The 57671-nt window shown below is 59.2% G+C and carries 51 protein-coding genes, 1 tRNA gene and 2 pseudogenes (2 of these 54 cut by a window edge); 25 read left to right on the forward strand and 29 right to left on the reverse strand.

The genetic code is table 11. From position 1 onward, the window contains the following. From QOL84_RS27230 to edd, 4 genes are all read right to left on the reverse strand, one after another. Window positions 1–949, reverse strand: the 5' portion of a protein-coding gene (locus QOL84_RS27230) for an ATP-binding protein (RefSeq protein ID WP_283439226.1). Its footprint begins 521 nt before the window's first position; only the first 949 of its 1470 coding nucleotides appear in the window; the start codon lies at window positions 947–949; its stop codon lies beyond the left edge, outside the window. Beyond that, the gene (locus QOL84_RS27235) at window positions 939–1670 is read right to left on the reverse strand and encodes a response regulator (protein WP_025112821.1); all 732 of its coding nucleotides are present in this window, start codon (window positions 1668–1670) and stop codon (window positions 939–941) included. Before QOL84_RS27235 ends, QOL84_RS27230 begins: the two co-directional genes overlap by 11 nt. Before the next feature lie 154 nt (window positions 1671–1824). Continuing rightward, window positions 1825–2778 carry a glucokinase gene (locus tag QOL84_RS27240; RefSeq protein WP_283439227.1) on the reverse strand — a complete coding sequence of 318 codons (954 nt, stop codon included), beginning with the start codon at window positions 2776–2778 and terminating at the stop codon, window positions 1825–1827. Further along, a complete protein-coding gene (gene edd / locus QOL84_RS27245; RefSeq protein ID WP_283439228.1) occupies window positions 2775–4601 on the reverse strand; it encodes a phosphogluconate dehydratase in 1827 nt (608 codons plus the stop codon). The genes QOL84_RS27240 and edd overlap by 4 nt, the downstream gene beginning before the upstream one ends. 220 nt (window positions 4602–4821) lie before the next feature. On the opposite strand from edd, the gene gap reads away from it, so the two are divergent. The 9 genes and pseudogenes from gap to QOL84_RS27285 all read left to right on the forward strand — a co-directional run bounded on the left by gap (window position 4822) and on the right by QOL84_RS27285 (window position 15609). Further along, on the forward strand, window positions 4822–5823 hold the full coding sequence (gene gap / locus QOL84_RS27250; RefSeq protein ID WP_129395201.1) for a type I glyceraldehyde-3-phosphate dehydrogenase: 1002 nt from the start codon (window positions 4822–4824) through the stop codon (window positions 5821–5823). Window positions 5824–6026: 203 nt separating this feature from the next. Next, on the forward strand, window positions 6027–6554 hold the full coding sequence (locus QOL84_RS27255) for an RNA polymerase sigma factor (RefSeq protein WP_283439229.1): 528 nt from the start codon (window positions 6027–6029) through the stop codon (window positions 6552–6554). Window positions 6555–6655: 101 nt separating this feature from the next. After that, a complete protein-coding gene (locus QOL84_RS27260; RefSeq protein ID WP_283439230.1) occupies window positions 6656–7621 on the forward strand; it encodes a FecR family protein in 966 nt (321 codons plus the stop codon). Between the two features lie 120 nt (window positions 7622–7741). Continuing rightward, complete coding sequence (locus QOL84_RS27265; protein WP_283439231.1) at window positions 7742–10297, forward strand: TonB-dependent receptor; 2556 nt, start codon at window positions 7742–7744, stop codon at window positions 10295–10297. Window positions 10298–10409: 112 nt separating this feature from the next. Then, window positions 10410–11018, forward strand: a complete 609-nt coding sequence (locus QOL84_RS27270) for a biliverdin-producing heme oxygenase (protein WP_283439232.1) — start codon at window positions 10410–10412, stop codon at window positions 11016–11018. Between the two features lie 153 nt (window positions 11019–11171). Then, window positions 11172–11561 carry a YbaN family protein gene (locus QOL84_RS27275; RefSeq protein WP_283439233.1) on the forward strand — a complete coding sequence of 130 codons (390 nt, stop codon included), beginning with the start codon at window positions 11172–11174 and terminating at the stop codon, window positions 11559–11561. 663 nt (window positions 11562–12224) lie between these two features. Then, window positions 12225–13232 (forward strand): annotated as a pseudogene (locus QOL84_RS29620) (methyl-accepting chemotaxis protein); the annotation flags it as partial. 330 nt (window positions 13233–13562) lie between these two features. Continuing rightward, window positions 13563–14090 (forward strand): annotated as a pseudogene (locus QOL84_RS29625) (methyl-accepting chemotaxis protein); the annotation flags it as partial. Between the two features lie 172 nt (window positions 14091–14262). After that, window positions 14263–15609 carry a CoA transferase gene (locus tag QOL84_RS27285; RefSeq protein WP_283439235.1) on the forward strand — a complete coding sequence of 449 codons (1347 nt, stop codon included), beginning with the start codon at window positions 14263–14265 and terminating at the stop codon, window positions 15607–15609. Window positions 15610–15735: 126 nt separating this feature from the next. On the opposite strand, the gene QOL84_RS27290 is transcribed toward QOL84_RS27285, so the two are convergent. Next, entirely contained in the window at window positions 15736–16599 is an 864-nt protein-coding gene (locus tag QOL84_RS27290) for a DNA-3-methyladenine glycosylase family protein (protein ID WP_283439236.1), read from the reverse strand. After that, window positions 16596–18023, reverse strand: coding sequence for an arginine-ornithine antiporter (gene arcD / locus QOL84_RS27295; protein WP_129395210.1), 1428 nt, complete (start codon window positions 18021–18023; stop codon window positions 16596–16598). The genes QOL84_RS27290 and arcD (QOL84_RS27295) overlap by 4 nt, the downstream gene beginning before the upstream one ends. Window positions 18024–18608: 585 nt before the next feature. Between arcD (QOL84_RS27295) and arcD (QOL84_RS27300) the strand changes: the two genes are divergently transcribed. From arcD (QOL84_RS27300) to QOL84_RS27355, 12 genes are all read left to right on the forward strand, one after another. Next, a complete protein-coding gene (arcD, locus tag QOL84_RS27300; protein WP_283439237.1) occupies window positions 18609–20036 on the forward strand; it encodes an arginine-ornithine antiporter in 1428 nt (475 codons plus the stop codon). A gap of 31 nt (window positions 20037–20067) precedes the next feature. Next, complete coding sequence (gene arcA / locus QOL84_RS27305) at window positions 20068–21324, forward strand: arginine deiminase (RefSeq protein WP_008086806.1); 1257 nt, start codon at window positions 20068–20070, stop codon at window positions 21322–21324. A 69-nt stretch (window positions 21325–21393) separates the two neighbouring features. Then, window positions 21394–22404, forward strand: a complete 1011-nt coding sequence (locus QOL84_RS27310; protein ID WP_283439238.1) for an ornithine carbamoyltransferase — start codon at window positions 21394–21396, stop codon at window positions 22402–22404. Window positions 22405–22545: 141 nt separating this feature from the next. Further along, window positions 22546–23475 (forward strand): carbamate kinase, encoded by a 930-nt coding sequence (arcC, locus tag QOL84_RS27315; protein WP_129395215.1) that lies wholly within the window; start codon window positions 22546–22548, stop codon window positions 23473–23475. Between the two features lie 62 nt (window positions 23476–23537). Then, window positions 23538–23900 (forward strand): DUF5064 family protein, encoded by a 363-nt coding sequence (locus tag QOL84_RS27320; protein ID WP_283439239.1) that lies wholly within the window; start codon window positions 23538–23540, stop codon window positions 23898–23900. Between the two features lie 784 nt (window positions 23901–24684). Continuing rightward, window positions 24685–26193, forward strand: a complete 1509-nt coding sequence (locus QOL84_RS27325) for a sigma-54-dependent transcriptional regulator (RefSeq protein ID WP_283439240.1) — start codon at window positions 24685–24687, stop codon at window positions 26191–26193. Window positions 26194–26616: 423 nt separating this feature from the next. Continuing rightward, window positions 26617–27000: a glycine cleavage system protein GcvH gene (gene gcvH / locus QOL84_RS27330; protein ID WP_283439241.1), complete on the forward strand. Its 384-nt coding sequence runs from the start codon at window positions 26617–26619 to the stop codon at window positions 26998–27000. Between the two features lie 11 nt (window positions 27001–27011). Beyond that, window positions 27012–29864: an aminomethyl-transferring glycine dehydrogenase gene (gene gcvP / locus QOL84_RS27335; RefSeq protein WP_283439242.1), complete on the forward strand. Its 2853-nt coding sequence runs from the start codon at window positions 27012–27014 to the stop codon at window positions 29862–29864. A 186-nt stretch (window positions 29865–30050) separates the two neighbouring features. Further along, the gene (locus tag QOL84_RS27340; RefSeq protein ID WP_283439243.1) at window positions 30051–31427 is read left to right on the forward strand and encodes an L-serine ammonia-lyase; all 1377 of its coding nucleotides are present in this window, start codon (window positions 30051–30053) and stop codon (window positions 31425–31427) included. A gap of 168 nt (window positions 31428–31595) precedes the next feature. Then, the gene (gcvT, locus tag QOL84_RS27345; RefSeq protein WP_283439244.1) at window positions 31596–32720 is read left to right on the forward strand and encodes a glycine cleavage system aminomethyltransferase GcvT; all 1125 of its coding nucleotides are present in this window, start codon (window positions 31596–31598) and stop codon (window positions 32718–32720) included. A gap of 404 nt (window positions 32721–33124) precedes the next feature. Beyond that, a complete protein-coding gene (locus tag QOL84_RS27350; protein WP_003227496.1) occupies window positions 33125–33337 on the forward strand; it encodes a cold-shock protein in 213 nt (70 codons plus the stop codon). A 97-nt stretch (window positions 33338–33434) separates the two neighbouring features. Continuing rightward, window positions 33435–33923, forward strand: coding sequence for an RDD family protein (locus tag QOL84_RS27355; protein WP_129395221.1), 489 nt, complete (start codon window positions 33435–33437; stop codon window positions 33921–33923). Window positions 33924–34006: 83 nt separating this feature from the next. Here QOL84_RS27355 and nadA read toward each other — a convergent pair whose 3' ends face one another. From nadA to QOL84_RS27450, 19 genes are all read right to left on the reverse strand, one after another. Next, a complete protein-coding gene (nadA, locus tag QOL84_RS27360) occupies window positions 34007–35065 on the reverse strand; it encodes a quinolinate synthase NadA (RefSeq protein ID WP_095112279.1) in 1059 nt (352 codons plus the stop codon). A gap of 271 nt (window positions 35066–35336) precedes the next feature. Continuing rightward, window positions 35337–35412: transfer RNA gene (locus tag QOL84_RS27365), tRNA-Lys, on the reverse strand. A gap of 62 nt (window positions 35413–35474) precedes the next feature. Continuing rightward, on the reverse strand, window positions 35475–36167 hold the full coding sequence (gene queC / locus QOL84_RS27370) for a 7-cyano-7-deazaguanine synthase QueC (protein WP_283439245.1): 693 nt from the start codon (window positions 36165–36167) through the stop codon (window positions 35475–35477). 1 nt (window position 36168) lies between these two features. Continuing rightward, on the reverse strand, window positions 36169–36816 hold the full coding sequence (queE, locus tag QOL84_RS27375) for a 7-carboxy-7-deazaguanine synthase QueE (protein ID WP_283439246.1): 648 nt from the start codon (window positions 36814–36816) through the stop codon (window positions 36169–36171). Between the two features lie 166 nt (window positions 36817–36982). Beyond that, window positions 36983–37834, reverse strand: coding sequence for a tol-pal system protein YbgF (gene ybgF / locus QOL84_RS27380; RefSeq protein WP_283439247.1), 852 nt, complete (start codon window positions 37832–37834; stop codon window positions 36983–36985). Between the two features lie 6 nt (window positions 37835–37840). Next, on the reverse strand, window positions 37841–38338 hold the full coding sequence (gene pal, locus QOL84_RS27385) for a peptidoglycan-associated lipoprotein Pal (RefSeq protein WP_003178634.1): 498 nt from the start codon (window positions 38336–38338) through the stop codon (window positions 37841–37843). A gap of 52 nt (window positions 38339–38390) precedes the next feature. Then, window positions 38391–39692 (reverse strand): Tol-Pal system beta propeller repeat protein TolB, encoded by a 1302-nt coding sequence (gene tolB / locus QOL84_RS27390; protein ID WP_129395225.1) that lies wholly within the window; start codon window positions 39690–39692, stop codon window positions 38391–38393. Then, window positions 39689–40753, reverse strand: a complete 1065-nt coding sequence (gene tolA / locus QOL84_RS27395; protein ID WP_129395226.1) for a cell envelope integrity protein TolA — start codon at window positions 40751–40753, stop codon at window positions 39689–39691. Before tolA ends, tolB begins: the two co-directional genes overlap by 4 nt. Beyond that, the gene (gene tolR, locus QOL84_RS27400) at window positions 40753–41205 is read right to left on the reverse strand and encodes a protein TolR (protein ID WP_161806672.1); all 453 of its coding nucleotides are present in this window, start codon (window positions 41203–41205) and stop codon (window positions 40753–40755) included. Before tolR ends, tolA begins: the two co-directional genes overlap by 1 nt. Before the next feature lie 23 nt (window positions 41206–41228). Continuing rightward, on the reverse strand, window positions 41229–41924 hold the full coding sequence (gene tolQ, locus QOL84_RS27405; RefSeq protein ID WP_129395227.1) for a protein TolQ: 696 nt from the start codon (window positions 41922–41924) through the stop codon (window positions 41229–41231). Next, window positions 41914–42381 (reverse strand): tol-pal system-associated acyl-CoA thioesterase, encoded by a 468-nt coding sequence (ybgC, locus tag QOL84_RS27410; RefSeq protein WP_064119107.1) that lies wholly within the window; start codon window positions 42379–42381, stop codon window positions 41914–41916. Before ybgC ends, tolQ begins: the two co-directional genes overlap by 11 nt. Before the next feature lie 127 nt (window positions 42382–42508). Further along, the gene (gene ruvB / locus QOL84_RS27415) at window positions 42509–43570 is read right to left on the reverse strand and encodes a Holliday junction branch migration DNA helicase RuvB (RefSeq protein ID WP_008080222.1); all 1062 of its coding nucleotides are present in this window, start codon (window positions 43568–43570) and stop codon (window positions 42509–42511) included. Beyond that, window positions 43571–44179 carry a Holliday junction branch migration protein RuvA gene (gene ruvA / locus QOL84_RS27420; protein ID WP_129395230.1) on the reverse strand — a complete coding sequence of 203 codons (609 nt, stop codon included), beginning with the start codon at window positions 44177–44179 and terminating at the stop codon, window positions 43571–43573. A gap of 114 nt (window positions 44180–44293) precedes the next feature. Further along, window positions 44294–44821: a crossover junction endodeoxyribonuclease RuvC gene (ruvC, locus tag QOL84_RS27425; RefSeq protein ID WP_129395231.1), complete on the reverse strand. Its 528-nt coding sequence runs from the start codon at window positions 44819–44821 to the stop codon at window positions 44294–44296. Between the two features lie 156 nt (window positions 44822–44977). Continuing rightward, entirely contained in the window at window positions 44978–45724 is a 747-nt protein-coding gene (locus tag QOL84_RS27430; protein ID WP_034153419.1) for a YebC/PmpR family DNA-binding transcriptional regulator, read from the reverse strand. 129 nt (window positions 45725–45853) lie between these two features. After that, a complete protein-coding gene (aspS, locus tag QOL84_RS27435) occupies window positions 45854–47629 on the reverse strand; it encodes an aspartate--tRNA ligase (protein WP_129395232.1) in 1776 nt (591 codons plus the stop codon). A 99-nt stretch (window positions 47630–47728) separates the two neighbouring features. Further along, entirely contained in the window at window positions 47729–47950 is a 222-nt protein-coding gene (locus tag QOL84_RS27440; protein WP_007912741.1) for an FmdB family zinc ribbon protein, read from the reverse strand. Between the two features lie 129 nt (window positions 47951–48079). Further along, window positions 48080–48415 (reverse strand): ribbon-helix-helix domain-containing protein, encoded by a 336-nt coding sequence (locus tag QOL84_RS27445; RefSeq protein WP_283439248.1) that lies wholly within the window; start codon window positions 48413–48415, stop codon window positions 48080–48082. 188 nt (window positions 48416–48603) lie between these two features. Then, complete coding sequence (locus QOL84_RS27450) at window positions 48604–49077, reverse strand: Dps family protein (RefSeq protein ID WP_283439249.1); 474 nt, start codon at window positions 49075–49077, stop codon at window positions 48604–48606. A gap of 313 nt (window positions 49078–49390) precedes the next feature. On the opposite strand from QOL84_RS27450, the gene QOL84_RS27455 reads away from it, so the two are divergent. After that, window positions 49391–49993: a cold-shock protein gene (locus QOL84_RS27455; protein WP_129395235.1), complete on the forward strand. Its 603-nt coding sequence runs from the start codon at window positions 49391–49393 to the stop codon at window positions 49991–49993. 67 nt (window positions 49994–50060) lie between these two features. Here the strand turns inward: QOL84_RS27455 and QOL84_RS27460 are convergent, their stop codons facing one another. Both QOL84_RS27460 and QOL84_RS27465 read right to left on the reverse strand, forming a co-directional pair. Beyond that, window positions 50061–50267 (reverse strand): SlyX family protein, encoded by a 207-nt coding sequence (locus tag QOL84_RS27460; protein ID WP_283439250.1) that lies wholly within the window; start codon window positions 50265–50267, stop codon window positions 50061–50063. Window positions 50268–50270: 3 nt separating this feature from the next. Next, the gene (locus QOL84_RS27465) at window positions 50271–50696 is read right to left on the reverse strand and encodes an HIT family protein (protein ID WP_283439486.1); all 426 of its coding nucleotides are present in this window, start codon (window positions 50694–50696) and stop codon (window positions 50271–50273) included. An 896-nt stretch (window positions 50697–51592) separates the two neighbouring features. Here QOL84_RS27465 and QOL84_RS27470 point away from each other — a divergent pair. Continuing rightward, window positions 51593–52942 carry an OprD family porin gene (locus tag QOL84_RS27470; RefSeq protein ID WP_283439251.1) on the forward strand — a complete coding sequence of 450 codons (1350 nt, stop codon included), beginning with the start codon at window positions 51593–51595 and terminating at the stop codon, window positions 52940–52942. Between the two features lie 118 nt (window positions 52943–53060). On the opposite strand, the gene QOL84_RS27475 is transcribed toward QOL84_RS27470, so the two are convergent. Together QOL84_RS27475 and QOL84_RS27480 are read right to left on the reverse strand one after the other, a co-directional pair. After that, the gene (locus tag QOL84_RS27475) at window positions 53061–53903 is read right to left on the reverse strand and encodes a mechanosensitive ion channel family protein (protein ID WP_064391795.1); all 843 of its coding nucleotides are present in this window, start codon (window positions 53901–53903) and stop codon (window positions 53061–53063) included. 152 nt (window positions 53904–54055) lie between these two features. Continuing rightward, window positions 54056–54541, reverse strand: a complete 486-nt coding sequence (locus QOL84_RS27480) for a YajQ family cyclic di-GMP-binding protein (protein ID WP_042560649.1) — start codon at window positions 54539–54541, stop codon at window positions 54056–54058. A gap of 140 nt (window positions 54542–54681) precedes the next feature. Here QOL84_RS27480 and QOL84_RS27485 point away from each other — a divergent pair, with 140 nt between their 5' ends. Continuing rightward, entirely contained in the window at window positions 54682–55599 is a 918-nt protein-coding gene (locus QOL84_RS27485) for a putative 2-dehydropantoate 2-reductase (protein WP_283439252.1), read from the forward strand. 45 nt (window positions 55600–55644) lie between these two features. After that, window positions 55645–57671: the 5' portion of a sensor histidine kinase gene (locus QOL84_RS27490; RefSeq protein ID WP_129395239.1), read on the forward strand. 10 nt of this gene lie beyond the right edge of the window; 2027 of the gene's 2037 nt are visible here — the first part of the coding sequence; its start codon is at window positions 55645–55647; its stop codon lies beyond the right edge, outside the window.

The following is a 57671-nucleotide window of genomic DNA, read 5'->3' on the forward strand; positions in this document are numbered from 1 at the left end:
CTTGCAGGGTTTCGTCTTCGAGCAATTCGACGCGTAGGCGCAAGCGCGTGATCGGTGTGCGCAGGTCGTGAGAAATCGCACTGAACAACTGACTGCGTTCGGTCAGGTAACGGCTGATGCGTTCGCGCATTGTGTTGAACGCACGGCCCACTTCGACCACTTCACTGCCGCCACCCTCGGCCACTGGCTCGACGTCGGCGCCCAGCGACATGTCCCGCGCTGCCCGTGCCAGACGCTTGAGCGGCCGGCTCTGCCAGTGCACCAATACGCCGATGAACAGCAGCAGAAAGCCGCTGGTGAGGACGATGAACCACACCTGCTGCGACGGCAGGCCTTGCTCTTCAAGACTGGTGTACGGCTCGGGCAGTAAAGAGGCGATGTACAGCCATTCGCCCGGCGCCATCTGGATCTGTGTGACCAGCACAGGCGGGTTCACCGGCTCCAGGGTCAGCGCGTAATGCGCCCACGAACGTGGCAACTCATCGAGCTTCAGCCCGGCGTTGAAAATCCGCAGGTCCTCGGGACTGACAAAGGTCACTGAAATATCCGTGTCATGGCCGAGGGTCTGGCGCAGTACTTCGTCGACCGCTTTCATCACCGCCGCTTTACGCGGCGTCACCGGTAGCACGTCCATGCCGAGCGGTTTGTCGTTGAGCGTCACGACAAATCGGGTGCCGCCCATGCTGCGCAATTGGTCGAGTACCAACGGCCGGTAAGCCACCGGCAACGAGCGGAAGTAACTGACGCTGGCGGTCATCGAATGCGCAAGGCTGCGGGCGCTGGTGACCAGGCCTTCGAGCTGCGTGGCGCGCAGTTGCGAAACCCAGATCACACTCGACAGTGTTTGCGCGAACAACACCGCCAACAGCGTCAAGAGCAGCATTCGCCCAAGCAACGAGCGCGGCACCGGCACCCTGGCGGCGATTTTGCGCAACGACTCAGTGACCATTGCCGGCAACCACGTTGGCTGCCAGTTGATAACCGCTGCCGCGCACGGTGCGAATCAGTCGTGGCGGTTTTTCAGTGTCGCGCAGGCGCTGACGCAAACGGCTGACAGCCATGTCGACGATGCGATCGAGCGGCATCAGGTCGCGGCCACGGGTGGCGTTGCCGATGGTGTCGCGGTCGAGGATTTCCTGCGGGTGATCAAGGAACAGTTTCAGCAGAGCGAAGTCGGCACCCGAGAGGATTACTTCCTCGCCGTCGGTGTGAAACAGCCGATGGCTGACCATGTCCAGCCGCCACTCGTCGAACGCCAGCACTTCACTGCCGCTGCGTTCCTGACCGAATTGCGCACGGCGCAGCAGGGCTTTGATGCGTGCCTGCAACTCGCGAGGGCTGAAGGGTTTGCCGAGGTAGTCGTCGGCGCCGAGTTCCAGCCCGATCACGCGGTCGGCTTCGTCGGAGCTGGCGGTGAGCATGATGATCGGCACCTGCGCCTGACGCGGATGCTGGCGCACCCAACGGCACAGGCTGAAACCGTCTTCGTCGGGCAGCATGACATCGAGGATCACCAGATCGCTCGGCGCTTCGTTGAGTGCCTGACGGAAACTGGCGCCATCGGCGGTGGCCCGCACCTGAAACCCGGCGCGGGTCAGGTAGGTTTCCAGCAACTCGCGTATTTCCTGGTCGTCATCGACCAACAATATCGACTTGTTGACTGAGCTCACTTCGAAGGCATCCTTGTTGTTGGAATTGGGGCGGATTATGCCTGATGAACCGATCGTTCCCACGCTCTGCGTGGGAATGCCTCAAGGGACGCTCTGCGTCAAGTGACGCGGAGCGTCACGGGCTGCATTCCCACGCAGAGCGTGGGAACGATCCTCAGCCAGCTTGCTCGAGGGCTACACCCGCGCCCATAAGGCCGGAATACGGCGCTGTCACCAGCCACACCGGAATGCCTTTGAAATAATCGCTCATACAACCTTTGTCCGCGAAGCTGCGGGCAAAACCGCTTTCGAGGAAGAAATCGGCAAAACGTGGAATCACACCACCGACGATAAACACCCCGCCACGCCCGCCCGTGGTCAGCACGTTGTTGCCGGCCACACGCCCAAGCCAGCAGCAGAACTGCTCGAGCACTTCCAGGGCAATCGGATCGCCCGCCAGACCGGCCGCGGTAATCGCTTCCGGCGTATCGAGTGTCGGCTCATGGCCATCGACCGCGCAGATCGCCCGGTAAACCCGTGGCAATCCACCACCGCTCAACGCGGTTTCGGCGCTGACATGGCCGATCTCGTTATGGATGTGCTGCCACAACTGGGTTTCACGCGGGCTGCTCAGCGGCAGATCAACGTGACCGCCCTCGCCCGGCAACGCCGCGAAACGACCTTCCCCCAGATCGAGCAAAGTGCCGACGCCAAGGCCGGTGCCCGGACCGATCACCACCGCCGGACGCAACGGTTCCGGCGTGCCTTCGCAAACCACACGGAATTCGCCCGGCTGCAAACGGGTCATGCCCAGCGCCATCGCCGAGAAGTCGTTGACCAGCAATAACTGCTCGACCTGCAAGGTTTTGCAGAATGCAGTGCGGCTCAGCCGCCAGTGATTGTTGGTGAACTTGAATTCATCGCCGCTGACCGGGCCGGCCACCGACAGGCACACTGAACCGATCGAACCCGGTGCCAAGCCAAGCCCGCTCAGATAGAGGCTGATCGCCTCTTCCGGGCTGGCGTGGTCGGCGGTGGCCAGGATCTGAACCGCTTCCAGTTGCTGGTTTTTCCACAGCGCAAACCGCGCGTTGGTGCCTCCGATGTCACCGACCAAAGCCAGTTTCAATTAAGCGTCTCCAGGGCAGAAGTAAAGGCGCTGGCGCCCTGCTCTGCCGAGCTGAAGGCCATGCGCATGAAGCCGAACAGCTCACGTCCGCTGCCGATGTTGTTGGCCAACAGGCCCTTGGCGGGTTCGCGCGCTGCAAATTCTGCGGCGTCGACCTTGAGCTCCAAGGTGCCTTTGACGCCATCGACGCGGATGATATCGCCCTCTTGCACGCGTGCCAAAGCGCCGCCGACATAAGCTTCGGGGCTGACGTGAATTGCCGCCGGGATTTTCCCCGAGGCGCCGGACATGCGTCCGTCCGTCACCAGCGCAACTTTGAAGCCGCGATCCTGCAGCACACCGAGGAACGGCGTCATCTTGTGCAGCTCGGGCATACCGTTGGAGCGCGGGCCCTGGAAGCGCATCACTGCAACGAAATCTTTTTCCAGCAGACCGGCCTTGAACGCGTCGGCCAGATCCTGTTGATCCTGGAACACCATCGCCGGCGCTTCGACGATCTGGTTTTCCAGCGCCACAGCGGACACCTTCATCACACCGCGACCGAGGTTGCCTTCCATCACGCGCAAACCGCCTTCCGGCGAGAACGCACGGGCGACCGGACGCAGGATGTTTTCGTCGAGGCTGTCGAGCGGGCCTTCGCGCCAGATCAGTTCACCGTTATCAAGGAACGGTTCTTTGGTGTATTTGCTCAAGCCGTGACCGAGCACGGTGTTGACGTCTTCGTGCAACAGACCGGCGCCAAGCAGCTCGCGGATCAGGAACGACATGCCGCCCGCTGCCTGGAAGTGGTTGATGTCGGCTTTGCCGTTCGGGTAGACGTGGCTCAGGGTCGGCACGACTTCGGAGAGGTCGGCCATGTCCTGCCAGGTCAGTTGAATGCCTGCGGCCATGGCGATGGCCGGCATGTGCAGGGTGTGGTTGGTCGAACCGCCGGTGGCGTGCAACGCAACAATCGAGTTGACCAGCGACTTCTCGTCGACGATTTCGCCGATCGGCATGAAGTTGCCGTTCTGCTTGGTCAAGCGCGTCACTTGGTGCGCGGCTTCGCGGGTCAGCGCGTCACGCAGCGGCGTGTTCGGGTTGACGAACGAGGCACCCGGCAAGTGCAGGCCCATGACTTCCATCAGCAATTGGTTAGTGTTGGCGGTGCCGTAGAAGGTGCAAGTGCCCGGGCTGTGGTAGGACTTCATCTCCGATTCCAGCAGCTCTTCGCGGGTGGCTTTGCCTTCGGCGTACTTCTGGCGGACGTCGGCTTTTTCCTTGTTGGAAATCCCCGAGACCATCGGCCCGCCCGGCACAAAGATCGTCGGCAGGTGACCGAAACGCAGCGACCCCATCATCAGGCCCGGAACAATTTTGTCGCAGATGCCGAGCATCAACGCGCCGTCGAACATGTTGTGCGACAACGCCACCGCCGTGGACAACGCGATCACTTCGCGGCTCGGCAGGCTCAGTTCCATGCCCGGCTCGCCTTGGGTGACGCCGTCGCACATTGCCGGCGTACCACCAGCGAACTGGCCGACCGAGCCGATTTCGCGCAGGGCGTTCTTGATCTGTTCCGGGAACACTTCATACGGCTGGTGCGCCGAGAGCATGTCGTTATACGAAGAAACAATGGCGATGTTCGCCGAGTTCATCATCCGCAAGCTGTGTTTGTCTTCAGTGCCGCAACCGGCCACGCCGTGGGCGAAGTTGGCGCATTGCAGCTTGCCGCGCATCGGCCCGTCAGTGGCGGCGCCGCGAATCAGTGCAAGGTAAGCCTGACGCGTGGCGCGGCTGCGGGCGATAAGCCGTTCGGTGACCTCAAGAACGCGGGGATGCATGTGTAGAACTCCAGGCTAACGGATGTGGCGACCTGATTGTCTATGCTGATCAAACGCCGTTGTTGTTGGAATGACAGACGGCTTTTTTGACCAATCGGACCAGTTGATTCAGGTCACTCGTTGTAGATAAAACAAAATATTGCCACTAAAAAGGCTTGTTTTCTATTTTTATGCGAATAATCTTGTAATTCCAACAACAAAACGACGGCGGCGCTGTTCCATGACTCTTCGAATCGCAATCAATGGTTTTGGCCGCATTGGCCGTAATGTCCTGCGCGCACTGTATACCCAAGGCTATCGACAGGATTTGCAGATCGTCGCCATCAACGATCTGGGCGACAGCTCGATCAACGCCCATCTGCTCAAATACGACACCGTTCATGGCACGTTCGACGCGCAAGTCGAGCATGATAACGAGAGCCTGACGGTCAACGGCGACCGCATTGCCGTCAGCGCGATCCGCAACCCGGCCGAACTGCCATGGGCCGCGGAAAAAATCGACGTGGTATTCGAGTGCACCGGTCTGTTTACCGACCGAGCCAAAGCCGCCGCGCATCTTACTGCCGGCGCACGCAAAGTGATCATCTCGGCCCCGGCCAAAGGCGCCGACGCCACCGTCGTTTATGGTGTGAACCACGACATTCTGCGCCAATCGCACCAGATCATCTCCAATGCTTCGTGCACCACCAACTGCCTGGCGCCGGTTGCCCAGGTGCTGCACCGTGAGCTGGGCATCGAAAGCGGTCTGATGACCACCATCCACGCCTACACCAACGATCAGAACCTGACCGACGTCTATCACACCGACCCGTACCGCGCGCGTTCGGCCACGCAGAACATGATCCCGAGCAAGACCGGCGCCGCTGAAGCGGTGGGCCTGGTGTTGCCGGAACTGGCGGGCAAACTGACCGGCATGGCCGTGCGCGTACCGGTGATCAATGTGTCGCTGGTGGATTTGACCGTGCAGTTGAAAAAAGAAGCCAGCGCCGAGGAAGTCAACGCGCTGCTCAAGGCTGCCAGCCAACACTCGAAGATATTGGGTTACAACACGTTGCCGCTGGTTTCCAGCGACTTCAACCACAACCCGCTGTCGTCGATCTTCGACGCCAACCACACCAAATCCAGCGGCAAACTGCTGAAAGTGCTGGCCTGGTACGACAACGAATGGGGCTTCTCGAACCGCATGCTGGATAACTGCCTGGCGTTGTGTAACGCGGAATAAGGTTGCCCTGCCCCCCTGTAGGAGCTGCCGCAGGCTGCGATCTTTTGATCTTGTTTTTAAGATCACCATCAAAAGATCGCAGCCTGCGGCAGCTCCTACATTGGGTTCCATACCGGGCTTTACCGTTCTTTGACAATTCAGGGCTTGACCATACGGGCAGATGATAAGCATTATCATTTGCTCAAAATGGATCAGGTCCTCCCGTGAGTCAATCGCGCTTCAACCACGTCTTCCTCACCCAGCGCATGTCCCTGCTGCGGACGCTGGAACGGATGGTCAACAATCACAGCACCGCTGAAGACCTGTTGCAGGAGACCTACCTGCGCGTGACGCGGGCGCTGAGCGAGCGGGCCATCGATCATCTTGAACCCTTTGTTTTCCAGACCGCGCGCAATCTGGCGCTGGACCATTTGCGTGCGCGCAAGATCCATTCGCGCACGATGGTCGATGACGTGCCGCAGGACATCGTGCACAGCATCGCCGCCCCCGCCAGCAGCGCCGAAGACGCCGCCCACGCCGAACAAATGCTGGAGCGCCTGAACGTGAGCCTCAGTCAACTCAGCCCGCGTCAGCAACAAATTTTCATCCTCAGCCGCTTGCACGGGCACAGCTATCAGGAAATTGCCGACGAACTGAGCGTTTCCCTCAGTACCGTGCAGAAGGAATTGAAACTGATCATGACCATTTGCATCGGCGTCGCCGAACGACACGACAGCAGCGGCAAGCTGTAAGCTTCAAGCTCCAAGTAAAAACGAAAAGCAGTGCACGCATCTGGCTTGCAGCTTGCAGCTTGAAGCTTGAAACTGCTTCGCCAGAAGCCCGAGGAAACACCGTGACGGACACCCACCGCTCGCCTTCGCCAGATTCGGCGCAGGACGCTGCAACCGCAATGGACCAGGCTTTGGACTGGCTCATCGTGCTCGGCAGCCCGGACGAGGAGCAGACCCGGCAGTTCCACGCATGGCTGGAGGCCGACCCGCTGAATGCCGAGGCGTTTGCCAAGGCGCAGGCGATCTGGGACGGCCCGCAAATCGCTCAATGTGCGCAAAGCCTTGCCGCAAAACCGGCGAAAGTCACCGTCCTCAAGCGTTTGCGTCCCCACTGGAAACCACTGGCCACTGCGGCGGTGCTGTTGCTCGGGTTGTTCAGTTTCAGCAATTTGCCGATGCGCATTCAGGCCGATCACCTGACCGTGGTCGGCGAGCGTCAGCGCCTGCAACTGGAGGACGGTTCGAAAGTCCTGCTCAACACCAATTCGGCGTTCTCCAGCACCATCGACGATCAGCAGCGCGTGGCCCGGCTGTATCAGGGCGAGGCGTATTTCGAGATTGCCGGCGGGCGCAACCAGCCACTGGAAATCGACGCCGGCCCGGTCAAGGCCAGCGTCCGTGACACGGCGTTTGCCGTGCGTTATCTCGATGGCGTGGCGCAGGTCAACGTGCAGCGTGGCGATGTCGATCTGCGCGCGACCCATGACGATGCACGGGTGCGTTTGTCGGCCGGTGAGAGTATTCGCATCGGCCCCAACGGTTTCGACCGCCCGGCGAAACTCGATGCCAACACCGATCTGGCCTGGGTCCAGGGCCGACTGGTGTTCGAGAACTGCCCGTTGAATCAGGTGCTGGCCGAACTGCGTCGTTACTATCCCGGCTGGATCATCAATACCAATGAACAGCTGGCCGACGTTAACGTCACTGGCAACTACCGGCTCGATCAGCCGCTCGACGTGGTTCGCTCCCTCGCCCACATCACCTCGGCGCGCCTGCAGGAATTCCCGGCGCTGGTGATCCTGAACTAAATGAGAATTATTTTTACTCGATAGCGGAAGCCCGTTCGTCTCGTTATAGCCAATGCAATTGATTCGCATCACGATGCCAATCAGCAACTATAAAGATTCGTGCGACACGGAGCGCTATCGATGTCCTCACGCCTTACCCGCCAGACCTCCCCTTCCCGCGTATTGTCGCTGCTGACCGCCGCCATTCTCATGGCCGGCACCGCACCGCTGATGGCTGCCACCGAGCAGCCGGGACGCAACATGGGTGATTACTCGTTCGCCATCGGCCAGCAACCGCTGGTGTCGGCACTCAATGCCTTCACTGCTGTGACGGGTTGGCAGGTCGGCTTGCCGGCAGAGTTGGGGCAGAACGTATCGTCGCCGGGCGTGCGCGGTTCGCTGCCACCGGAAAAAGCCCTCGAGCGTCTGTTGGTGGGGACCAACCTGAGCTTCCGCAAGCTGAGCAACAACAACGTCGTGCTGGAAAAACGCAACGCCGGCGGTTCCCTCAATCTTGATCAGGTGACCATCAGCGCCACGCGTCAGGAACAGTCGGTGAGCAGCGTGCCGGCCACCGTCAGCGTGCAGACCCGCGAGGATCTGGATCGCAACAACGTCAACTCGATCAAGGATCTGGTGCGTTACGAGCCGGGCGTTTCGGTGGGCGGTGCCGGTCAACGTGCCGGCATCACTGGCTACAACATCCGTGGTATTGACGGTGACCGCGTCCTGACCCAAGTCGACGGCGTGCAAGTGCCAGACAGTTTCTTCAACGGTCCGTACGCGCAGACCAACCGCAATTACGTCGACCCGGAAATCGTCAAACGCGTCGAAATTCTCCGTGGCCCGGCCTCAGTGCTGTACGGCAGCAATGCGATTGGCGGCGCCGTCAGCTACTACACCCTCGATCCGGACGACATCATCAAGCCTGGCCAGGACGTCGGCGCACGGCTGAAAACCGGTTACAGCTCGGCCGATGACAGCTGGCTGACCTCCGGCACCGTTGCTGGCCGCACTGGCGACTTCGACGGTTTGCTGCACCTGAGCCAGCGCAACGGTCATGAAACCGAATCCTACGGCGAAACCGGTGGCACCGGCCTGAACCGCACCGAGGCCAATCCGCAAGACGTGCGCACCACCAACGTGCTGGCCAAACTCGGCTGGAACTACGCTGACGACGCGCGCTTCGGCCTCACCTACGAACACTACAAAGACGATCGCGACACCAATCAGTTGAGCGCCGTCGGTGGCCCGTTCAACGCTGGACGCGGGTTTGGTTTCTACAAGGCGCGCACCGGCAACGACACCGTTACCCGCGAGCGTTTTGGTCTGGAACACCGCTTCGCACTGGACACCGCGTTGGCCGACAACATCAAGTGGTCGCTCAACTACCAGATCGCCAAGACCGACCAAACCACCCAGGAAATCTACGCGCCGTCGCGCACCGTGTTGCGCAACCGCGACACCAATTACAAGGATCGCCAGTGGGTATTCGATGCGCAGGCTGACAAGTCGTTTGCCATCGCCGACACCGACCACACCATCACCTACGGCACGACCATCAAGCAGGACAAAGTCACCGGACTGCGCACCGGCAACGGCACCTGCCTGACCGTCAGCGGCGCCTGCCGGGTGATCGGTGCGCCAAGCGCCGCCGACACCCTGAAACCGGCCAGCGACTTCCCGGATCCGACCATCAACAGCTACAGCCTGTTCGCGCAGGATCAGATCAGCTGGGGTAACTGGACGTTCCTGCCGGGCGCACGTTACGACTACACCCAACTCAAGCCGCACATCACCGATGAGTTCCTCGCCACTGCCGACCAGAGCGGCAACGGTCAAGTCAGCGACAAGGAAAAAACCTGGCATCGTCTGTCGCCGAAGTTCGGCACGACCTACAGCTTCAACGATAACTACACCTGGTACGGTCAGTACGCCGAAGGCTTCCGCACGCCGACCGCCAAGGCCTTGTACGGTCGCTTTGAAAACCTCGCGGGCGGCTACCAGGTCGCGCCGAACCCGGATCTGGAACCGGAAAAAAGCAAAAGCTATGAAACCGGCCTGCGTGGCCAATTTGAAGCGGGCACCTTCGACGTTGCGGTGTTCTACAACAAGTACCGTGATTTCATCGATGAAAACGCGATCACTCCGGGCTACTCCGAGACCACGTTCCAGAGCAACAACATCAAACACGCCACCATCAAAGGCGTGGAGCTTAAAGGTCGCCTGAACCTCGATACCTTCGGCGCACCGACCGGCCTCTACACCCAAGGCTCGATGGCGTATCTGTACGGCCGCAATGACGACAGCGGTCAGCCGCTGAACAGCGTCAATCCGCTGACCGGCGTGTTCGGTCTCGGTTATGACCAGGATAAATACGGTGCGTTGCTGAGCTGGACGCTGGTCAAGCGCAAGGATCGTGTCGACAGCACCATGTTCAAGACACCGGACGGCACCAGCACCCAGTTCAAGACCCCGGGTTATGGCGTGCTCGACCTGGCCGGCTTCTACAAAGTCACCGACGATGTGACCGTCAACGCCGGTCTCTACAACCTGACCGACAAGAAATACTGGCAGTGGGATGACGTGCGCGGTTACGACAGCGTCGGCGAAGCCTCGGTCACGCAGCCGGCCAACCTTGATCGCCTGACCCAGCCGGGCCGCAACTTCGCGATCAATCTGGTCTGGGACATCTGATCCGGCCGACCTCACGGCGCGTGTCCACGCACCGCCCCGTGAGGTTTTTTTACGCTCGCGCGCTTGCTGGTTCGTCTCGTTAGCAAGCGCCTCAATTTCTCAAGGATTTGTCATGACCGCTCAAGACACCGAACAACGCCCTGCCCTGCGTTCGCAACGCTTGAACCAGATCACCAACGAGCCGCACACCAAGCTCGATGCGCTGGTCAAGGCGCATGCGCCGTTCGAGACCCGCGCCAACTTCGCCCGTTTCGTGGTCGCGCAGTACCTGTTCCAGTCAGAACTGGTCGACCTGTACAACGATGCCGAACTGACCGCGATCGTGCCTGACCTGCCCGCGCGTTGCCGCGCCGAAGCGGCCAGGGCTGACCTCGCGGATCTCGACACCGAAGTCCCTGCACCGGTCGCCGGCGCGGTGAAAAATCCGAGCAAGGCCCGTGCACTGGGCTGGATCTTCGTGTCTGAAGGCTCGAAGCTCGGCGCTGCGTTCCTGATCAAACGCGCGGTGGCGCTGGAGCTGAGCGAAACCTTCGGTGCCCGTCACCTCGGTGAGCCAGAAGGTGGCCGTGCCGAAGGCTGGAAGAGTTTCGTGCGTACCCTCGATTCGCTGCAGTTCACTGCCGAGGAAGAAGCCGAAGTCGAGCAAGGCGCGATCGATGCGTTCAACCGCTTCACCGTGTTGCTGGAACAGGCCTACGCCACCGAAGCCGAACTCGCCTGAGTCACAAAAATCCCCCTGTAGGAGCTGCCGCAGGCTGCGATCTTTTGATCTTGAAAACAACCTCAAAAGATCGCAGCCTGCGGCAGCTCCTACAGGGGGAGCGCGTAAGTCTGTAAGATCTCCATTCCGCTTCAGAAGCAATCCGCTGAGCCCATGCCGCAACCCGCCTCCTCAAAACTCGCCCGCGTGCTGTTCGGCCTCTTGGCCTACGTCAGCCTCGGCATCGGCCTGATCGCCATTGTCGTGCCCGGCCTGCCGACCACCGAGTTCATCCTCCTCGCCGCCTGGGCCGCGACCCGCAGCTCGCCGCGCCTGAGTGCCTGGCTGGAAAACCATCGGCTGTTCGGGCCGATTCTGAGTAACTGGCGCAACGGCAAGATCATCGCGCGCAAAGCCAAAGTCAGCGCGACGATAAGCATGCTGCTCTGCGCGACGTTGATGCTAGTGATGCTCGATCACGGCTGGCCGATCTATCTGGCGATTGCCGGGATGGGGTTGGGAAATCTGTGGATCTGGTCGCGCCCGGAATCGATTCCTGTTTAAGCCACACCGAGTTTCTGTGTGAAGAACTTTTGTGGTGAGGGGATTCTGTGGCGAGGGGATTTATCCCCGATTGGCTGCGAAGCAGCCACAGTCCAGAAACCCTGATTTGTCAGACAGAACCCATTCTCAGGTTTTGGGCCTGCTTCGCAGGCCATCGGGGATAAATCCCCTCGCCACAAAAGCTATCCAATTCACGCAAACACTTCCCTGAAATTGTTCTGATTTCCAGCACTTTCCCCTGCGCAAACGTTTAGCGATGACCGTTCGTCGGCAACCGCCTCATGCCCTCTCGCCTCGCGCCGATGAGCATTGAATGGCGCTGAATGGATTTGGCGAACCGGATAGTTCATATCCGCCTGCCACCCGTTTATTCATTCGCGAGATCGCCCCATGTTCGACTCTCTGTCCATTCGCCTGAAAATCGTCCTGCTCTCCGGTCTGTGCCTGCTCGGTGTGGTCGCACTGATCGTCGGCATGAACATTTACCAGACCAACCAGAACGACGAACTGGTCAGCAATTCCAGCAATCAGCTGCTCACCGCCAGTGTGCAGAACCTGCTGCAAGCCAAGGCCGCCGAACAAGCGGTGCGGGTGCAGAAAACCTTCGGCGAAAGCCTGACGGTGATCACCGCCCTGGCTGACCAGATCAAGGACATGCGGGTGATGGCCGCCAAGCGCTCGCTGGACGCCGGCGCCCTGCGCGAAGAGTTGAACCTGAGCCTGAAAACCGCCTTCGAGCGCAACGACAAAGTGCTCGGCATCTGGCTCGCCTTTGAACCGAACGGCCTCGATGGCAAGGACAGTGAATTCGTCAGCGACGCCGCGCGCCAGTCCAACGAAGCCGGGCGCTTCGCGACTTACTGGAGTCGCGCCGCCGGTTCCTCGCTGAACACCATCATGGTCGAAGAAGACCTGACCAAAACCACCCTCAGCGTCAGCGGCACGCCGTACAACAGTTGGTACACCTGCCCTCGCGACAACAAGCGCACCTGCTTGCTTGACCCGTATGCCGACACCGTGGGCAACAAGGAAATGCTCATGACGACCATTTCCGTACCACTGATCATCGACGGCAAGGCCATCGGCGTGGTCGGTGTCGACATTGCCCTCGACGCCTTGCAAGCGGCCGCCGTGGATTCCCAGCGCAACCTGTTCAACAACGCCGGGCACATGCTGATTGTCTCCGGCAGCGGCGTGCTCGGTGCCGACAGTTCCGACGCGAGCAAAGTCGGCAAAAAAATCAGCGACACCCTCGGTGCCGATGGCAAGGATGTCCTGCAACTGCTGACCTCCGGCACACCGAAGATTCTCGAACAGGGCGAGCTGATTCGTGCCGTGTACCCGGTTGACCCGATCGGCAACTCGCGTGCCTGGGGCGTGGTCATCGACCTGCCGAAACACGTGTTGCTGGCCGATTCGGTCAAGCTGCAAGCAGTGCTCGACGACGCCCAGGAAACCGGCGTGATCACCGCACTGCTGGTCGCCGTCGCCGCCGGTCTTGTTGGCCTGTTGCTGATCTGGCTCACGGCGTCCGGTGTGACCCGGCCGATCAACAGCGTCGCCGAGATGCTGAAGAACATCGCCAGCGGTGAAGGTGATTTGACCCAACGCCTGAACTACAGCAAAAAAGATGAGCTGGGTGAACTGGTGAACTGGTTCAACCGTTTCCTCGACAAGCTGCAACCGACCATCGCGCAGATCAAGCAGAGCATCACCGAAGCGCGCGGCACTGCCGACCAGTCTTCGGAAATCGCCCGTCAGACCAGTGAAGGCATGCAGGTGCAGTTCCGCGAGATCGATCAGGTTGCGACCGCCTCCAACGAAATGAGCGCCACCGCCCACGACGTCGCTAACAGCGCATCCAACGCCGCGAATGCCGCGAAAGGTGCCGATCAGTCGGCCAGGGATGGCATGTCGATCATCGAGCGCAGCACCCGCGACATCAACCAACTGGCCGATGAAGTCAGCAAAGCGGTGACCGAGGTCGAAGCGTTGGCGGTCAATAGCGAGCAGATCGGCTCGGTGCTGGAAGTGATCCGCAGCATCGCCGAACAGACCAACCTGCTGGCGCTCAATGCGGCGATTGAAGCGGCACGTGCCGGTGAGAGCGGGCGTGGTTTCGCGGTGGTCGCCGACGAAGTGCGTAACCTCGCCAAACGCACGCAGGATTCGGTGGAAGAAATTCGCGTGGTGATCGAGCGCATTCAGACCGGCACCCGTGGCGTGGTCGCGACCATGCATTCGAGCCAGACTCAGGCGCACCACAACGCCGGGCAGATTCGTCAGGCGGTCGATGCATTGGGCAAGATCAGCGACGCGGTAACGGTGATCAGCGACATGAACCTGCAAATCGCCAGCGCCGCCGAGCAGCAGAGCGCGGTGGCCGAGGAGGTTAACCGCAACGTTTCGGCCATTCGTACCGTGACCGAAACCCTGACCGGGCAAGCCACTGAATCGGCAGCGATCAGCAGCCAGCTCAATGCCTTGGCCAGCCAACAGATGAAATTGATGGACCAGTTCCGCGTCTAAACCACACCGCATTTCCCTTGTAGGAGTGAGCCTGCTCGCGATCGCGGTGGATCAGTGGAACATGTGTCGACTGATCTACCGCGATCGCGAACAGGCTCACTCCTACAGGAGCTTTCATCTAATCCAATAATGTTTTGCACTATCATCGCCCTCTCGCTCCGGAGGGCCTTCGATGACTGATTTACTCACGTCCATTCAAGCCGCACTCGGCTTGCCGCACACGCCGATTCCGTTCACCGATCACGGCGCCCTGCCCTCGGCGTTCGCCGTCACTGACCTTGCGTGCGCGAGCATCGCCGCTGCCGCTCAGGCCGTCAGCGAATTGATCCAGCAGCAGACCGGTCATTTGCCGGCCATTGCAGTCGACCGTCGATTGGCTTCGTTCTGGTTCTCCAGCTCGCTCCGCCCGAGCGGCTGGCAAGTGCCACCGCTGTGGGATCCGATTGCCGGTGACTATGCAACGAAAGACGGCTGGATCCGCCTGCACACCAACGCCCCGCACCATCGCGCCGCTGCCGAAAGCGTGCTCGGCGCCTGCGCTGACCGAACGGTGATGGCGGCGAAAGTCGCGCAATGGGCGAGCACGGATCTGGAGCAAGCGGTGGTCGAGGCCAAGGGTTGCGCCGCCGAAATGCGCAGTTGGGCGCAGTGGCAACATCATCCGCAAGGGTTGGCGGTGAATGCCGAGCCGCTGGTGCATTTTCTCGATTCGCCGGATGAAAACGCGCAACCGTGGCAAGGCTCGGTCGAGCGACCATTGGCCGGGATCAAGGTGCTGGATCTGACGCGCGTTCTGGCTGGCCCCACCGCCAGTCGCTTTCTCGCCGGCCTTGGCGCTGACGTATTGCGCATCGACCCGCCGACCTGGAACGAGCCCGGTGTGGTGCCGGAAATGACCCTCGGCAAACGCTGTGCGCGTCTGGATCTGCAGGATCCGGAGGATCGCGCGGTGTTCGAAAACCTCCTCAAGCAAGCCGATATTCTGCTCCACGGCTACCGCGCCGACGCACTGGAACACCTCGGTTTCGGCGCCGAACGCCGCCGGCAACTGGCACCGGGTCTGATCGACGTCAGCCTCAACGCCTACGGCTGGAGCGGCCCATGGCAGAACCGCCGCGGTTTCGACAGTCTGGTGCAGATGAGCAGCGGCATCGCCGAGGCCGGGCAGCGTTGGCAGCAAGCTGACAAACCGACGCCGTTGCCGGTGCAGGGGCTGGATCATGCGACCGGGTATGTGATGGCGGCGAGTGCGATCCGACTGTTGACCGAGCGTTTGGAGACCGGTCGCGGTGGCGCGGCGCGGTTGTCGCTGGCGCGGACGGCGAAGTTGTTGATTGAGTGTGGGCCTGGCACGGGTGAAGTTTTACGCGACGAGGATGAGCAGGATCAGGATTCCTTTCTGGAGCAGACACCGTGGGGGTCGGCGCATCGGTTGCTGGCGCCGATAAAGATCCGCGGCACACCGCTGGAGTGGGCGTTGCCTGCCACGGACTTGGGTTCACACCGCCCACAGTGGTGAATCTGAAACCGCTATCGCGAGCAGGCTCACTCCTACAGTTGACCGCATTCCATCAGTAGAAATGCGGTCAACTGTAGGAGTGAGCCTGCTCGCGATAGCGCCTGAATTGGCCACGCAACTTCCGGATCAGTCCGCGCGGCTCAAGGATGTCCACAAAAGCTGCGCCGCATGCCCGCGATAAGGCCGCCAAACCTCCGCCCGCACAGCCAACTCCCGCGCCGTCGGCCGCTGTCCTTCCAGCACTTCCAACGCCCGCAACAACCCGACATCGCCATGGGGAAAACCATCCATATCGCGCAACTGCCGCAGTGCAATGTACTGCGCCGTCCACTCGCCAATCCCGTGCAACGCCAACAACCGCGCCACGCCACCGTCTCGATTCGGCTCAAAAAATAGTGGTTCGTCGAGCAATGCCTGCGCCACCCCAGACAGCGTACGCCCGCGACTTTTCGGCATGCCCAACGCCGCCAGATCGGCACCCGCCAGCACACTCGCGTCGGGAAAAACATGCGTCAATCCAGGCACCCCTGAAACCAGTGGCGCGCCATATTGCGCAACCAGTTTGCCGGCCAGACGAATTGCCGCAACCACGGTAATCTGCTGCCCAAGCACCGCGCGAAACGCCAGTTCCAACCCATCCCACGCCCCGGGAATCCGCAAGCCCGGTCGTTCGGTGATCAACCGCGCCAGCAAAGGATCATTGGCCAGATGCCGTTGAATCAGCGCCACATCGGCATCCAGATCAAACATCCGCCGTAATCTGGCAACGATCTCGGGCAGTGCCGCCGGATCAGGAAAATCCAGCTCAACCTGCAACGCATCACCCGCTTCCTGCCAGATCGATACCGTCCCGTGGACACCCTTCAAGCCAATGCTGCGCGAATAAACACCGTCGACGACCGACTCCATCCCGACCACCGCCCGCGCCGCAAGAAACCCCAACATCGCCGCCCAGTCATACGGCGGCTGATACTCAAGCGCCAATCTCACAACGACAGTAATCCGCTGTAAAGACCGTAAGCCGCCAGCCCCGCGCCGATGACCACGCAGGTAAAAATGCCCTTCTCGACATGGGTGAACAACGGCTCACCCGCCTCATGCTTGGCCTTGGCAAACAGGATCACCCCCGGTGCATACAGCAAGGCTGACAGCAGCAGATACTTCACCCCGCCGGCGTACAGCAACCACACCGCATAACCGAGGGCGATGCCGCCGATCAGCAGATCCTTGGTGCGCTCGGCCGAGGCGTGTTCGTAGGTTTCGCCGCGCCCGCTGAGCAACACCGCGTACGCCGCCGACCACAGGTACGGCACCAGAATCATCGACGAGGCCAGATAAATCAGGCTGGTGTAGGTGCCCGCCGAAAACAGCGTGATCAGCAGGAAAATCTGGATCATCGCGTTGGTCAGCCACAACGCATTGACCGGCACGTGATTGTTGTTTTCCTTTTTCAGAAACGCCGGCATGGTCTTGTCCTTCGCCGTGGCGAAGAGAATCTCCGCGCAGAGCAATGCCCACGACAACAACGCACCGAGCAGTGAAATCGCCAGACCGATGCTGATCAAGAGCGCGCCCCACGGCCCGACGATGTGTTCGAGCACCGCCGCCAGCGACGGGTTCTGCAGGTTGGCCAGTTCCGGCTGGCTCATGATCCCCAGCGACAGCACATTGACCAGCACCAGCAGCGCCAGCACGCCGACAAAACCGATCACCGTGGCGCGGCCAACGTCGCTACGTTTCTCCGCCCGCGCCGAGTACACGCTGGCGCCTTCGATACCGATGAACACGAACACGGTGACCAGCATCATATTGCGCACCTGATCCATCACCCCGCCGAAATTCGGGTTGCTGGTGCCCCAGATGTCGCGGGTAAAAATGTCGGCCTTGAACGCTACCGCCGCGATGACGATGAACATGATCAGCGGCACGACCTTGGCCACGGTGGTCAGCTGATTGATCAGCGCCGCCTCCTTGATCCCGCGCATCACCAGAAAATGCACGGCCCACAGCAGCACCGAGGCGCAGGCGATGGCGATTGGCGTGTTGCCCTGACCGAATACCGGAAAGAAGTAACCCAGCGTGCTGAACAGCAGAACGAAATAGCCGACGTTGCCCAGCCACGCGCTGATCCAGTAACCCCACGCCGACGAGAAACCCATGTAGTCGCCAAACCCGGCCTTGGCGTAGGCATACACGCCTGAATCCAGTTCGGGCTTGCGGTTGGCCAAGGTCTGAAAAACGAACGCCAGGGTCAGCATGCCGATCGCGGTAATGCCCCAACCGATCAGGATCGCCCCGGCATCGGCGCGCGCCGCCATGTTCTGCGGCAGCGAGAAAATCCCCCCGCCAATCATCGAACCCACCACCAGGGCGATCAACGCGCCTAATCGCAGCTTTTGCGTCGGTTGCGACATTCAAATCTCCCTTGTCCTGACAACGGTTCTCGAAACCTGTTTATACCTGTGGCGAGGGGATTTATCCCCGATGGGTGGCGCAGCCGCCCCAGATCCAGTCAGCGCGGTGTATCAGACAGACCGAGTACTCAGGGTTTGGGGCGGCTTCGCCACCCAAAGGGGATAAATCCCCTCGCCACAGGTTTATGTCTTAACTAACTAAATGGGTAAAGAGTAAATACGTTTATTAGATAACGCCAACAAACGCCCATTTATATATAGCCGATGACGCTAACGCCTAGCACGGTAAGTCGGTTTTGTGCGCGAATCCTGATAAATCAACTCTGTACTGAAAACAGATGCGAAAAATTTGCCAAAAGCTGAAAAAGAACTAGCGTGATAATTCGAAAGTAATAATAGCCATTCCCAAGCACTCCACCAGAAAGCCTCTAGGACGGGCATTTCAGACAATAGCTTTATGCCTGCAGTGGTTTCCTAAGTCATTCATTAACAATGGAATGTGACCATGCACTGATCTAAGTCAGCTGTTTGAACAGACAACAGAACTACGCTGTGATCTCTTCTCTCCTGCAATGGAGTCATGCAATGTCTGAAGCTCCCGGAAAACTACGACTAGGTGCACTGGTTGCATTGGTAGTCGGCTCGATGATCGGTGGCGGGATATTCTCTTTGCCACAAAACATGGCCGCCAGCGCCGACGTCGGTGCGGTACTGATCGGTTGGGCCATCACCGCTGTCGGCATGCTCACCCTCGCTTTTGTCTTTCAAACCCTCGCCAATCGCAAGCCTGACCTGGACGGCGGCGTCTACGCCTACGCCAAGGCCGGTTTCGGCGACTACATGGGTTTCTCATCCGCGTGGGGTTACTGGATCAGTGCCTGGCTGGGCAACGTCGGCTACTTCGTTCTGTTGTTCAGTACCCTCGGCTACTTCTTCCCGATTTTCGGTGAGGGCAACACGGTTGCTGCGGTGATTGGCGCTTCGGTGCTGTTGTGGGCCGTGCACTTCCTGGTGCTGCGCGGGATCAAGGAAGCGGCGTTCATCAACCTCGTGACCACGGTCGCCAAGGTCGTACCGCTGGTGCTATTCGTATTGATCGCGGTGTTCGCCTTCAAACTGGACATCTTCACCGCTGACATCTGGGGCATCAAAAACCCGGATCTGGGCAGCGTGATGAACCAGGTGCGCAACATGATGCTGGTCACCGTGTGGGTGTTCATCGGCATCGAAGGCGCGAGCATCTTTTCCGCCCGCGCCGAAAAACGCTCGGACGTCGGTAAAGCCACCGTGATCGGCTTCATCACCGTGCTGCTGTTTTTGGTGCTGGTGAACGTGCTGTCGCTGGGCATCATGACTCAGCCGGAACTGGCGAAACTGCAGAACCCGTCGATGGCGGCCGTGCTTGAGCACGTGGTCGGTCACTGGGGTGCGGTGCTGATCAGCGTCGGTCTGATTATCTCCTTGCTGGGTGCGCTGCTGTCCTGGGTGCTGCTGTGTGCGGAGATCATGTTCGCCGCCGCCAAAGACCACACCATGCCGGAGTTCCTGCGTAAGGAAAACGCCAACCACGTACCGGTCAATGCCCTGTGGCTGACCAACGCGATGGTGCAGATCTTCCTGATCATCACGCTGTTCTCGGCGAGTACTTACCTGTCGCTGATCTACCTCGCCACTTCGATGATTCTGGTGCCCTACCTGTGGTCGGCGGCTTACGCCCTGCTGCTGGCGGTGCGCGGCGAAAGCTACGAGGGCTTTGCGGCCGAACGGCGCAAGGATCTGATTATCGGCGGCATCGCGCTGATCTACGCGGTGTGGCTGCTGTATGCCGGCGGGGTCAAGTACTTGCTGCTCTCGGCCCTGCTCTACGCACCTGGCGCGATCCTGTTCGCCAAAGCCAAGCTGGAACTCAAACAACCGATTTTCACTAACGTCGAGAAGCTGCTTTTCGCCGCAGTGGTCGTGGGTGCCCTGGTGGCAGCCTACGGTCTCTACGACGGCTTCCTGACTCTGTAACCCTTGATTTGTAATCTGGAGGATCACTGCAATGACCACGGAAAAAGTTAAGTACGGCGTCCATTCCGAAGCCGGCAAACTGCGCAAAGTCATGGTTTGCTCCCCAGGTCTGGCCCATCAGCGGCTGACCCCGAACAACTGCGACGAGCTGCTCTTCGATGACGTGCTCTGGGTGGCCCAGGCCAAGCGCGACCATTTCGACTTCGTCACCAAAATGCGCGAGCGCGGCATCGATGTGCTGGAAATGCACAACCTGCTGACCGACATCGTCGCCATCCCCGAAGCGCTGGACTGGATTCTCGAGCGCAAGGTCACCGCCGACTCGGTGGGCCTGGGCCTGATCAACGAAGTCAAATCCTGGCTGAAGAGCCTCGAACCACGGCACATCGCCGAGTTCCTCATTGGCGGCGTGTCCGCCGATGATCTGCCGGACAGCTTCGGTGGCAAGACCATCCAGATGTTCCGCGATTTCCTCGGCCATTCGAGCTTCATTCTGCCGCCGCTGCCGAACACCCAGTTCACCCGCGACACTACCTGCTGGATTTACGGCGGCGTGACGCTGAATCCGATGTACTGGCCGGCGCGTCGTCAGGAAACCCTGCTGGCGACCGCCATCTACAAATTCCATCCGCAGTTCACCAACGCCGAATTCGAAATCTGGTACGGCGACCCGGACAAGGAGCACGGCAGCTCCACCCTTGAAGGCGGCGACGTCATGCCAATCGGCAACGGCGTGGTGCTGATCGGCATGGGCGAACGTTCATCGCGTCAGGCCATTGGCCAACTGGCGCTGAACCTGTTCAAGAACAAAGCCGTGGAAAAAGTCATCGTTGCCGGCCTGCCAAAATCCCGCGCGGCGATGCACCTCGACACCGTGTTCAGCTTCTGCGACCGCGACCTGGTGACGATTTTCCCTGAGGTGGTCAATCAGATCGTCGCCTTCACCCTGCGACCAGACGAGAGCAAACAGGGCGGCATCGACATCCGCCGCGAAGAAGGCACCTTCCTCGACACCGTGGCCAAAGCCCTCAACCTGCCGAAGCTGCGCGTGGTGGAAACCGGCGGCAACAGCTTCGCCGCCGAACGCGAACAGTGGGACGACGGCAACAACGTGGTGGCCGTGGAGCCGGGCGTGGTCATCGGCTACGACCGCAATACCTACACCAATACCCTGCTGCGCAAGGCCGGCGTGGAAGTCATCACCATCAGCGCCGGTGAGCTGGGTCGTGGCCGTGGCGGCGGCCACTGCATGACCTGCCCGATCATCCGCGACCCGATCGATTACTAAACCTCTGAGCCCTGGCCGACACTTACAACGTGCGGCCAGGGGGATAACCGACACCGAAGGAGATCCATCATGGCTTTTAACATTCACAACCGTAACCTGCTCAGCCTGGAACACCACACCCCACGTGAGCTGCGTTACCTGCTCGACCTGTCCCGCGACCTCAAACGCGCCAAATACACCGGCACCGAGCAACAGCACCTGAAGGGCAACAACATCGCCCTGATCTTTGAAAAAACTTCGACCCGTACCCGTTGCGCGTTCGAAGTGGCGGCGTATGACCAAGGCGCCAACGTCACTTACATCGACCCGAACTCTTCGCAGATCGGTCACAAAGAAAGCATGAAAGACACCGCCCGCGTGCTGGGGCGCATGTACGACGCCATCGAGTACCGTGGCTTCAAACAGGAAATCGTCGAAGAGCTGGCCAAGTTCGCTGGCGTACCGGTGTTCAACGGCCTGACCGATGAATATCACCCGACGCAAATGATCGCCGACGTGCTGACCATGCGTGAACACGCCGACAAGCCGATCCATGACATCAGCTACGCCTACCTCGGCGACGCGCGCAACAACATGGGCAACTCGCTGCTGCTGGTCGGCGCCAAGCTCGGCATGGACGTGCGCATCTGCGCGCCGAAAGCCCTGTGGCCACATGACGATCTGGTCGAGCGCTGCAACAAGTACGCCGAAGAAAGCGGTGCGCGCATCACCCTCACTGAAGACCCGAAAGCGGCGGTCAAAGGCGTCGACTTCATCCACACCGACGTTTGGGTGTCGATGGGCGAACCGGTGGAAGCCTGGGCCGAACGTATCCAGCAACTGCTGCCGTATCAGGTCAACGCCGAGCTGATGAAAGCCACCGGCAACCCGCGCACCAAGTTCATGCACTGCCTGCCGGCGTTCCACAACAGCGATACCAAAGTCGGCAAGCAAATCGCCGAGCAGTATCCGCACCTGAAAAACGGCATCGAAGTGACCGACGACGTGTTCGAGTCGCCAGCCTGCATCGCCTTCGAGCAAGCGGAAAACCGCATGCACACGATCAAGGCGATTCTGGTCTCGACCCTCGCTGATCTCTAACCACTGCTGATCCATGATCGTTCCCACGCTCCCGCGTGGGAATGCATCCCGTGACGCTCTGCGTCACAGCGGACGCGGAGCGTCCGTGGCGGCATTCCCACGCAGAGCGTGGGAACGATCAACACGAAAAGGACATGCACCATGCGTATCGTCGTAGCGCTGGGCGGTAACGCCCTGCTCCGCCGTGGTGAGCCGATGACCGCTGACAATCAGCGCGCCAACATCCGCATCGCCACCGAGCAAATCGCCAAGATTCACCCCGGCAACCAACTGGTCATCGCCCACGGCAATGGCCCGCAAGTCGGTCTGCTGTCGCTGCAAGCGGCGGCCTACACTTCCGTCACCCCTTACCCGCTGGACGTGCTCGGTGCGGAAACCGAAGGCATGATCGGCTACATCATCGAACAGGAACTGGGCAACCTGCTCGACTTCGAAGTGCCGTTCGCGACCCTGCTGACCCAGGTTGAGGTCGACGCCAACGACCCCGCCTTCAAGAACCCGACCAAGCCGATCGGCCCGGTCTACGACAAGGCCGAAGCGGAAAAACTCGCCGCCGACAAAGGCTGGGCGATTGCCCCGGATGGCGATAAGTACCGTCGTGTCGTGGCCAGTCCACGACCAAAACGCATCTTCGAAATCCGCCCGATCAAGTGGTTGCTGGACAAGGGCAGCATCGTGATTTGCGCTGGTGGCGGCGGGATTCCGACCATGTACGACGAGAACCGCAACCTCAAAGGCATCGAGGCGGTGATCGACAAAGATCTGTGCTCCTCGCTGCTCGCCGAGCAACTGGAAGCGGATCTGCTGGTGATCGCCACCGACGTCAACGCGGCGTTCATCGACTACGGCAAACCGACCCAGAAAGCCATCGCTGAAGCGCACCCGGATGAACTCGAACGCCTCGGTTTCGCCGCCGGTTCCATGGGACCGAAGGTGCAGGCAGCCTGCGAGTTCGCGCGCCATACTGGCAAGGTTGCGGTGATCGGTTCGCTGGCGGATATCGAAGCCATCGTCCAGGGCACCGCCGGTACTCGTGTGACCACCGCGAAGCCCGGCATCACCTACCGATAAGAAGAAACTGCGGGGGCAGGCCCCAGGCCTGCCCTTCTCCCATGCCTTGAAAGGAGAAACCCATGGCCCAATTCGAACCTGGTCATTTGCATATCGAGCGGCATGCGTTGACGGACGATGACGTCAATTACAACGTGCACCTCGACTATGAAGTGTTCACCGACCCGCAAAAAGGCAAAGGGATACAGTTCACCCTGCACGGCAATATGCAGGGCAAGGACATGAAGGAAACGTTTTTCCTGCCCAAGGAAGAGGCTTACAACTTCGCCCGTGACGTGACCCGGATTGCCGAGAAGTACGGAATTCCCAAGGCGCACAGCCAGATCGGTTCGGTGCACAAGCATTACGACTTGATGTTTGAAGACATTCGGCAGAAGTTGAATATGCAGTCCGGGGATCCGGTCAATCCCGAGCATTTCGAGTAAACCTCAAAAGCCCCTCACCCTAGCCCTCTCCCAGAGGGAGAGGGGACTGACCGAAGTGTCTGACGGCAAATATCGACCTGAAAGACCGAGTCGCTTATGGATTCACAGCCGTATTTTCAGGTCGGCGTACCTCGTGAGCATTCCACAATCGACCCCCTCTCCCTCCGGGAGAGGGGACTGACCGAAGTGTCTGACGGCAAATATCGACCTGAAAGACCGAGTTGCTTATGGATTCACAGCCGTATTTCAGGTCGGCGTACCTCGTGAGCATTCCACAATCGACCCCCTCTCCCTCCGGGAGAGGGGACTGACCGAAGTGTCTGACGGCAAATATCGACCTGATAGACTGAGTCGCTTATGGATTCACAGCCGTATTTTCAGGTCGGCGTACCTCGTGAGCATTCCACAATCGACCCCCTCTCCCAGAGGGAGAGGGGACTGACCGAAGTGTCTGACGGAAAATATCGACCTGAAAGACCGAGTTGCTTATGGATTCACAGCCGTATTTCAGGTCGGCGTACCTCGTGAGCATTCCACAATCGACCCCCTCTCCCTCCGGGAGAGGGGACTGACCGAAGTGTCTGACGGCAAATATCGACCTGAAAGACCGAGTCGCTTATGGATTCACAGCCGTATTTTCAGGTCGGCGTACCTCGTGAGCATTCCACAATCGACCCCCTCTCCCTCCGGGAGAGGGCTGGGGTGAGGGTGCTTTTGCTTTCACCTCTCTCCAAGCCCAAGGCATACTTGCCACCCTCCGCTCTGCAGATCACTGAACCGCCCCATGCGTATCCACGTCAGTTTCATCGACCGCGTCGGCATCACCCAGGAAGTCCTGGCTATCCTCGGTGGGCGCAATCTCAATCTGGATGCGGTGGAGATGATCCCGCCGAATGTCTACATCGACGCGCCTACCCTCAGCCCGCAAGTGCTCGAAGAACTGAAAGATGCGTTGTTTCGCGTGCTCGGCGTGGAAGCGGTGACCGTGGTCGACATTCTTCCCGGCCAGCGTCGGCACTTGCAGCTCGATGCGTTGCTGGCGGCGATGACTGACCCGGTGCTTGCCCTCGACAGTGCCGGCAAGGTGCTCTTGGCTAACCCGGCGTTGATCGCGTTATACGGTCGCGAACCAGCGGGTGAAAGCGTTTCTGAATTGTTCAACGATCCAGCCCTGCTCGATACTTTGCTCGAACACGGCTTCCGCCTGCCGCTGCGCGAGATCACCGTCAACGGCCAGACACTGTTGCTCGACGCCACGCCGATCACCGATGCCGGCGCGCTGTTGACACTGTATCAGCCAAACCGTATCGGCGAACAACTCTCGGCGTTGCACCACGACCACGCCGAAGGTTTCGATGCGCTGCTCGGCGAATCCCCGGCGATCCGCACGCTCAAGGCCCGCGCGCAAAGAGTTGCTGCCCTTGATGCGCCACTGTTGATCCAGGGCGAAACCGGCACCGGCAAAGAACTGGTCGCCCGAGCCTGCCACGCGATCAGTGCGCGGCACAGCGCGCCTTTTCTGGCGTTGAACTGCGCAGCGCTGCCGGAGAACCTCGCCGAGAGCGAACTGTTCGGCTACGCCCCCGGCGCCTTCACCGGTGCGGCGCGTGGCGGCAAACCGGGGCTGATGGAACTGGCCAACCAGGGCACGGTGTTTCTCGATGAAATCGGCGAGATGTCGCCGTACTTGCAGGCCAAGTTACTGCGCTTCTTGAACGACGGCAGCTTCCGCCGCGTTGGCGGTGATCGCGAGGTGAAGGTCAACGTGCGCATCCTCAGCGCGACTCACCGCGATCTGGAGAAAATGGTCAGCGAAGGCCTGTTCCGCGAAGACCTGTTCTATCGCCTTAACGTGCTCAACGTTGAAGTGCCGCCGCTGCGGGAACGCGGCCAGGACATTCTGCTGTTGGCGCGCTATTTCATGCAGCAGGCTTGCGCGCAGATTCAGCGACCGGTCTGCCGCCTCGCACCGGGGACTTATCCTGCATTGCTCGGTAATCGCTGGCCGGGGAACGTTCGGCAATTGCAGAACGTGATCTTCCGCGCCGCAGCGATTTGCGAGAGCAGCCTGGTGGATATCGGCGACCTCGACATCGCTGGCACTTCCGTCGCACGTCAGACCGACAGCGACGTCGACAGCCTCGAACAAGCGGTCGAATCCTTTGAGAAAGCGCTGCTGGAAAAACTCTACGTCAGCTACCCCTCGACCCGCCAACTGGCCAGCCGCCTGCAAACCTCGCACACCGCGATTGCCCATCGTCTACGCAAATACGGCATCCCCAACAAACCCTGAACACACCAAAAATCCCCTGTAGGAGCTGCCGAAGGCTGCGATCTTTTGATTTTGTTTTTAAGGACCAAAGTCAAAAGATCGCAGCCTTCGGCAGCTCCTACATTTGAGATTCGCTTTCTGCGCTAAAAGCGACCTTCATCTGTACTGAAAGCGCTACAGCGGAACGATATCGCTACACTCTCCTCTGATCACTGCTGTGCAAGGCTTTGATCCCGTTCAGCTTTTCTCCCCGCTCCAGCCTGTAGCGATTTCGCTACAGGTCTCAGTTCAAATCGTCTCAGCAAAACAATTAACCTATTGATTTATAAAGATAAATCAACATTGGCCGCGTTCTTGCTAATCAACCCCTCATAAATAAAGGGCTTCCCTGCCCAAGCCTTCCACCGCGTCCACCAGACGAGTCTGGCCCCCTGAGGAGTTTCCATGAGCGAGTTGCGTTTTACTGAAGATCACGAATGGCTGCGCACCGAAGCTGACGGCAGCGTTACTGTCGGCATCACCGCTTTCGCGCAGAACGCCTTGGGCGACGTGGTGTTCGTGCAACTGCCTGAGCTGCAGGCTTACGAAAAAGGCGCCGAAGCCGCCACCGTGGAATCGGTGAAAGCTGCCAGCGGCGTGTACATGCCGCTCGACGGCGACGTGCTGGCGACCAACCCGGCGCTGGAAGACAGCCCGGAACTGGTCAATGAAGATCCGCTGGGCCAAGGCTGGTTCTTCCGCTTCCAGCCAAGCGACGCCGCCGCTGTCGGCAAACTGCTCGACCAGGACGCGTACGACCGTCTGATCAAAGCCCAAGCCGAAGCCTGAGGAATACCGACATGAGCCAAATCAACCTCGGCACCGCCAACGAATTCATCGCCCGTCACATCGGCCCGCGCGCCGGTGACGAACAAGCCATGCTCAACAGCCTCGGTTTCGATTCGCTCGAGGCCCTGAGCGCCAGCGTCATCCCGGAAAGCATCAAGGGCACCAGCGTGCTCGGCCTGGACGACGGCCTCAGCGAAGCAGATGCCCTGGCGATGATCAAATCCATCGCCGGCAAGAATCAGCTGTTCAAGACTTACATCGGCCAGGGCTACTACAACTGCCACACGCCGTCGCCGATCCTGCGCAACCTGCTGGAAAACCCGGCCTGGTATACCGCTTACACCCCGTACCAACCGGAAATTTCCCAGGGCCGTCTCGAAGCGCTGCTGAACTTCCAGACCCTGATCAGCGACCTCACCGGCCTGCCGATCGCCAACGCCTCCCTGCTCGACGAAGCCACCGCTGCTGCCGAAGCCATGACCTTCTGCAAACGCCTGAGCAAGAACAAAGGCAGCCACCAATTCTTCGCCTCGATCCACAGCCACCCGCAAACCCTCGACGTGCTGCGCACCCGTGCCGAGCCGCTGGGTATTGAAGTTGTAGTGGGCGATGAGCGTGAACTGACTGACGTGACGCCGTTCTTCGGCGCACTGCTGCAATACCCGGCGAGCAACGGTGATGTGTTCGACTACCGCGAACTGACCGAGCGCTTCCACGCCGCCAACGCGTTGGTGGCCGTGGCCGCTGACCTGCTGGCCCTGACCCTGCTGACCGCCCCGGGCGAATTCGGCGCAGACGTCGCTATCGGTTCGGCACAACGCTTCGGCGTGCCGCTAGGCTTCGGTGGCCCGCACGCCGCTTATTTCTCCACCAAGGATGCGTTCAAGCGCGACATGCCGGGCCGTCTGGTCGGTGTCTCCGTTGACCGTTTCGGCAAGCCGGCACTGCGTCTGGCGATGCAGACCCGCGAGCAACACATCCGCCGCGAGAAGGCCACGTCGAACATCTGCACCGCGCAAGTGCTGCTGGCCAACATCGCCAGCATGTACGCCGTCTACCATGGCCCGAAAGGCTTGACGCAGATCGCCAACCGCATCCATCACCTGACCGCCATTCTGGCCAAGGGCCTGACCGCGCTGGGCGCGAAAGTCGAACAAGCCAGCTTCTTCGACACCCTGACCGTGGCCACCGGCGCGCAAACCGCCGCGCTGCACGACAAGGCGCACGCTGCGCAGATCAACCTGCGCGTAATCGACGCTCAGCGTCTGGGCCTGTCGGTCGATGAAACCACCACGCAGGCAGATATCGAAACCCTGTGGGGCCTGTTCGCCGACGGCAAGACCCTGCCGGACTTCGCTGCTCTCGCCGCTTCCGTTCAGAGCACTATTCCTGCTGCGCTGGTACGTCAGTCGCCAATCCTCAGCCACCCGGTGTTTAACCGTTATCACTCGGAAACCGAGCTGATGCGCTACCTGCGCAAACTGGCGGACAAGGACCTGGCACTGGATCGCACCATGATCCCGCTGGGCTCGTGCACCATGAAACTCAACGCCGCCAGCGAAATGATCCCGGTGACCTGGGCTGAATTCGGTGCGCTGCACCCATTCGCCCCGGCCGCACAAAGCGCCGGTTATCAGCAACTGACCTTTGAGCTGGAAGCGATGCTCTGCGCCGCCACCGGTTACGACGCGATCTCGCTGCAACCGAACGCCGGTTCGCAAGGTGAATACGCTGGTCTGCTGGCGATTCGTGCTTATCACCAGAGCCGTGGCGATGAACGCCGCGACATCTGCCTGATCCCTTCGTCCGCCCACGGCACCAACCCGGCCACCGCCAACATGGCCGGCATGCGCGTTGTCGTCACCGCGTGCGATGCGCGCGGCAACGTCGATATCGAAGACCTGCGCGCCAAAGCCATCGAGCACCGCGAACACCTCGCCGCGCTGATGATCACTTACCCGTCGACCCACGGCGTGTTCGAAGAAGGCATCCGCGAAATCTGCGGGATCATTCATGACAACGGCGGCCAGGTGTACATCGACGGCGCCAACATGAACGCGATGGTCGGCCTCTGCGCACCGGGCAAGTTCGGCGGCGACGTCTCGCACCTGAACCTGCACAAAACCTTCTGCATCCCGCATGGCGGTGGTGGCCCGGGCGTCGGCCCGATTGGCGTCAAGTCGCACCTGACGCCGTTCCTGCCAGGCCACGGCCAGATGGAACGCAAGGAAGGCGCGGTCTGCGCGGCACCTTTCGGCAGCGCGAGCATTTTGCCGATCACCTGGATGTACATTCGGATGATGGGTGGCGCCGGTCTGAAGCGCGCTTCGCAGCTGGCGATCCTCAATGCCAACTACATCTCCCGTCGTCTCGAAGAGCACTACCCAGTGCTGTACACCGGCAGCAACGGTCTGGTGGCGCACGAATGCATTCTGGATCTGCGTCCGTTGAAAGACAGCAGCGGCATCAGCGTTGATGACGTCGCCAAGCGCCTGATCGACTTCGGTTTCCACGCGCCGACCATGTCGTTCCCGGTCGCCGGCACGCTGATGATCGAGCCGACCGAAAGTGAATCCAAGGAAGAACTCGATCGCTTCTGCGACGCCATGATCCGCATCCGCGAAGAAATCCGCGCAGTGGAAAACGGCACGCTGGACAAGGACGACAACCCGCTGAAAAACGCTCCGCACACCGCAGCGGAACTGGTTGGCGAGTGGACGCACCCGTACAGCCGCGAGCAGGCCGTGTATCCGGTCGCTTCGTTGATCGAAGGCAAATACTGGCCACCGGTCGGTCGCGTCGACAACGTCTTCGGTGACCGCAACCTGGTCTGCGCCTGCCCGTCGATCGAAAGCTACGCTTAAAAGTGTAAGGGGCGAGCCACTCGCCCCCATCGATTCACCTGTACGAGCTGCCGAAGGCTGCGATCTTTTGATCTTGCTGTTGAAAGATCAGGATCAAAAGATCGCAGCCTTCGGCAGCTCCTACAGGGGGATTTAACCAGCCTGATGTTTCGCCAATTCCTATAACAAGAAACCGGAGAACCACTCATGTCGTTAAGCGTGTTCGACCTGTTCAAGATTGGCATCGGCCCCTCCAGTTCCCACACCGTCGGCCCGATGCGCGCTGCCGCGCGTTTCGCTGAAGGCCTGCGACGTGAAAACCTGCTGACAACCACCGCCAGCGTGCGCATTGAACTCTACGGCTCCCTCGGCGCCACCGGTAAAGGTCACGGCAGCGACAAAGCCGTGCTGCTCGGCCTCGAAGGCGAACACCCGGACACCGTCGATACCGAAACCGTCGCCGCGCGCCTGCAAGAAATTCGCGGCAATGGCCGTTTGAATCTGCTCGGCGAGCACAGCATTGCGTTCAACGAGAAAGAACATCTGGCGATGATTCGCAAGCCGCTGGCCTATCACCCCAACGGCATGATCTTTCGCGCCTTTGATGCAGCGGGCCTGCAGATCCATAGCCGTGAGTACTACTCGGTCGGCGGCGGTTTTGTCGTCGATGAAGACGCGGCCGGTGCCGACCGCATCGTCGAAGACGCCACACCGCTGACCTTCCCGTTCAAAAGCGCCAAGGACTTGCTCGGTCATTGCGCTACCTACGGTCTGTCGATCAGCCAGGTGATGCTGACCAACGAAAGTGCCTGGCGCCCGGAAGCGGAAACCCGTGCCGGGCTGCTGAAAATCTGGCAGGTGATGCAGGACTGCGTGGCTGCGGGATGCCGCAACGAAGGCATCTTGCCCGGCGGTTTGAAGGTCAAGCGCCGTGCGGCAGCGCTGCATCGGCAACTGTGCAAAAACCCGGAATCGGCACTGCGCGATCCGTTGTCGGTACTCGACTGGGTTAACCTTTACGCACTCGCCGTCAACGAAGAAAACGCCAACGGCGGGCGCGTGGTCACCGCGCCCACCAACGGTGCGGCCGGGATTATTCCGGCGGTGCTGCATTACTACATGCGTTTTATCCCCGGTGCGACTGACGACGGCGTCGTACGGTTTCTGCTTACGGCGGCGGCCATTGGCATTTTGTACAAGGAAAATGCCTCGATCTCCGGCGCCGAAGTCGGCTGCCAGGGTGAAGTCGGTGTGGCCTGTTCGATGGCGGCCGGTGCGCTGTGTGAAGTGCTCGGCGGCAGTGTTCAGCAAGTCGAGAACGCTGCGGAAATCGGTATGGAACACAACCTCGGCCTGACCTGCGACCCGATTGGCGGGCTGGTGCAAGTGCCGTGCATCGAGCGCAACGCGATGGGCTCGGTGAAAGCCATCAACGCCGTGCGCATGGCCATGCGTGGCGACGGCCAGCATTTCGTCTCCCTCGACAAAGTCATCCGCACCATGCGCCAGACCGGCGCCGACATGAAAAGCAAATACAAGGAGACTGCCCGCGGCGGTCTGGCGGTCAACATTATCGAATGCTGAGCCTTATTTAACTCCGCCTCCCTCAGGGAGACGATCGCATTTAGCCCCCTCTCCCTCCGGGAGAGCAACGTAACTAACTCCCTCTCCCTCCGGGAGAGGGCTGGGGTGAGGGGCTCTTGATCTCGATCTTGCCCCCGATCCCCGAACCACATTTTCAAGGAGCCACGCATGTCTACCGAACAACTGTCGAAAACCCCGCTGCACGCTCTGCACATCGAACTCGGCGCCCGCATGGTGCCGTTCGCCGGCTATGACATGCCCGTGCAATACCCGCTCGGCGTGATGAAAGAACACCAGCACACCCGTGAGCAGGCCGGGCTGTTCGATGTTTCGCACATGGGCCAGATTCGCCTGACCGGCGCCAATGCCGCCAAAGCCCTGGAAACCCTGGTGCCGGTGGACATCATCGACCTGCCAGTCGGCATGCAGCGCTATGCGATGTTCACCAACGAGGCCGGTGGCATTCTCGATGACCTGATGGTCGCCAACCTCGGCAACGATGAACTGTTCCTCGTGGTCAACGCCGCGTGCAAGGATCAGGATCTGGCTCACCTGCAAAAACACCTTGGCGATCAGTGCACCATTACGGCGCTGTTCGAAGAGCGCGCGCTGTTGGCGTTGCAAGGTCCGGCAGCCGTTACCGTGCTGGCGCGTCTTGCGCCAGAAGTAGCGAAGATGACCTTCATGCAGTTCAACCGCGTGTCGTTGTTGGGCGTGGATTGCTTTGTCAGCCGTTCGGGTTACACCGGTGAAGACGGTTTCGAAATCTCGGTACCGGCCGCGGACGCGGAAAAACTTGCGCGCGCTCTGCTCGCCGAACCGGAAGTCCAGGCCATTGGCCTTGGTGCTCGCGACTCGCTGCGTCTGGAAGCCGGCTTGTGCCTGTACGGCCACGACATGAACACCGAGACCACACCGATCGAAGCGAGCCTGTTGTGGGCGATCTCCAAGCCACGCCGCGCCGATGGTGCCCGCGCCGGTGGGTTCCCGGGGGCGGAAAACATTTTTGCCCAGCAACAGAATGGCGTCGCCCGCAAACGCGTCGGCCTGCTGCCGCAAGAACGCACTCCGGTGCGTGAAGGCGCAGAAATCGTCAACGAAGCCGGCGATATCGTCGGTAGCGTGTGCAGCGGCGGTTTCGGTCCGACTCTGGGCGGTCCGCTCGCAATGGGTTACCTCGACAGCGCTTATGTCACCCTTGATACAACCGTTTGGGCAATCGTGCGTGGGAAAAAGGTAGCAATGCTTGTAAGCAAAATGCCATTTGTTGCGCAACGCTACTATCGTGGTTGATTGACTGTTTCTATAAGTAACGCGATTGCGTAATACGTGCACTAATGTGTAACGCAATCGCCACAAAAAAGTGCATTTTCTATCAACTGATTCGAATATGAACTTTGCTTATAACGATCGAAAACAATTGAACAAGCGAATCGTCTAAGCCCGAACTAGCGGGCTACCTAACTACCTGAAGCGCAGTAAAACCGGGCCATTTACGGGGCTTGTTTTTTCTCCCGTAGTTGGCGTAGAGTTTGTCCACTGTGTTTGCATGGGTCAGCTTGGAATCGTGACCTGGGCAGTAGCCTACAAGTTAGCTACATCCCGTTCGACGTCTTCTTACTCTCCTGCAACCAGCCCCAGTACTCTTTCATGAGAAAGAGGCTGTCATTAATTTTTTGCGTCAAAGGAAATAAGAAATGTCCACACGTCAGAGCGGTACCGTCAAGTGGTTTAACGACGAGAAAGGTTTTGGTTTTATCACTCCAGAAAGCGGTCCGGATCTGTTCGTGCATTTCCGCGCCATTCAGGGCAACGGCTTCAAAAGCCTGAAAGAAGGCCAGAAAGTGACTTTCGTTGCTGTGCAAGGCCAGAAAGGCATGCAGGCTGACGAAGTACAAGCAGAAGCCTGATCTTCTGTAACGAAAAAGCCCCTGATATTGATATCAGGGGCTTTTTTGTGCGCGCGAATCCGTAAAATGGCACTTCATTTTGCGTCCAGAGGCTGCCATGTCGAAAAACCTGCTCACGCCCCAAGGGGACTTTCCTCCCGTTGGCCTTGGTCGTCGTCTGGCAGCGATGTTCTATGACTTCCTGTTGTGCACTGCCCTGCTGATCGTGACCGGTGGCATCTACAAGATGATCCAGGCGGCAATCATCGGCGAAGAGCGACTGCGGATCATGACCGATGCCGGCAAGCTCGATGGCGATCCTCTGTATTCGACAGTGCTGCTGCTGGTGCTGTTTGGGTTTTTCGCCAAGTTCTGGACCCATGGCGGGCAGACACTGGGCATGCAGGTGTGGGGCATTCGTGTGCAGAACGCCAACGGCACGGCAATCAGCCTGTGGCAGGCGCTGCTGCGCTTCATGGTGTCGATTGCGTCGTGGTTGTGCGTGGGGCTGGGATTCTTCTGGTCGCTGTATGACAAGCAGAAGCGCACGTGGCATGACATCTACTCGGACACTCGCGTCGTACGAGTCCCGAAGAAACAAAAGTAAGCGCCCATAAAAAAAGATCGCAGCCTGCGGCAGCTCCTACACCGAACTATGTAGGAGCTGCCGCAGGCTGCGATCTTTTGCTTTCAGGCGTTACCGGCGAGCTTCATCCGTGCAGCCTGGGTAAAGTCGAGCATGCGCTTGAGCGGGCGAATTGCCTGCGGAATCAGCGCCGGATCAACAAAGATCTCGTTCGTGCCTTCCTTCAAGCTCTTCAGCGTGCGCTCAAGGGTATTCATGGCCATCCACGGGCAATGTGCGCAACTGCGGCAGGCAGCGCCGTTACCGGCGGTTGGCGCCTCGATGAAGACCTTGTCCGGGCACAGCTGCTGCATCTTGTAGAAGATGCCACGGTCGGTCGCGACGATCAGGGTCTTGTTCGGCAGGCTCTGCGCGGCAGCGATCAACTGACTGGTGGAGCCGACAGCGTCCGCCAACTCGATCACCGATGTCGGCGACTCCGGGTGCACTAGAATGGCGGCGTCCGGGTACAGCGCTTTCATGTCCTCAAGCTGCTTGGACTTGAACTCTTCGTGAACGATGCAGGCGCCGTCCCAGAGCAACATGTCAGCGCCGGTCTTGCGCTGGATGTAGGTGCCCAGGTGCTTGTCCGGCCCCCAGATGATCGTCTCGCCGTTGTCCATCAGGCTTTCGACGATCTCCAGCGCACAACTCGATGTCACCACCCAGTCAGCGCGAGCTTTAACCGCTGCGGAGGTATTGGCGTAAACCACCACCGTACGCTCCGGGTGCTGATCACAGAACGCCGAGAACTCATCGACCGGGCAACCGAGGTCGAGCGAGCAGGTCGCGTCCAGCGTCGGCATCAGCACGCGTTTTTCCGGGTTTAGAATCTTCGCGGTCTCGCCCATGAACTTCACACCGGCGACTACTACAGTCTTGGCCGGGTGGGCGTTGCCGAAGCGCGCCATTTCCAGGGAGTCAGACACGCAACCGCCGGTTTCTTCGGCTAAGGCCTGAATCACCGGGTCGCAATAGAAGTGGGCTACCAGCACCGCGTCCTGAGCCTTGAGCTCGGCGGCAATGGCAGTACGGTAATAAGCCTCTTCCTCGGCCGTCAGCGGTTTGGGCTGTTTGGCATCGAGGTGGGCTTGAACCAGAAGGCGTTCGGAAATCTGCGTCATGTTCGCAAGACCTGCAGGCGCATTCGCGCGAAAGTCGAGTATACACCCGGCTCCGGACCGCTTGAGGGTACCGCCGGGAGAGTGAGTATTATCAGGCACGGACAGCGTTGAAGCTGCGCAAGGCTACAGAATATCCCGTTGATACAAAAGATGATTCTGACCTGCGTCAGCGCCGCCGGCACTGAAATAACGCATGGCCGAATTGCAGGCAAAAAAAAACCCGGAAATCCTCACTTTCGTGGGCCTTCCGGATTTTCTAAACCGCCAAATATGGTGGGTCGTGTGGGATTCGAACCTACGACCAATTGGTTAAAAGCCAACTGCTCTACCAACTGAGCTAACGACCCGCTGTGTGGTGGCGCGTATAATACTGATTTTTAAGGACTATTCAACACCTTTTTGAAAATAATCAAAAATAAGGTGTTGGGTCGTCCACACCAGCGGCCGCAAAGCCTTCTGCACGCAGGCGGCAGCTGTCGCATTTGGCGCACGCGCGGCCGTCATCGTCGGCCTGATAGCAGGAAACGGTCAGGCCATAATCAACGCCGAGCTTCACGCCTGCCTGGACGATTTGCGCCTTGCTCAGATTCTGCAACGGCGCCTGGATACGGAAGCCATTGCCTTCCACGCCAGCCTTGGTCGCCAGATTGGCCATGCGCTCGAACGACTCGATGAACTCCGGACGGCAATCCGGGTAACCGGAGTAATCCACCGCGTTTACACCAATAAAGATGTCACGCGCGCCAAGCACTTCTGCCCAGCCCAATGCCAGCGACAGGAACACCGTGTTACGCGCTGGCACGTAGGTCACTGGAATGCCTTCGCCCAACGCTTCCGGAATGTCGATGCGGGTGTCGGTCAGGGCCGAGCCGCCCATGCCGTCGAGGTTCAGCCCAATCACCTTGTGCTCAACCACGCCCAGGTCACGGGCGACGCGTGCAGCGGCGTGCAATTCGGCGTGGGAGCGCTGACCGTAGTCGAAGCTCATGGTGTAGCAGGCATAGCCTTCAGCACGGGCCATCGCTACGACGGTGGCCGAGTCCAAGCCACCGGACAGCAGGATTACCGCACGTTTTTCGCTAGTGTTCAGTTGTTCAGTCATATCAGCGCCCCGGCTCATCATTCCATAGATATTTATGCAGCTGCAGTTGCAGGCGCACTGGCAGGTTGTCTGCCACCACCCAATCCGCCAGATCCCTGGCATTGAGGTCATGATGACTTGGGGAGAACAGCACTTCACCCGCACGTCGATCAAGCCCGTACTGGATCAATTTCGATACCGCCCAGTCATAGTCTTCCCGCGAACAGATGACAAACTTCACCTGATCGTTGGGGGTCAGCAATTCGATATTTTCGTAACGGTTGCGATGGGCTTCTTTCGAGCCCGGTGTTTTCAGGTCGACCACACGACTGACGCGCGGATCGACAGCCGAAATATCGAGGGCACCGCTGGTTTCCAGCGAGACCTCGTAACCGGCATCACACAACTGTTTAATTAAAGGAATGGAATTGGGCTGTGCCAACGGCTCACCGCCGGTCACACAGACGTAGCGCGGGCGAAACCCGGCCACTTGCTCGAGGATATCGTCGAGGGTACGCACGGTGCCGCCACTGAAGGCATAGGCGCTGTCGCAGTATTGGCAACGCAATGGGCAACCGGTCAGGCGCACAAAAACAGTGGGCAGCCCGGCAGTCCGCGTTTCCCCCTGCAAAGAGTAGAAAACTTCGGTGATTCTCAATGTGTCTTGCATAGTCGCCACGGGCGTAACAGCTAAACAGGCTGTCCGCCTCCGTCAGGCACTTCAGGTAATCCCGCCAACGCGCGAATCACAAGAAGCGTGTTTCAGAAAAAGGGCGTGAATTCTAACGAAAAAACCCGCGATAAGCGCGGGTTTCTTCCAAACGGGTCAAGCTTGCTTACATGCGTTGCAGATCGCGTTGCGCCAACTGAGCGGCGGAGGTACCCGGATATTGGGCCACCACCTGCTGCAGAATACCTTTGACCTTGTCGGTGTGACCGAGGCGGCGTTCTACATCAGCCAGCTTGTACAGCGAATCCGGCACTTTGGCGTGCTTGGGATACAGCTGCGAAACCTTGGCAAAAGCCTGACCTGCACCTTGCAGATCGCCTTTGGCCAGATTGACTTCGCCCAACCAGTACTGGGCATTGCCCGCGTATTGGCTGTTCGGGTATTTGCGCAGGAATGCCGAGAAAGCCTGGCTGGCCTTGTCGAAATCCTTGGCTTTGATCAGGTCGAAAGCGGCATCGTAATACAGCTTTTCCTTGGCCGGATCACCCGGTTCGCTGCTTGCAGCAGGTGCCTGGGCAGCAGTAGCAGCCCCGGCGCCAGCAGCAGCACCGGCAGCAGCACCGGCAGCAGCACTTGCATCGCCACCGGCAGAAGAATTCTCAGGAGTCGCGGCAGGTGCAACGCCGGATCCTATGCGCCGATCAAGATCCTGGTATCGCTCCAGGGATTCCTGCTTCATGCGCGCAACCTGATTCTGCAGTTCTTCGATCACACCTTGCTGGCGCGATATCTGATCCTGCATCTGTTGCAATTGGTTGAACAGCATGCCTTGTGCCGAGGCAGGGGCCGAAGCCGCTCCCCCGGCATAGGCGCCGTTCGTACCGTAACCTGCAGGCGGATAACTGCTCCCGCTATTGTTATAACCGGAGTTGTCATCGACCACAGGAACCGCAGCCCACACCGCAAGCGGCGCGAGGCTGAGAGCCAGAACAGTTACAGCACGACGGCACGTTCGCATATCGAATTACTTACGCAGTTCGACGCGACGGTTTTGAGCCCAGGACTGCTCGTCGTTGCCGGTAGCAACTGGACGCTCTTCGCCGTAGGAAACCAGTTCCAGCTGAGCTGGGGAAACACCTTGCAGTACCAGGTAGCGCTGAACGGCTTTCGCACGACGCTCGCCCAGTGCCATGTTGTACTCACGAGTACCACGTTCGTCGGTGTTGCCTTCCAGAACAACGCGAGCGCCGTTTGCTTTCAGGTCTTTGGCGTGAACGTCCAGAGCGCGCATGGCTTCTGGCTTCAGGTCCGAGCTGTCGTATTCGAAGTAGAAGGTGGTGATTGCGCGCAGAGCAGCTTCTTCGCTCAGGGAACCGTCAACGGCACCAGTGTTTGCGCCGTAACCAGCGTTTGGATCAACAGCGCCTTCACCGGCGTTGTCGCCGCCTTTGGACGAGCAACCTACAGCTACAGCCATGGCCAGAGCCAGCGCAGCAAATTTACCAAACTTCAGCATTTCCATCGTGAAACTCCTAATGAACCCCAGTGTGTTAAGTAAAACGTGTAGCGCCCGCTCACTTCAGGTAAGGGGACCAGGACGGTTCTCTGACTTCGCCTTGAGCGGTAGGAAGCGGGAGCCTAACGCGTCCATTAATGGACACGAGCATCAAGACTCCCCGGCCCTGCTGGCGGGTGGCGTAGATTACCATGGTGCCGTTGGGCGCAACAGTGGGTGACTCGTCCAGAGTGCTATCAGTGAGGATCTTTACACTCCCTCGCTGCAAATCCTGGGCCGCCACCTTGAAATTGGTGAAGCCATCCTGGCGATGGATCATCACCAGAGTCTTTTCATCCGCCGACAGTTTCGGGTTGGCGTTGTAGTTACCGATAAAGGTCACTCGCTCCGCACCGCCGCCACTGGCGCTGGTTTTGTAGATCTGTGGCTTGCCGCCGCGGTCCGAGGTGAAGTAGATGGTCGAACCATCCTTGCCCCAGTACGGTTCGGTGTTGATGCCAGGGCCTGCGGTCACACGGGTGATCTGGCGCGAAGCCAGGTTCATCACGTAAATGTCCGGGTTACCGTCTTTCGACAGCACGAACGCCAGGCGATCACCGTTCGGCGACCACGCGGGTGCACCGTTCAGGCCTTCGAAGTTGGTGATCTGCTCACGGCGACCGGTGTCGATGTTCTGCATGAAGATGCGCGGACGCTTCTGCTCGAACGACACGTAGGCGATGCGCTTGCCATCCGGTGCAAAACGCGGCGACAGGATCGGCTCACGCGATTGCAGCAGAGTCACTGCGCGGGCGCCGTCGTAGTCCGAGCGTTGCAGGGTGTAACGGGTGTTCTTCTCGGAGAAGCGTTCAGCCGTCACGTACAGCAGGCGAGTCGAAAACGCACCTTCGATACCGGTCAGCTTCTGGAACGACTGGTCGGAGATGAAGTGCGCCATGTCGCGCAACTGCTCCGGGGTACCGGAAACACTGCCATCAGCCACTTTCTGTTCGGTGGCAACGTTGAACAGTGCCCATTGCACCTGCAGGCGGCCGCCGGCAGGGGCAATGCTGCCCACCATGATGAACTGAGCATTCACCGCCTTCCAGTCACGGAAGATGATTTCGCTCGGCTGGCTTGGCTGGCTGATCATGTTCTGCTTTGGAATCGGCGCGTAATAACCCGAGTTACGCAAATCGTTACCAATGATTTCGGCCATGTCGTCCGGCAGCACCGAACCGCCCTGGACACCAAATGGCACTACGGCAATTGGAGTCGCCTGGGAGCTGCCACTGCTGACCAGGATATTTTTTTCATCCGCTGTAGCCAGGCCTGCAAAGCAGACCATGACGACAAGCAGTCCTCGAAGAAGGTTTCTCACAAGGCTAGATCCTCAGGTGTGAATGTCATCTTGAATGAACGATAGGGAGCGAAATCAGCTGGCTTCAAACCCTGCATTTCGGTCAATCGACCAATGTTTTTTACTGCCGCGACCGCAGAACTGTCGAAAGGCACGTCACCGCTGGAATGAGCCACCGAAACACCGGAGATCGTTCCGTCAGGCAGCATGTTGATCTGCAGGATCACCTTCATGCCCTTGCGGGCCGATGGCGGCTGCGCCCAACCTTCCGATGCCCGTGAACGAATCAGATCATCGAAGTTACCTGCGGTTTCATCACCCACTTCATCCGCCAGAGCCTGCTGACGCTCGGTCTTGTCGGAAAGCAAATCGGCCAGTGCCTGCGCCTTCTTCTCTTCGACAGACTTGCGCGCTGCATCCTGCGATTTCTTCTTCGCAGCATCGGCAGCAGCTTTCTTCTTGGCGTCCTCGGCGATTTTCTTTTTCGCCTCGTCAGCCTCAGCTTTCTTCTTGGCGTCTTCGGCGGCTTTCTTCTTCGCGTCTTCGACGATTTTCTTCTTGGCTTCTTCAGCGGCCTCTTTCTTGGCCTCTTCTTTAGCCTCTTCTTCGGCTTTCTTCTTGGCTATATCAGCCAATTGCTTCTCTTCGGCCTTCTTGGCTTCGGCTTTCTTCGCGTCGTCGGCTTTTTTGGCGTCATCGGCCTTTTTCGCTTCGTCCGCTTTCTTGGCCTCATCGGCCTTCTTGGCTTCCTCGGCCTTTTGAGCCGCTTCTTCTTTCTTTTGTTCCGCAGCTTTCACCGCTTCCTGCTCGACCTTTTTCTGTTCCATCTGCTCGACTTCGGTCTGGCGCGCGGCGGATTTCTTCGCCTCACCCGCAATCTTCTGATTGGTCTGGGTGGTTGCCTGACTTTTCGATTTCAGTTGGTACAGGGTCGCCTGGACAATCGGCTTGGCCGGCGGCAGCTCCGGTGTGAAGGCGAAACTGACGAACAGCATGCCGAAGACCAGCACGTGCAAGACAATCGCCCAGACACTAGGCCAGAAGAAGCTTTCCGAGGCGGACGGCTCTCTCTGTTGCTGCATCAGGGGGCCTCGGTGATCAGACCAACGTTACCGACGCCGGCTTTCTGCAACCCGCCCATGGCGCCCATGACCGAACCGTAGTCGACGGTCTTGTCACCACGGATAAAGACCTGGGTACGCTTGCCGCCTTCGGTGCCGGCGCGAATGATCTTGGTCACCGCATCAGTCATCTGTGGCAGGGTCATGGCCCTGTCCTGTTGCTTCTCGGTGTCGACTTCGCTGCCAAGGTTCCAGTAATAGGTCTTGTCAGCCTTGATCGAAATGGTCAGGACCTGGGTGTTGTTGTCCTGCGGCAAGGCTTCGCTGGAAACCTTGGGCAGATCAACTTTCACGCCCTGATTGAGCATCGGCGCGGTCACCATGAAAATGACCAGCAGTACCAGCATCACGTCGATGTAAGGCACTACGTTCATTTCGGCGACCGGCTTGCGCTTTTTGCGAGCTCGAGCGATTAAAGCCATTGGAAAATACCTGCTTATTCTTCGCTGGTGTGCACTTTGCGGTGCAGGATCGCCTGGAATTCATCGGCGAAGGTGTAGTAGCGGCTCAGCAAGGTTTCGCTGCGAGCGGCGAAACGGTTGTAAGCGATTACTGCAGGGATTGCAGCGAACAGGCCGATCGCGGTGGCGATCAGGGCTTCGGCGATACCCGGGGCGACAGTCGCCAGGGTCGCTTGCTGGGCGCTGGCCAGACCGCGGAAGGAGTTCATGATGCCCCACACGGTACCGAACAGACCGATGTACGGGCTGACCGAACCGACAGTGGCGAGGAACGGCAGGCTCTGCTCCAGTTTCTCTTCTTCGCGCGAGATGGCTACGCGCATGGCCCGGGCCACACCTTCCATCACCGCCTCAGGATCGACGCCTGGCTGCTGACGCAGACGCGAGAATTCCTTGAAACCGGCACGGAAGATTTGCTCCACGCCCGAATCCGGATCCGGGTTGCTGCCCGCCTGACGGTACAACTTGGACAGGTCGATACCCGACCAGAAGCGCTCTTCGAAGCTCTCCAGGGCGCGTCGACCGGCACGCAGCAGATTGCTGCGCTGAAAGATCATGATCCATGAGGTCACCGATGCGGCCACCAGGGTCAACATTACCAACTGCACCACGATGCTGGCATTGCTGACCAGGCTCCACATGGAGGAATGGTCGACGACGTTAGCTTCCACGCTTTATCTCCTGCTTTGAGTGTGTACCCGGGCCGACCGCGTCGGCGAAGGCCGCACGCAAGTCTTCGGGAAGGGCCCGGGGTTTCAAACTGTTAGTGCGCACACAGGCCACCAAAAACTGCCCTTCACAGAGCAGCACATTATCCGTAGCCCGCCTGACCTGCTGTTTAAAGCGCAGGCTGGCACGGTTCAATTCGATTACTTCAGCGCTTACCAGCAGTTCGTCGTCCAGTCGCGCCGGCGCGTGATAGCGCGCTTCGCTGGAATGCACGACAAACAACAGATCCTCCCCCGCCAACTGCGATTGGGCAAAGCCCAGTTCACGCAGCCGCTCGGTTCGAGCCCGTTCCATAAACTTGAGGTAATTAACGTAATACACGATGCCGCCCGCATCGGTGTCCTCGTAATAAACGCGACAACGATGTGCGAACGGCTCAAGCCCGTTTTGCGCGCGCATACTCTAGTGCTTACTCCTCAGGTTGCCAATCCGGCCAGGCAACTGTTTTTCATGGTTTCAGGGCTTTACTGCAAAAGTACCGTCGTCTGACAGTACAAACCCTGAATAAATCGCCAAAAAATGTGTATCAATCGTCCACGGCATCGAGAAACTCGTCTACCACGGGCATCTCGCCCATTCGTGACGGAATGTTTAATCCGAAATGCAGGTAGGCATGTCGCGTCACCACCCTGCCCCGTGGCGTGCGCATGATGTAACCCTGCTGGATCAGGTACGGTTCCAGCACGTCTTCAATGGTGTGACGCTCTTCGCTGATCGCCGCCGCCAGGCTGTCGATACCGACCGGCCCGCCGTCGAACTTTTCGATCATGGTCAGCAGCAAACGGCGATCCTGATGATCGAAACCGTGTTCGTCGACATCGAGTAGGTTCAACGCCAGATCCGCCACCGCTTTGGTGATATGCCCCTTGGCGCGGACTTCGGCGAAATCGCGTACCCGCCGCAACAGACGGTTGGCGATCCGCGGCGTACCCCGGGCACGTCGGGCGATTTCGAAAGAACCTTCAGGATCCAGCGGCAGACCGAGAATCGCTGCCGAACGACTGACAATCGTCGCCAGATCGGCCGTGCTGTAGAACTCAAGACGCTGGACGATACCGAAGCGGTCACGCAACGGATTGGTCAGCATGCCGGCGCGAGTGGTCGCACCAACAAGGGTAAACGGCGGCAGATCAAGCTTGATCGAGCGCGCTGCCGGCCCTTCGCCGATCATGATGTCGAGCTGGAAATCTTCCATCGCCGGGTACAGTACTTCTTCAACGATCGGCGACAGACGATGGATTTCGTCGATGAACAGCACATCGTGCGGTTCAAGGTTGGTCAGCAATGCGGCCAGGTCACCCGGACGTTCAAGCACCGGGCCCGAGGTGCTTTTGATCGACACGCCCATTTCCTGGGCGATGATGTTCGCCAGGGTGGTTTTACCCAACCCCGGCGGGCCGAAGATCAGCGTGTGATCGAGGGATTCATTGCGACCACGGGCGGCCTGGATGAACAGCTCCATCTGCTCGCGCACGGTCGGCTGGCCAATGTAGTCAGCCAGACTGACCGGACGGATGGCCCGGTCCTGGACTTCTTCGCGCTCGCGCGGGCTGTGCGCGGCGGCGATCAGACGATCAGCTTCAATCACTTAAATCATTCCCTTCAGGGCGCGGCGGATCAGGTCTTCACTGCTCAAATTCTTGTCCTTGATGGCGGTAATCGCCTTGCTCGCTTCCTGCGGCTTGTAGCCCAGGGAAATCAGTGCACTGACCGCATCGTTTTCGGCGGTGTTGACCGGCGCAGGGCCGTCTGGCTGATTCGGCACCAAGGCAAACATCGCCGGCGAAGTTTCCCAGGCCTTGAAACGATCTTTCAGTTCGACCAACAGACGCTCGGCGGTTTTCTTGCCAACGCCCGGGACTTTGGTCAGGGCCGACGTGTCCTGGGATTGTACGCAACGGACCAGTTCGTCGACTTCCAGACTCGACATCAGTGCCAGCGCCAGTTTTGGCCCGACACCATTGAGACGGATCAACTCGCGAAAAAAGTCTCGCTCACGCTTGCCGGAAAAACCATAGAGTAATTGCGCATCTTCGCGTACGACCAAATGGGTGTGCAGGGTCAGCGGCTCACCGACCGACGGCAGGCGATAAAGGGTGGTCATGGGCACTTCCAGCTCATACCCGAGGCCGTTTACATCCAGAATCAGGTGCGGCGGCTGTTTCTCAGCCAAGGTGCCGCGCAAGCGTCCAATCACGTTTCAGATCCTTGAGCATTGGCCAGCCGTGGGCTGGCGACTATCAGAGCGAAGGACTCGGGCCGACAACACAGGCGCGCAAGTCCACACTCCGCAAATTTGATGCTGATGCTATCAGAGACGCAGGCGCCCGCCACGACTGCGTGCCGTTCCCAAACCGTGCGGCAGCAGACTCGAGCGGGTATGCGCATGGCAAATGGCGATGGCCAGGGCATCCGAGGCATCGATTTGCGGTTTGGCGGTCAGTTTGAGCATGTGCATGACCATCATCTGCACTTGCTCTTTATTGGCGGCGCCAGTGCCGACCACGGCCTGTTTGACCTGAGTGGCCGTGTACTCGGCGATCTCAAGGCATTCTTCGGCACCGGCGACAATCGCTGCGCCGCGAGCCTGGCCGAGCTTCAGCGCCGAATCGGCGTTTTTCGCCATGAACACCTTTTCGATGCCCATGGTGACCGGGCCATAAGTCTGGATGATCTCGCGTACGCCGCGATAGACGATTTGCAGACGCTCGTGCAGCTCGCCGGCGCCGGTGCGGATACAGCCCGAGGCCACATAGATGCAGCCACCACGCCCGGTATCACGAACAATGCCGTAACCGGTAATGCGCGAACCGGGGTCGATACCAAGAATTAAAGTCATAACGCCTGCAGAAATTGATGCGAAAGCTGAGGGTACAGGTAGGAGCTGCCGAAGGCTGCGATCTTTGTGTTTTTAAAAGATCAAAAGATCGCAGCCTTCGGCAGCTCCTACAGGGGAAGTGTAGAGCCAGCAAAAACTGCGACCTTTGTATTTAGATCAACCGAGCTGAGCGGCCACGTCTTCCGGAATGTCCGCATTGGAATAGACATTCTGCACGTCATCCAGATCCTCGAGCATATCGATCAGCTTGAGGACTTTCTCCGCACCTTCCAGATCCAGCTCGGCGCTGGTGGTCGGCTGCATGACGATTTCCGCGTCATCACCCTTGAAACCAGCGGCTTCCAGCGCATTACGCACCGCATAGAAGCTGGTAAACGAGGTGAACACGTCGATCGAACCGTCTTCGTGTGTAACCACGTCATCGGCATCGGCTTCCAGCGCCGCTTCGGTCAGTGCGTCTTCATCGACGCCCGGCGCGAAGCTGATCTGGCCCTTGCGTTCGAACAGGTACGCCACCGAACCGTCGGTGCCGAGGTTGCCGCCGCACTTGCTGAACGCATGGCGCACGGCTGCGGCGGTACGGTTGCGGTTATCGGTCATGCACTCGACCATCACCGCCACACCGCCCGGGCCGTAACCTTCGTAGGTCAGCTCTTCTACGTTGTCCGCTTCGGTGGCACCGGCGCCGCGCGCAACGGCACGGTCGATGATGTCGCGGCTCATGTTCGCGCTCAGCGCCTTGTCCAGGGCCAGGCGCAGACGCGGGTTGGAACCCGGATCACCGCCACCCTGACGGGCCGCAACGGTCAGCTCACGGATCCACTTGGTGAAGATCTTGCCCCTCTTGGCATCCTGACGTTCTTTGCGGTGCTTGATGTTCGCCCACTTGGAATGACCTGCCATAACTCGCTCCGAATTCTCTTTGAAACGTTGCCCGCCCTGCTCATGCAGCGGCCAGCAAACAAAAAAATCTCGACCTGCTCTCTATAGATAGAAAAAAGGCGCATCCGAAGATGCGCCTTCAGGCCCGTCTTACTCAGCCTTTGGCGTTTCGCGCAAACGAATGTGCAGCTCGCGCAATGCCTTGGCATCCACCACACCCGGTGCTTGCGTCATCACGTCGGCAGCACTCTGGGTTTTCGGGAAGGCGATCACTTCACGGATCGACTGGGCGCCGGTCATCAGCATCACCAGACGGTCCAGACCGAAAGCCAGACCACCGTGCGGCGGTGCACCGTACTTCAGCGCGTCGAGCAGGAAGCCGAACTTCTCTTCCTGTTCCGCTTCGTTGATACCCAGCAGACGGAATACCGACTGTTGCATCTCTTTACGGTGGATACGGATCGAACCGCCACCCAGCTCAGTGCCGTTCAGGACCATGTCGTACGCGCGGGACAGAGCGCCAGCCGGGTTGGCTTCGAGCTCTTGCGGCGTGCACTTCGGTGCGGTGAACGGGTGGTGCAGCGCCGAGAAGCTGCCGTCGTCGTTCTCTTCGAACATCGGGAAGTCGACAACCCACATTGGCGCCCACTCGCAGGTCAGCAGCTTGAGGTCGTGACCGAGCTTGATACGCAGCGCGCCCAGAGCTTCGCTGACGATCTTGGCCTTGTCGGCGCCGAAGAACACGATGTCGCCGTCAACTGCACCCACGCGATCGAGGATGGCGTTGAGGTTTTCCAGCGGAATGTTCTTCACGATCGGCGATTGCAGACCGTCAACACCGGCAGCACGCTCGTTGACCTTGATGTACGCCAGGCCCTTGGCACCGTAGATGCCGACGAACTTGGTGTAATCGTCGATCTGCTTGCGTGGCATGCTCGCCCCGCCTGGAACGCGCAGTGCGGCGATACGGCATTTCGGATCGTTGGCCGGGCCGCTGAAGACTTTGAAATCGACTTCTTTCAGTTGATCGGCAACGTCGACCAGTTCCAGCGGGTTACGCAGGTCTGGCTTGTCGGAACCGTAGCGGCGCATGGCTTCTTCGAAAGTCATGTGCGGGAAATCGCCGAATTCCAGACCCAGCACTTCCTTGAACAGGTTGCGGATCATTTGCTCGGTCAGGCCCATGATCTCTTTTTCATCGAGGAAACTGGTCTCGATGTCGATCTGGGTGAATTCCGGCTGACGGTCAGCGCGCAGGTCTTCGTCGCGGAAGCACTTGGCGATCTGGTAGTAACGGTCGAAGCCGGCGACCATCAGCAGTTGCTTGAACAGCTGCGGCGATTGCGGCAGGGCGAAGAACGAACCAGCGTGAGTACGGCTCGGCACCAGATAGTCACGCGCACCTTCAGGGGTGGCACGGGTCAGGATCGGTGTTTCTACGTCGAGGAAGCCGTTCTCGTCGAGGAAGCGACGGATGCTGGTGGTCATGCGCGAACGCAGACGCAGCTTCTCGGCCATTTCCGGACGACGCAGGTCGAGGAAGCGATAACGCAGACGGGTTTCTTCGCCGACGTCGGAGAACTCGTTCAACGGGAACGGCGGGGTTTCCGACTCGTTCAGCACTTCCAGCTCGTAGCCCAGTACTTCGATCATGCCCGACGCCATGTTGGCGTTGGTCGCGCCGGCCGGACGCAGACGCACTTTACCGGTGATCTTCACCACGTATTCGCTGCGCACGCGGTCGGCAGCAGCGAAGCTTTCGGCGCGATCCGGATCGAAAACCACCTGAGCGAGACCGTCACGATCACGGATATCGAGGAAAATCACCCCGCCGTGGTCGCGACGACGGTGAACCCATCCGCAAAGGGTAATTTCCTGACCTTCCAGGCTTTCGTTCAGTTGGCCGCAATAGTGGCTGCGCATCATGGTAGTGGTTCGCTTCTCGTAATTCGAAATTCGGTGGAGATCCCGTTGCGTTCAAACAAAACGGAAACTCGCGCGTGTCGTTAGACCTGGGTTTGAACCCTAGTCAGATTTGTCGCCACCGGCCAGATTCTTCTTGGCGCCGGTCTTGAAATCAGTCTCGTACCAACCACCGCCACTGAGGCGAAAGCCGGGCATGGACAGCTGTTTCTTGAGCTCTGGTGCCTGGCAGGCAGGGCAGTCGACCAGCGGTGCCTCGCTGATCTTTTGAATGGCTTCCAACTGATGACCACAGGAAGCGCATTGGTAATCGTACATCGGCATGGGTGTGTCTCGGCGATCAGATTGCCACCGCGCGCAGGGCTTTGCGGCGAAAGGGCGGGATTATATCCATTAAATGCGGCCTGTGCAGCCGGAAGACTGCACAGGCGGCAACGTCATTTCAACTGCCCGTCACAGCGCGATGGCCTGCGGGACTTCCTTGAGACCATTCATCACGCAGACCACCCGCACCAGACCGCTGAAGTTTTTTACCCCGCCGTGGCGCAAGTGCACTTGCCGATCCACATGGGACAGCAACGTACTGATCGAACAACCGCAATCCTCGGCCATGCGCCCGAGAATGTTCCAGTAGACCTGTTCGAGCCGCAGGCAAGTCGCAAAACCATTCAGGCGCACGGACCTGGACAACGGCTGAATCAATGCAATATCGAACTCGCTGACCAGCGGATCGACCCTTCCTTCCTGTCGCGAACCGAAGTTTTCGGTTTGCCTGTCTCCATCGACCATATCGCTGACACTCCTTTGCCATCGCTGCTTTTTATAAAGACAACATCCTGTGCCTTCATAAAAGCGCAGACGCAAAGTTATATCCAGATGACTAATTGCCCATCTGCGTAGGATAAGCCGACATCAAAAGTAAGACTTTGGAAGCTCGCGGGTATTGGCCTGCTATAAATACCCGCGCCTGGCGCGGATTACCCTTCCAGCAGCGCTCGCAGCATCCACGCGGTTTTCTCGTGCACCTGCATGCGCTGGGTCAGCAGGTCGGCGGTAGGTTCGTCACTGACTTTGTCGAGCAACGGAAAGATGCCACGCGCAGTACGCGTCACTGCTTCCTGGCCGGCAACCAGTTGCTTGATCATGTCTTCGGCGCTCGGTACACCCTCCTCCTCCTCCTTGATAGAAGAAAGACGTGCATAGGTCGCGTAAGCGCCCGGCGCCGGAAACCCCAGCGCCCGGATACGTTCGGCGATCAAGTCCACGGCCAGCGCCAGTTCGTTGTATTGCTCTTCGAACATCAGGTGCAGCGTACGGAACATCGGACCGGTGACATTCCAGTGGAAGTTATGGGTTTTCAGATACAGCACATAGGTGTCCGACAGCAGACGGGACAGCCCTTCGACGATGGACTTGCGATCTTCTTCACTGATACCGATATCGATTGCCATGTTTACCCCCTAACGGCGATTGAATTCATCCAGCAGGTGCCAACCCACTCTAGCAAGCCTGTCGCCACCCCGCAGCCCTGATCGGCCACCCGCGCTGCGACAAAATCGCTCATCCGGCTGCCGCTGGCCGGGCTGATTTGAGTAGCTGCAGGCTTTGCTGTTAAATAGGCAGTGTGTCGCCATGCCCCATTTTCCGGGGCGTCGCGCATAGGCTGATGCCGTGTACGTGCCTACCGCCTCTTATTTTTGTTCCGAAGCGAACCGTGCGCCTTCAGCTCTTCCTTGTGAGCCGTCATAACGTGAGCCAATCAAAATGTTGAAAATCGTCCACCTGTTAATGGGCGCAGCGGCATTGCTGCTGTCGTTCATACCCAGCTTGAAATCTGAAGCCGTTCCCTACCTGCAACAACCCGATGCACTTTACCTGGCCTTTTTCGGCCTGCTGAACCTGGTCATCGCTCCAGTGATTCCTTACTGGAACAAAGGCCCGCGCCAGCATCTGCAAAATCTGGTCAGCGCACTTCTGGTGCTGACTGTCGTCCTGCAAACCTTGACCCTGATCGCCCCGATGCCGGTCATCGCCGGCCAGCCAGCTGTGCTGTTCAGCCTGGTGATTGCGCTGGTTGCCGTCGTTCTGCACCTGGCTGTCAGCTTCTACAAATCGTCACCTGCCGCCGCGCCAACCAGCTATGACATGAGCAATCGCGATACCGGCACCGTCAAGTGGTTCAACACCTCCAAAGGCTTCGGCTTTATCTCCCGGGATTCCGGCGATGATATTTTCGTGCACTTTCGCGCCATCCGTGGTGAAGGCCACCGCGTTCTGGTCGAAGGCCAGCGCGTGGAATTCTCGGTGATGAACCGGGACAAGGGCCTGCAAGCCGAGGACGTGATCGCCGCATTGCCGCGTCGCTGATCCAAGGCATAAAAAAACCGCGAGCAGCCTGGCTGTTCGCGGTTTTTTTACGCCTGAAGAAAAGGACTCAATAGTGCGGTGGCGGCGCATCTTCCTCGAAAGAGCCGAACTGGCCGACCATTTCTTCCTGACGCTTGAGCAACGCAGCCATTTGTAACCGCAGACGCTCGACCACGCGCTGCTGGGCGACTAGCACGTCGTTCAACGCCTGAATAGTGTCGTCCTGAAAGGCCAGACGGCTTTCCAGATCGTTAACGCGCTCTTCCAGGCTCATGCCTCAGCCCTCCACAAAGATAAAATGCTCGCTCAGGACCAGACGCAACTGTTCGCGAATGGCAGCAACCTGCTCGGCACTATACGGTTTGGCCGCAAGCTTGCCCCACACCGGCGCTGGCCAGGCCGCGTCATCGCGTTTGCGCACGATCACGTGCATGTGCAACTGACTGACGACGTTACCCAGGGTCGCGACATTCATTTTGTCAGCATCGAATAAATCCTTGAGCAACTCGGCCAGCGCCGTGGTTTCTTGCCACAGTTGCTGCTGGTCGGCGACATCCAACTGAAACAACTCGCTGATATCGTCGCGACGAGGCACAAGGATGAACCAGGGGTAGTTGGCATCGTTGGACAGCAGCAGGCGACTGAGCGGGAAATCGCCGATGACCAGCGTGTCCTGTTGAAGTCGTGGATCTAAAGCAAACACTGCGCGCACTCCCGGCTGATCTACAGAATTCAGCTTAGCGGCCATCCCTATCGACGGCGCGCCAAGCGACAGGACGGCAGCATACCTGCGAATGCCGCAGCCTTCACGGTCGCAGTGCCGAGATCTTGCGCTGTCGCTGCCCCGAGATGTGACATTTATGCACCACGCGCACCACCACGGAACCAGCAGCGCCTGAAAGACCGAAGAAATGACCGAAATTGCTGCTCTCGTTCCATTTGCTGTGCCGCGCCAACTGTATGAATACTGAACATCTGTAAAATTTTTTGCACCAAAACCGTACAGCGCGACTACGCTCACTGCGTCAGGCATCCGCCGAATACTCACTGGCGGGGTGAACCGGTAACGTTTTTGGTTGTCACGCGCGATTTCCGGTGTGGCAACACCATCGCAAGAATCGCGTCAAGCCCTGATAAAAAGGGGCTTGGCGCCCAGTATTCATGCGGTTTTTACAGGCACAGGCGGGTGTTCGAAAAAATAACCGCAAGAGAAACGCGGTTTGTGCACGCTTGTTGCATTCGTACCCATATGGACTATAAGCGCACCACTGGAAGTGGATGCCTTAAGCCCCATAAGAACAGTGGCAGGGTTGCCCGATGGAGATTCAAGTGTTTTGCCAGGGACTCTTTTTTACCGATGCAAAAAGGCCCAGAAACAGCGATAAAGTTGTCAGTCCGGCTGCATTGGTACTGTGAATTTGCGACATCCACAACGCCGTTTGCGACACCGTCGTAAAGAAGCTGAAAGGTTGGATTAGCAAGTATCGCCAACATTGTCGGCGTGATATAAGTTTGCGCCGACACAAAAAGAAAGAGCCGCCCAGATAATAAAACAGGTGGGACGGCAGTACTCTTCTAAAACCAAAGGAGCAAATCACGATGCGCGTGATGAAGTGGAGCATGATCGCACTGGCAGTTGCAGCAGCAGCCAGTACTCAGTTGGCTACGGCCGCTGCGTTTGTAAGTGACCAGTCAGAAGCCAAAGGTTTTGTTGACGACGCGAAACTCACCGAGACGTTGAAGAACTACTACTTCAACCGCGACAACAAGAACGGCGGCCGCGACCAGAAAGACTGGACCCAGGGTTTCCTTGGTAACTTCACCTCCGGTTACACCCAAGGTACTGTGGGTGTAGGTATCGATGCATACGGTTACCTGGCGTTGAAACTGGACGGTGGTGACGGTACTTCCGGTTCGGGCAACATGAGCCGCAGCGACACCGTCAACCCTAACAACGGCGCTCGCGACGTTAACGACAGCCAGGGCAAAGCCGGCGCTTCGATCAAGTTCCGCGTTTCCAAAACCGAGCTGAAATTCGGCGACATGCAGCCTAGCACTGCTCCAGTGTTCGCTGTCGGCGGCTCCCGCATCCTTCCGCAAACTGCCACTGGCTTCCAGTTGCAGAGCAGCGAAGTCAAAGACCTCGACCTCGAAGCCGGTCACTTCTACTCGGCGAGCAGCCAGGACAAAAACGCCAGTGATGGCGGCCTGTACGCGAACTACGCTGGCGTAGAATCGAAGACTATCGACTACTTCGGCGGCAAGTACGGCATCACCGAAAACCTGAGCGCATCGCTCTACGGCGCCAAGCTGGAAGACATCTGGAACCAGTACTACGCCAACGTGAACCTCACCACGCCTTTCAGTGGTGACACCTCGCTGAACACCGACTTCAACATCTACCGCACCACCGACACCGGTGACAAGCTGGCGGGTGAAATCAGCAACACTGCCTTCTCCCTGGCAACAGCGCTGTCGTTCCTGAAGGCACACACCTTCACCCTGGCCTTCCAGAAGGTCAACGGCGACACTCCGTTCGACTACATCGGTGTGGGCAAGAACAACCGTGGTGGCGACTCGATCTTCCTCGCCAACTCCATCCAGTACTCTGACTTCAACGGTCCTGGCGAGAAATCGGTTCAAGCCCGTTACGACCTGAAAATGGCTGAGTACGGCGTTCCAGGCCTGAGCTTCATGGTTCGTTACGTTAAAGGTTGGGACATCGACGGTACCAGCACTCCAGCTGGCAGCCCTTACACCGGCCTGTACGGTGAAGATGGCAAACACCACGAAACCAACTTTGAAGCCAAGTACGTTGTTCAGACTGGCCCGGCTAAAGACCTGTCCTTCCGCATTCGTCAAGCCTGGCACACTGCCAACGCTGACCAGGGCGAAGGCGACGTCAAAGAGTTCCGCCTGATCACCGAATACCCACTGAACATCTTGTAATTGTCAGTGGTTAGTTTCGAAGCATAAAAAAAGGCCCATCTTGCGATGGGCCTTTTTTATTGCCTGTCACTTCAGTTAATTGCCTGACCGAGAAGTCAGGCAATTAATTAGCAACCTATCATTGTGTTGCCGATTCCTGCACCACGCGAATCACGCGTTGCGGAAAAGGAATATCAATGCCGGCAGTCTTTAAACGATCACGCGATTGTTCGTTAAACATGAACATCACATCCCAATAATCTGCGGTTTTAACCCACACACGCAGGGAAACAGTGATCGAACTGTCACCCAAAGTCGAAATGACCGCCTGGGGTGCCGGGTCCTGCAATACGCGATCATCCTTGGCCAGATCCAGCAGCACCTGACGGGCCTTCTGCAGATCAGCTTCGTAATCGACACCGACATCGAACACAACCTTGCGGGTTGGCTGACGGTTGGTGTTGGTGATGATGCCGTTCGACAGATTGCCGTTCGGCACGATGATGGTCTTGTTGTCGCCGGTACGCAGCACGGTGTGGAAAATCTGGATGCTGTCGACCGTCCCCGAGACACCTTGCGCTTCGATCCAGTCACCGATACGGAACGGACGGAACAGCAGAATCAGCACGCCGCCAGCGAAGTTCGCCAGGCTGCCTTGCAACGCCAGACCGATGGCCAGACCGGCAGCACCGATGGCTGCCACAAACGAGGTGGTTTCAACACCGATCATCGACGCGACGCTGACAATCAGCAGCACCTTGAGAATGATGTTGGCCAGGCTGCTGATAAAACCTTGCAGCGCCAGATCGGCGTTGCGCAGGGCCAGCAGACCGCCGAGCTTTTGCGTGACCTTGTTGATCAGCCACCAGCCGATGGCCAGGGTGATCACCGCCAGCAGCACGCGGCTGCCGTATTCCATGATCATCGGGATCCACGCCTGGGACGCCTTGACCAGGTTGTCTACCTCAGCATTCAAATCCATGTTCTATCTCCTGATTTCCGGCTTTCCGGGGTGTATTCAAAACAAATGTGGGAGCGAGCCTGCTCGCGAAAGCGGTGGGTCATTCAGCCAATGAGTTGACTGACACATCGCTTTCGCGAGCAAGCTCGCTCCCACAGGTCATCTGACCGAGCTTAGTCGCGGAAGTTGTTGAACTGCAGAGGCATGCCGAATTCCTTGGCACGCAGTGCCGCGATGGCCTCTTGCAAGTCATCACGCTTCTTGCCGGTGACACGGACCTGCTCGCCCTGAATGGCAGCCTGGACTTTGAGCTTGGCGTCCTTGATGTGGCCGACGATCTTCTTCGCCAGCTCTTTGTCGATACCTTCCTTGAGCACGGCGTCCTGCTTCATCAACTTGCCCGATGCGTACTCGTCCTTGACCTCAAGGCACTGCACGTCGATCTTGCGCTTGACCAGTGCCAGCTTGAGGATTTCGATCATCGCTTCCAGCTGGAACCCGGCTTCAGCGGTCAGGCTGACGGTGAGGTCTTTTTCCTTGAACTCGAAGCTGCCTTTGCCTTTCAGGTCATAACGGCGATCGAGTTCCTTCACGGCGTTCTCGACCGCGTTGGTGAGTTCGTGTTTGTCCAGTTCGGATACCACGTCGAACGACGGCATGTAATCTCTCCAATAAAAAGGCGCGCTCGATGAGGATGGAGCGCGCTTGGCTTGCGGTTAAAATCGGGCTCATTATAACGGGTCTTTTCCTGACGACACGGCGAGCCTTACATGCCTGCAACCATTCGAGCAAAAAACTGATGTCGACCCCCTGGCATATTCTCGGCGCCGGCAGTCTCGGCACCTTATGGGCCACGCGCCTGGCACGCGCAGGCATACCGGTCAGGCTGATCGTGCGCAATAGCGAACGCCTGCGCAGTTACCAGGCCGCGGGCGGACTGACCCTGGTCGAACAAGGCCAGGCCCGCACCTATGCGGTGCCGGGTGAAACGCCGGACAGCCCCGAGCCGATCCGGCGCTTGTTGGTAGCCTGCAAGGCCTACGACGCCGAAAGTGCAGTCGCCCGCCTCGCCCCGCGCCTGTCGCCGGATGCCGAACTGATCCTGCTGCAGAATGGCCTCGGCAGTCAGGATGCCGTCGCCACGCAAATTCCGCATGCACGCTGCATCAGCGCTTCCAGCACCGAAGGCGCGTTCCGCGATGGCGACTGGCGTGTGGTGTTTGCCGGCCACGGCTTCACTTGGCTCGGCGATGCCGGTCATCCGGTCGCGCCAATCTGGCTGGATGATCTGGACGCGGCGAAAATCCCCCACGAGTGGAGCACCGACATCCTCACCCGCCTGTGGCGCAAGCTCGCACTCAACTGCGCCATCAACCCGCTGACCGTATTGCACGGCTGCCGCAACGGTGGCCTGCAACAACACCAATGCGAAGTCGCGACGTTGTGCGCTGAGCTGGCGGAATTGCTGCAGCGTTGCGGCCAGCCGGCAGCGGCGGACAACCTGCAAGCAGAAGTCGAACGCGTCATTCACGCTACCGCCGCCAATTACTCCTCGATGTATCAGGACGTCGCCAACGCGCGCCGCACCGAAATCAGTTATCTGCTGGGGCACGCCTGCGCAGTCGCCGCGCGCCACCAACTGAACCTGCCGCACCTCAAGCAATTGCAGCAACGGCTGATCGCTCATCTGCACAGCCTTGGATTGCCCAGCGACTGAGCAGCGGCTACGCTGGCCACTTGTTCCTTTGCTGCGATAAACCTGATGCCATTGCGCCAGCGCCTCGAAAACCTGCCGGTCGGCCAGAAACTGCTGGCCGCCCTGCTGGTGTTGTTGACCACGGTTTTACTGGTCGCCAACCTGACTTTTATCAGCGCCGCCTACTACATCTCGCAGGAAAGCATGGCGCCACAAGCCTTGCAGACCATCGGCCGACTGATCGCCAACCCGAGTCTGGTCAGCGAAGCCCTGCAATCGCCGCAAAGTGCCGAACGCCTGCTCAAGGAACTCGACAGTTATTCACCGCTGCGCGCCGCCGCCCTGTACGACGGCAAAGGCGAACGGCTGGCGCAGGTGCAGCGCGGCGACAAACTCAAACTGCCGGAACGCTATCGGCATATCGAAGCCTGGCAACTGACCGAGTTTCGCAGCAACCAGTTGATCACCCTGCCCCGCCCCGGCACCGCGCCGGGACATTTGTTGCTGGTGGCCAGCAGCGAACTGCCGATGGCGTTCTACACCGGCACTCTGACTGCGAGCCTCGGCATCCTGATTTTCAGTGTGTTGCTGTGGCTGGTGATTGCCCGGCAGATCAAACGCCTGATCACCCGGCCGATCCATGAGCTGGAAGAACTCTCGCGCCAGGTGACCCGCGAAGAGAACTACGCCCTGCGCGCCTCGCGCGGCAACCACGACGAAATCGGCAGCCTCGCCGAGGCGTTCAACACCATGCTTTCGCGCATTGAAGCTCGCGAGCAGCAGCTCAAGCGCGCCCGCGATGACTCGCAGGCGGCTTACGATCAGGCACAAGGGCTGGCCGAGGAGACCCGCCACACCAACCGCAAGCTGGAACTCGAAGTCCAGGTGCGCAGCAAGATCGAGAAGAAACTCACCGGTTTCCAGAACTACCTCAACAGCATCATCGACTCGATGCCCTCGGCGCTGATCGCCCTCGACGAGCAACTCTACGTCACCCAATGGAATCAGGAAGCCAGCGCGCTCTCCGGCACGCGCCTGGACGAAGCGCTGAACCAGCCGATCTTCCTCGCCTTCGAGCCGCTGAAGCCGTTTCTGCCGCAGCTCAAGCAGACCGTCGAACAGCACACCGTGGCGAAGATCGAGCGAGTGACGTGGTTCAAGGACGATGAGCCGAAGCATTACGCGCTGACGTTTTATCCACTGATGGGCGGTGCCGGGCGCGGCGTGGTGATCCGTATCGACGACATCACCCAGCGCCTGTCGCTGGAAGAAATGATGGTGCAGTCGGAGAAAATGCTTTCGGTCGGCGGCCTCGCCGCCGGCATGGCCCACGAGATCAACAACCCGCTGGGCGCGATTCTGCATAACGTGCAGAACATTCGGCGGCGGCTGTCCGCCGAGCTGCCGAAGAACCTCGAAACCGCCGAGCAACTGGGCATTGAAATCGACACGGTCAACCGTTACCTGCAAGGCCGCGAAGTGCCGCAGTTGCTCGATGGCATTCAGCAGGCTGGCGCCCGGGCGGCGAAAATCGTCACGCACATGCTCAGTTTCAGTCGCCGCAGCACGCGCCAGATGGCCCCGTGCGATCTGCCGGCATTGATTGATCAAGCGGTCGATATTGCTGGCAACGACTTCGATCTGGCCATCGGCTTCGACTTCAAGGGACAGGCGATCGTCCGCCAGTTTGATCCGACACTTGGCCCGGTGCCGGGCACCGCCAACGAACTTGAGCAAGTGCTGCTCAATCTGCTGAAAAACGCTGCGCAGGCGATTCACCAGCGCGAGGACGACAGTGAGCCGGGGCGGATCATCCTGCGGACCAAACTCAATCCGCCGTGGGCCGAGATTCAGGTTGAAGACAACGGCATCGGCATGAGCGAGAACGTGCGCAAACGCACCTTCGAGCCGTTCTTCACCACCAAGGAAATCGGTCAGGGCACCGGGCTGGGCTTGTCGGTTTCGTATTTCATCATTACCAATAATCACAAAGGCCAGATGGAAGTGCAGTCCGCGCCCGGCCAGGGCACCTGCTTCACCTTGCGCCTGCCCTTGACGCAGCCTGCCGCCATCGCCGCCGAAACCAATCAACT

Origin of the sequence: Pseudomonas helmanticensis, assembly GCF_900182985.1 — a bacterium.
Lineage (GTDB): Bacteria > Pseudomonadota > Gammaproteobacteria > Pseudomonadales > Pseudomonadaceae > Aquipseudomonas > Aquipseudomonas helmanticensis.

What these genes read in the sequence shown, in the direction of transcription:
- edd (WP_283439228.1), bottom strand. Translation starts at nt 4,601, where the DNA reads ATGCATCCCCGCGTTCTTGAGGTCACCGAACGGCTTATCGCCCGCAGC.
- gap (WP_129395201.1), top strand. Translation starts at nt 4,822, where the DNA reads ATGACTCTTCGAATCGCAATCAATGGTTTTGGCCGCATTGGCCGTAAT.
- QOL84_RS27265 (WP_283439231.1), top strand. Translation starts at nt 7,742, where the DNA reads ATGTCCTCACGCCTTACCCGCCAGACCTCCCCTTCCCGCGTATTGTCG.
- QOL84_RS27270 (WP_283439232.1), top strand. Translation starts at nt 10,410, where the DNA reads ATGACCGCTCAAGACACCGAACAACGCCCTGCCCTGCGTTCGCAACGC.
- QOL84_RS27275 (WP_283439233.1), top strand. Translation starts at nt 11,172, where the DNA reads ATGCCGCAACCCGCCTCCTCAAAACTCGCCCGCGTGCTGTTCGGCCTC.
- QOL84_RS27285 (WP_283439235.1), top strand. Translation starts at nt 14,263, where the DNA reads ATGACTGATTTACTCACGTCCATTCAAGCCGCACTCGGCTTGCCGCAC.
- arcD (WP_129395210.1), bottom strand. Translation starts at nt 18,023, where the DNA reads ATGTCGCAACCGACGCAAAAGCTGCGATTAGGCGCGTTGATCGCCCTG.
- arcD (WP_283439237.1), top strand. Translation starts at nt 18,609, where the DNA reads ATGTCTGAAGCTCCCGGAAAACTACGACTAGGTGCACTGGTTGCATTG.
- arcA (WP_008086806.1), top strand. Translation starts at nt 20,068, where the DNA reads ATGACCACGGAAAAAGTTAAGTACGGCGTCCATTCCGAAGCCGGCAAA.
- QOL84_RS27310 (WP_283439238.1), top strand. Translation starts at nt 21,394, where the DNA reads ATGGCTTTTAACATTCACAACCGTAACCTGCTCAGCCTGGAACACCAC.
- arcC (WP_129395215.1), top strand. Translation starts at nt 22,546, where the DNA reads ATGCGTATCGTCGTAGCGCTGGGCGGTAACGCCCTGCTCCGCCGTGGT.
- QOL84_RS27320 (WP_283439239.1), top strand. Translation starts at nt 23,538, where the DNA reads ATGGCCCAATTCGAACCTGGTCATTTGCATATCGAGCGGCATGCGTTG.
- QOL84_RS27325 (WP_283439240.1), top strand. Translation starts at nt 24,685, where the DNA reads ATGCGTATCCACGTCAGTTTCATCGACCGCGTCGGCATCACCCAGGAA.
- gcvH (WP_283439241.1), top strand. Translation starts at nt 26,617, where the DNA reads ATGAGCGAGTTGCGTTTTACTGAAGATCACGAATGGCTGCGCACCGAA.
- gcvP (WP_283439242.1), top strand. Translation starts at nt 27,012, where the DNA reads ATGAGCCAAATCAACCTCGGCACCGCCAACGAATTCATCGCCCGTCAC.
- QOL84_RS27340 (WP_283439243.1), top strand. Translation starts at nt 30,051, where the DNA reads ATGTCGTTAAGCGTGTTCGACCTGTTCAAGATTGGCATCGGCCCCTCC.
- gcvT (WP_283439244.1), top strand. Translation starts at nt 31,596, where the DNA reads ATGTCTACCGAACAACTGTCGAAAACCCCGCTGCACGCTCTGCACATC.
- QOL84_RS27350 (WP_003227496.1), top strand. Translation starts at nt 33,125, where the DNA reads ATGTCCACACGTCAGAGCGGTACCGTCAAGTGGTTTAACGACGAGAAA.
- QOL84_RS27355 (WP_129395221.1), top strand. Translation starts at nt 33,435, where the DNA reads ATGTCGAAAAACCTGCTCACGCCCCAAGGGGACTTTCCTCCCGTTGGC.
- nadA (WP_095112279.1), bottom strand. Translation starts at nt 35,065, where the DNA reads ATGACGCAGATTTCCGAACGCCTTCTGGTTCAAGCCCACCTCGATGCC.
- queC (WP_283439245.1), bottom strand. Translation starts at nt 36,167, where the DNA reads ATGACTGAACAACTGAACACTAGCGAAAAACGTGCGGTAATCCTGCTG.
- queE (WP_283439246.1), bottom strand. Translation starts at nt 36,816, where the DNA reads ATGCAAGACACATTGAGAATCACCGAAGTTTTCTACTCTTTGCAGGGG.
- ybgF (WP_283439247.1), bottom strand. Translation starts at nt 37,834, where the DNA reads ATGCGAACGTGCCGTCGTGCTGTAACTGTTCTGGCTCTCAGCCTCGCG.
- pal (WP_003178634.1), bottom strand. Translation starts at nt 38,338, where the DNA reads ATGGAAATGCTGAAGTTTGGTAAATTTGCTGCGCTGGCTCTGGCCATG.
- tolA (WP_129395226.1), bottom strand. Translation starts at nt 40,753, where the DNA reads ATGCAGCAACAGAGAGAGCCGTCCGCCTCGGAAAGCTTCTTCTGGCCT.
- ybgC (WP_064119107.1), bottom strand. Translation starts at nt 42,381, where the DNA reads ATGCGCGCGCAAAACGGGCTTGAGCCGTTCGCACATCGTTGTCGCGTT.
- ruvC (WP_129395231.1), bottom strand. Translation starts at nt 44,821, where the DNA reads ATGACTTTAATTCTTGGTATCGACCCCGGTTCGCGCATTACCGGTTAC.
- QOL84_RS27430 (WP_034153419.1), bottom strand. Translation starts at nt 45,724, where the DNA reads ATGGCAGGTCATTCCAAGTGGGCGAACATCAAGCACCGCAAAGAACGT.
- aspS (WP_129395232.1), bottom strand. Translation starts at nt 47,629, where the DNA reads ATGATGCGCAGCCACTATTGCGGCCAACTGAACGAAAGCCTGGAAGGT.
- QOL84_RS27440 (WP_007912741.1), bottom strand. Translation starts at nt 47,950, where the DNA reads ATGCCGATGTACGATTACCAATGCGCTTCCTGTGGTCATCAGTTGGAA.
- QOL84_RS27445 (WP_283439248.1), bottom strand. Translation starts at nt 48,415, where the DNA reads ATGGTCGATGGAGACAGGCAAACCGAAAACTTCGGTTCGCGACAGGAA.
- QOL84_RS27450 (WP_283439249.1), bottom strand. Translation starts at nt 49,077, where the DNA reads ATGGCAATCGATATCGGTATCAGTGAAGAAGATCGCAAGTCCATCGTC.
- QOL84_RS27455 (WP_129395235.1), top strand. Translation starts at nt 49,391, where the DNA reads ATGTTGAAAATCGTCCACCTGTTAATGGGCGCAGCGGCATTGCTGCTG.
- QOL84_RS27460 (WP_283439250.1), bottom strand. Translation starts at nt 50,267, where the DNA reads ATGAGCCTGGAAGAGCGCGTTAACGATCTGGAAAGCCGTCTGGCCTTT.
- QOL84_RS27470 (WP_283439251.1), top strand. Translation starts at nt 51,593, where the DNA reads ATGCGCGTGATGAAGTGGAGCATGATCGCACTGGCAGTTGCAGCAGCA.
- QOL84_RS27475 (WP_064391795.1), bottom strand. Translation starts at nt 53,903, where the DNA reads ATGGATTTGAATGCTGAGGTAGACAACCTGGTCAAGGCGTCCCAGGCG.
- QOL84_RS27480 (WP_042560649.1), bottom strand. Translation starts at nt 54,541, where the DNA reads ATGCCGTCGTTCGACGTGGTATCCGAACTGGACAAACACGAACTCACC.
- QOL84_RS27485 (WP_283439252.1), top strand. Translation starts at nt 54,682, where the DNA reads ATGTCGACCCCCTGGCATATTCTCGGCGCCGGCAGTCTCGGCACCTTA.